This window comes from Flavobacterium sp. AC274 (assembly GCF_979258275.1).
In genome coordinates this window covers 4,383,030-4,440,700 of the sequence record NZ_OZ409852.1, presented here as the reverse complement: position 1 = coordinate 4,440,700, position 57,671 = coordinate 4,383,030, and the positions used below count along the sequence as shown (strand labels likewise).

At 32.4% G+C, this 57,671-nt stretch carries 46 protein-coding genes and 6 pseudogenes (2 of these 52 cut by a window edge); 33 read left to right on the top strand and 19 right to left on the bottom strand.

Annotated elements, in window-relative coordinates:
* The 4 genes and pseudogenes from ACZZZT_RS20155 to ACZZZT_RS20140 all read left to right on the top strand — a co-directional run.
* A protein-coding gene (locus ACZZZT_RS20155; protein ID WP_073393342.1) for a CTP synthase crosses the window boundary here: on the top strand, positions 1-1,151 show its 3' portion. 463 nt of this gene lie to the left of the window's left edge; only the last 1,151 of its 1,614 coding nucleotides appear in the window; the start codon falls outside the window, past its left edge; its stop codon occupies positions 1,149-1,151.
* A 59-nt stretch (positions 1,152-1,210) separates the two neighbouring features.
* A pseudogene (gene yidC, locus ACZZZT_RS20150) lies at positions 1,211-3,132 on the top strand (membrane protein insertase YidC).
* Between the two features lie 94 nt (positions 3,133-3,226).
* A complete protein-coding gene (locus tag ACZZZT_RS20145; RefSeq protein WP_463461694.1) occupies positions 3,227-3,946 on the top strand; it encodes a toxin-antitoxin system YwqK family antitoxin in 720 nt (239 codons plus the stop codon).
* A gap of 184 nt (positions 3,947-4,130) precedes the next feature.
* Positions 4,131-4,688, top strand: a complete 558-nt coding sequence (locus ACZZZT_RS20140) for a DUF4956 domain-containing protein (protein ID WP_302095316.1) — start codon at positions 4,131-4,133, stop codon at positions 4,686-4,688.
* On the opposite strand, the gene ACZZZT_RS20135 is transcribed toward ACZZZT_RS20140, so the two are convergent.
* A complete protein-coding gene (locus ACZZZT_RS20135; protein ID WP_463461693.1) occupies positions 4,689-5,447 on the bottom strand; it encodes a PEP/pyruvate-binding domain-containing protein in 759 nt (252 codons plus the stop codon).
* A gap of 11 nt (positions 5,448-5,458) precedes the next feature.
* Entirely contained in the window at positions 5,459-6,565 is a 1,107-nt protein-coding gene (locus tag ACZZZT_RS20130; RefSeq protein ID WP_463461692.1) for a hypothetical protein, read from the bottom strand.
* 143 nt (positions 6,566-6,708) lie between these two features.
* On the opposite strand from ACZZZT_RS20130, the gene mnmA reads away from it, so the two are divergent.
* From mnmA to ACZZZT_RS20105, 5 genes are all read left to right on the top strand, one after another.
* Positions 6,709-7,896 carry a tRNA 2-thiouridine(34) synthase MnmA gene (mnmA, locus tag ACZZZT_RS20125; protein WP_042563218.1) on the top strand — a complete coding sequence of 396 codons (1,188 nt, stop codon included), beginning with the start codon at positions 6,709-6,711 and terminating at the stop codon, positions 7,894-7,896.
* Positions 7,897-7,940: 44 nt separating this feature from the next.
* Positions 7,941-9,548, top strand: coding sequence for a S8 family serine peptidase (locus ACZZZT_RS20120; protein WP_463461691.1), 1,608 nt, complete (start codon positions 7,941-7,943; stop codon positions 9,546-9,548).
* A 9-nt stretch (positions 9,549-9,557) separates the two neighbouring features.
* A complete protein-coding gene (locus ACZZZT_RS20115) occupies positions 9,558-10,502 on the top strand; it encodes an NAD(P)H-dependent flavin oxidoreductase (protein ID WP_073393360.1) in 945 nt (314 codons plus the stop codon).
* 18 nt (positions 10,503-10,520) lie between these two features.
* Positions 10,521-10,934 carry a hypothetical protein gene (locus tag ACZZZT_RS20110; protein WP_073393362.1) on the top strand — a complete coding sequence of 138 codons (414 nt, stop codon included), beginning with the start codon at positions 10,521-10,523 and terminating at the stop codon, positions 10,932-10,934.
* Between the two features lie 122 nt (positions 10,935-11,056).
* Entirely contained in the window at positions 11,057-11,239 is a 183-nt protein-coding gene (locus tag ACZZZT_RS20105) for a hypothetical protein (RefSeq protein ID WP_463461690.1), read from the top strand.
* Between the two features lie 116 nt (positions 11,240-11,355).
* Here the strand turns inward: ACZZZT_RS20105 and ACZZZT_RS20100 are convergent, their stop codons facing one another.
* Positions 11,356-11,790: a DUF4268 domain-containing protein gene (locus ACZZZT_RS20100; protein ID WP_463461689.1), complete on the bottom strand. Its 435-nt coding sequence runs from the start codon at positions 11,788-11,790 to the stop codon at positions 11,356-11,358.
* A gap of 91 nt (positions 11,791-11,881) precedes the next feature.
* On the opposite strand from ACZZZT_RS20100, the gene ACZZZT_RS20095 reads away from it, so the two are divergent.
* Both ACZZZT_RS20095 and ACZZZT_RS20090 read left to right on the top strand, forming a co-directional pair.
* Complete coding sequence (locus ACZZZT_RS20095) at positions 11,882-12,532, top strand: NUDIX hydrolase (RefSeq protein WP_463461688.1); 651 nt, start codon at positions 11,882-11,884, stop codon at positions 12,530-12,532.
* Between the two features lie 127 nt (positions 12,533-12,659).
* Positions 12,660-13,469: a lysophospholipid acyltransferase family protein gene (locus ACZZZT_RS20090; protein WP_463461687.1), complete on the top strand. Its 810-nt coding sequence runs from the start codon at positions 12,660-12,662 to the stop codon at positions 13,467-13,469.
* Between the two features lie 173 nt (positions 13,470-13,642).
* Here the strand turns inward: ACZZZT_RS20090 and ACZZZT_RS20085 are convergent, their stop codons facing one another.
* The 3 genes from ACZZZT_RS20085 to ACZZZT_RS20075 form a co-directional block, all read right to left on the bottom strand.
* Positions 13,643-14,275, bottom strand: a complete 633-nt coding sequence (locus ACZZZT_RS20085) for a hypothetical protein (protein WP_042563224.1) — start codon at positions 14,273-14,275, stop codon at positions 13,643-13,645.
* Positions 14,276-14,284: 9 nt separating this feature from the next.
* A complete protein-coding gene (locus ACZZZT_RS20080; protein WP_042563225.1) occupies positions 14,285-14,779 on the bottom strand; it encodes an RNA polymerase sigma factor in 495 nt (164 codons plus the stop codon).
* A 149-nt stretch (positions 14,780-14,928) separates the two neighbouring features.
* Complete coding sequence (locus ACZZZT_RS20075; RefSeq protein WP_463461686.1) at positions 14,929-15,990, bottom strand: DUF3810 domain-containing protein; 1,062 nt, start codon at positions 15,988-15,990, stop codon at positions 14,929-14,931.
* Between the two features lie 86 nt (positions 15,991-16,076).
* Here ACZZZT_RS20075 and ACZZZT_RS20070 point away from each other — a divergent pair, with 86 nt between their 5' ends.
* The 3 genes from ACZZZT_RS20070 (at position 16,077) to ACZZZT_RS20060 (ending at position 18,172) form a co-directional block, all read left to right on the top strand.
* Complete coding sequence (locus tag ACZZZT_RS20070; RefSeq protein ID WP_065447784.1) at positions 16,077-16,289, top strand: hypothetical protein; 213 nt, start codon at positions 16,077-16,079, stop codon at positions 16,287-16,289.
* Positions 16,286-16,579 (top strand): type II toxin-antitoxin system RelE/ParE family toxin, encoded by a 294-nt coding sequence (locus tag ACZZZT_RS20065; protein ID WP_073393370.1) that lies wholly within the window; start codon positions 16,286-16,288, stop codon positions 16,577-16,579. Before ACZZZT_RS20070 ends, ACZZZT_RS20065 begins: the two co-directional genes overlap by 4 nt.
* Positions 16,580-16,711: 132 nt before the next feature.
* On the top strand, positions 16,712-18,172 hold the full coding sequence (locus ACZZZT_RS20060) for an aminoacyl-histidine dipeptidase (RefSeq protein ID WP_463461685.1): 1,461 nt from the start codon (positions 16,712-16,714) through the stop codon (positions 18,170-18,172).
* A 251-nt stretch (positions 18,173-18,423) separates the two neighbouring features.
* On the opposite strand, the gene ACZZZT_RS20055 is transcribed toward ACZZZT_RS20060, so the two are convergent.
* From ACZZZT_RS20055 to ACZZZT_RS20040, 4 genes are all read right to left on the bottom strand, one after another.
* Positions 18,424-18,762, bottom strand: a complete 339-nt coding sequence (locus ACZZZT_RS20055; protein ID WP_463461684.1) for a DHCW motif cupin fold protein — start codon at positions 18,760-18,762, stop codon at positions 18,424-18,426.
* A 338-nt stretch (positions 18,763-19,100) separates the two neighbouring features.
* A complete protein-coding gene (locus ACZZZT_RS20050; RefSeq protein ID WP_463461683.1) occupies positions 19,101-19,874 on the bottom strand; it encodes a carboxypeptidase-like regulatory domain-containing protein in 774 nt (257 codons plus the stop codon).
* Between the two features lie 251 nt (positions 19,875-20,125).
* Complete coding sequence (locus ACZZZT_RS20045; RefSeq protein ID WP_073393379.1) at positions 20,126-22,057, bottom strand: DEAD/DEAH box helicase; 1,932 nt, start codon at positions 22,055-22,057, stop codon at positions 20,126-20,128.
* 194 nt (positions 22,058-22,251) lie between these two features.
* On the bottom strand, positions 22,252-22,830 hold the full coding sequence (locus tag ACZZZT_RS20040) for a non-canonical purine NTP diphosphatase (RefSeq protein WP_463461682.1): 579 nt from the start codon (positions 22,828-22,830) through the stop codon (positions 22,252-22,254).
* A gap of 82 nt (positions 22,831-22,912) precedes the next feature.
* On the opposite strand from ACZZZT_RS20040, the gene ACZZZT_RS20035 reads away from it, so the two are divergent.
* Entirely contained in the window at positions 22,913-24,691 is a 1,779-nt protein-coding gene (locus tag ACZZZT_RS20035; RefSeq protein ID WP_073393383.1) for an ABC transporter ATP-binding protein, read from the top strand.
* Here ACZZZT_RS20035 and ACZZZT_RS20030 read toward each other — a convergent pair.
* On the bottom strand, positions 24,672-25,058 hold the full coding sequence (locus tag ACZZZT_RS20030; RefSeq protein ID WP_463461681.1) for a ribosomal maturation YjgA family protein: 387 nt from the start codon (positions 25,056-25,058) through the stop codon (positions 24,672-24,674). The two genes, ACZZZT_RS20035 and ACZZZT_RS20030, sit on opposite strands and share 20 nt — an antisense overlap.
* A 130-nt stretch (positions 25,059-25,188) precedes the next feature.
* Between ACZZZT_RS20030 and ACZZZT_RS20025 the strand changes: the two genes are divergently transcribed.
* The 3 genes from ACZZZT_RS20025 (at position 25,189) to ACZZZT_RS20015 (ending at position 27,416) form a co-directional block, all read left to right on the top strand.
* Positions 25,189-26,373 carry a glycoside hydrolase family 88 protein gene (locus tag ACZZZT_RS20025; RefSeq protein ID WP_463461680.1) on the top strand — a complete coding sequence of 395 codons (1,185 nt, stop codon included), beginning with the start codon at positions 25,189-25,191 and terminating at the stop codon, positions 26,371-26,373.
* A 10-nt stretch (positions 26,374-26,383) separates the two neighbouring features.
* Positions 26,384-26,791 carry a hypothetical protein gene (locus tag ACZZZT_RS20020; RefSeq protein ID WP_463461679.1) on the top strand — a complete coding sequence of 136 codons (408 nt, stop codon included), beginning with the start codon at positions 26,384-26,386 and terminating at the stop codon, positions 26,789-26,791.
* A gap of 193 nt (positions 26,792-26,984) precedes the next feature.
* Positions 26,985-27,416 carry a hypothetical protein gene (locus tag ACZZZT_RS20015; RefSeq protein ID WP_463461678.1) on the top strand — a complete coding sequence of 144 codons (432 nt, stop codon included), beginning with the start codon at positions 26,985-26,987 and terminating at the stop codon, positions 27,414-27,416.
* A 77-nt stretch (positions 27,417-27,493) separates the two neighbouring features.
* Here the strand turns inward: ACZZZT_RS20015 and ACZZZT_RS20010 are convergent, their stop codons facing one another.
* Together ACZZZT_RS20010 and ACZZZT_RS20005 are read right to left on the bottom strand one after the other, a co-directional pair.
* On the bottom strand, positions 27,494-29,005 hold the full coding sequence (locus tag ACZZZT_RS20010) for an FMN-binding glutamate synthase family protein (RefSeq protein ID WP_463461677.1): 1,512 nt from the start codon (positions 29,003-29,005) through the stop codon (positions 27,494-27,496).
* Between the two features lie 34 nt (positions 29,006-29,039).
* Positions 29,040-29,827: pseudogene (locus ACZZZT_RS20005) on the bottom strand (NYN domain-containing protein).
* Positions 29,828-30,017: 190 nt separating this feature from the next.
* On the opposite strand from ACZZZT_RS20005, the gene ACZZZT_RS20000 reads away from it, so the two are divergent.
* The 4 genes from ACZZZT_RS20000 (at position 30,018) to ACZZZT_RS19985 (ending at position 33,164) form a co-directional block, all read left to right on the top strand.
* A complete protein-coding gene (locus tag ACZZZT_RS20000; protein ID WP_073394254.1) occupies positions 30,018-30,467 on the top strand; it encodes an RrF2 family transcriptional regulator in 450 nt (149 codons plus the stop codon).
* A gap of 84 nt (positions 30,468-30,551) precedes the next feature.
* Positions 30,552-31,013, top strand: a complete 462-nt coding sequence (azu, locus tag ACZZZT_RS19995; protein WP_463461676.1) for an azurin — start codon at positions 30,552-30,554, stop codon at positions 31,011-31,013.
* A 115-nt stretch (positions 31,014-31,128) separates the two neighbouring features.
* Complete coding sequence (gene ric, locus ACZZZT_RS19990; RefSeq protein WP_463461675.1) at positions 31,129-31,851, top strand: iron-sulfur cluster repair di-iron protein; 723 nt, start codon at positions 31,129-31,131, stop codon at positions 31,849-31,851.
* 158 nt (positions 31,852-32,009) lie between these two features.
* Positions 32,010-33,164, top strand: coding sequence for a hypothetical protein (locus tag ACZZZT_RS19985; protein ID WP_463461674.1), 1,155 nt, complete (start codon positions 32,010-32,012; stop codon positions 33,162-33,164).
* A 32-nt stretch (positions 33,165-33,196) separates the two neighbouring features.
* Here the strand turns inward: ACZZZT_RS19985 and ACZZZT_RS19980 are convergent.
* The 3 genes and pseudogenes from ACZZZT_RS19980 to nirK form a co-directional block, all read right to left on the bottom strand.
* A pseudogene (locus tag ACZZZT_RS19980) lies at positions 33,197-33,801 on the bottom strand (SCO family protein).
* Between the two features lie 16 nt (positions 33,802-33,817).
* Positions 33,818-34,587: pseudogene (locus ACZZZT_RS19975) on the bottom strand (formylglycine-generating enzyme family protein).
* Between the two features lie 10 nt (positions 34,588-34,597).
* Entirely contained in the window at positions 34,598-36,046 is a 1,449-nt protein-coding gene (gene nirK, locus ACZZZT_RS19970) for a copper-containing nitrite reductase (RefSeq protein ID WP_073393411.1), read from the bottom strand.
* 280 nt (positions 36,047-36,326) lie between these two features.
* Between nirK and ACZZZT_RS19965 the strand changes: the two genes are divergently transcribed.
* Together ACZZZT_RS19965 and ACZZZT_RS19960 are read left to right on the top strand one after the other, a co-directional pair.
* The gene (locus ACZZZT_RS19965; protein WP_042564098.1) at positions 36,327-37,589 is read left to right on the top strand and encodes an aminotransferase class I/II-fold pyridoxal phosphate-dependent enzyme; all 1,263 of its coding nucleotides are present in this window, start codon (positions 36,327-36,329) and stop codon (positions 37,587-37,589) included.
* Between the two features lie 119 nt (positions 37,590-37,708).
* A complete protein-coding gene (locus ACZZZT_RS19960; RefSeq protein WP_463461673.1) occupies positions 37,709-38,188 on the top strand; it encodes a hypothetical protein in 480 nt (159 codons plus the stop codon).
* 81 nt (positions 38,189-38,269) lie between these two features.
* Here the strand turns inward: ACZZZT_RS19960 and ACZZZT_RS19955 are convergent, their stop codons facing one another.
* Both ACZZZT_RS19955 and ACZZZT_RS19950 read right to left on the bottom strand, forming a co-directional pair.
* The gene (locus ACZZZT_RS19955; protein ID WP_463461672.1) at positions 38,270-39,388 is read right to left on the bottom strand and encodes a GNAT family N-acetyltransferase; all 1,119 of its coding nucleotides are present in this window, start codon (positions 39,386-39,388) and stop codon (positions 38,270-38,272) included.
* A 52-nt stretch (positions 39,389-39,440) separates the two neighbouring features.
* A complete protein-coding gene (locus ACZZZT_RS19950; RefSeq protein ID WP_463461671.1) occupies positions 39,441-40,322 on the bottom strand; it encodes a transporter in 882 nt (293 codons plus the stop codon).
* Between the two features lie 228 nt (positions 40,323-40,550).
* Between ACZZZT_RS19950 and ACZZZT_RS19945 the strand changes: the two genes are divergently transcribed.
* From ACZZZT_RS19945 to ACZZZT_RS19915, 7 genes and pseudogenes are all read left to right on the top strand, one after another.
* Complete coding sequence (locus tag ACZZZT_RS19945; RefSeq protein WP_463461670.1) at positions 40,551-40,835, top strand: DUF4834 family protein; 285 nt, start codon at positions 40,551-40,553, stop codon at positions 40,833-40,835.
* 50 nt (positions 40,836-40,885) lie between these two features.
* Entirely contained in the window at positions 40,886-43,336 is a 2,451-nt protein-coding gene (locus tag ACZZZT_RS19940) for a YfhO family protein (protein WP_463461669.1), read from the top strand.
* A gap of 9 nt (positions 43,337-43,345) precedes the next feature.
* Positions 43,346-43,603 (top strand): hypothetical protein, encoded by a 258-nt coding sequence (locus ACZZZT_RS19935; RefSeq protein ID WP_073393426.1) that lies wholly within the window; start codon positions 43,346-43,348, stop codon positions 43,601-43,603.
* 201 nt (positions 43,604-43,804) lie between these two features.
* Positions 43,805-45,088: pseudogene (locus ACZZZT_RS19930) on the top strand (glycosyltransferase family 4 protein).
* Positions 45,089-45,124: 36 nt separating this feature from the next.
* Positions 45,125-46,594 (top strand): oligosaccharide flippase family protein, encoded by a 1,470-nt coding sequence (locus ACZZZT_RS19925; RefSeq protein WP_042564104.1) that lies wholly within the window; start codon positions 45,125-45,127, stop codon positions 46,592-46,594.
* A gap of 123 nt (positions 46,595-46,717) precedes the next feature.
* On the top strand, positions 46,718-48,331 hold the full coding sequence (locus ACZZZT_RS19920; protein ID WP_463461668.1) for a mechanosensitive ion channel family protein: 1,614 nt from the start codon (positions 46,718-46,720) through the stop codon (positions 48,329-48,331).
* Positions 48,332-48,569: 238 nt separating this feature from the next.
* The gene (locus ACZZZT_RS19915; RefSeq protein WP_463461667.1) at positions 48,570-48,878 is read left to right on the top strand and encodes a hypothetical protein; all 309 of its coding nucleotides are present in this window, start codon (positions 48,570-48,572) and stop codon (positions 48,876-48,878) included.
* Positions 48,879-49,110: 232 nt separating this feature from the next.
* Here the strand turns inward: ACZZZT_RS19915 and uvrA are convergent.
* Positions 49,111-51,905 (bottom strand): annotated as a pseudogene (gene uvrA, locus ACZZZT_RS19910) (excinuclease ABC subunit UvrA).
* 464 nt (positions 51,906-52,369) lie between these two features.
* On the opposite strand from uvrA, the gene ACZZZT_RS19905 reads away from it, so the two are divergent.
* Together ACZZZT_RS19905 and ACZZZT_RS19900 are read left to right on the top strand one after the other, a co-directional pair.
* Positions 52,370-54,967, top strand: a complete 2,598-nt coding sequence (locus ACZZZT_RS19905) for a triple tyrosine motif-containing protein (protein ID WP_463461666.1) — start codon at positions 52,370-52,372, stop codon at positions 54,965-54,967.
* 442 nt (positions 54,968-55,409) lie between these two features.
* Positions 55,410-57,671, top strand: partial view of a SusC/RagA family TonB-linked outer membrane protein gene (locus tag ACZZZT_RS19900; protein WP_463461665.1) — the 5' portion only. 804 nt of this gene lie beyond the right edge of the window; 2,262 of the gene's 3,066 nt are visible here — the first part of the coding sequence; the start codon lies at positions 55,410-55,412; the stop codon falls past the right edge of the window.

The window sequence follows — 57,671 nt, the reverse complement described above, 5'->3', positions numbered from 1 at the left end:
CTTATATAGAATCTGTTCGTCAGTTGGTTTGGGAGTTGGGAGAAAATAACGGAATTGTTATTCATTTAACTTTAGTTCCATTTTTGGCTGCTGCCGGTGAGTTAAAAACAAAACCAACACAGCACTCTGTAAAAACGTTGATGGAAAGTGGTATTAAGGCTGATATTTTAGTCTGCAGAACAGAGCATGAACTTTCTGATGAGTTGCGTAATAAACTAGCATTATTTTGCAATGTAAAAAGAGAAGCAGTAATTCAGTCTATTGATGCTTCTACAATATATGAAGTTCCAAATTTAATGCTTGAAGAAGGATTAGATGTTGTGGCTTTAAAGAAATTAGATTTACCTAAAAAAGCATCTCCGGATTTGAAAAACTGGAATACTTTTTTACGCAGATTAAAAAACCCAAAACATACTGTAAATATTGGTTTGATTGGAAAATATGTAGAAATGCAGGATTGTTACAAATCTATTTTAGAGGCATTTATTCATGCAGGAGCATCGAATGAAACTAAAGTTAATGTAATTTCTATACATTCAGAACATATTACCAGCGATAATATTGAAGAAAAATTAGGCACTCTTGATGGAGTTTTAGTTGCGCCTGGTTTTGGTGAAAGAGGTATTGAAGGAAAAATTGAAGCAGTTCGTTTTGCACGTGAAAATAATATTCCGTTTTTTGGAATTTGTTTGGGAATGCAAATGTCTGTTATCGAATATTCAAGAAATATTTTAGGTTACAAAGAAGCGAATTCTACTGAGATGAATGATAAAACCAAACATCCGGTTGTGAATTTGATGGAAGAGCAAAAAACAATTACAGATAAAGGTGGAACTATGCGTCTTGGGGCTTGGAAATGTGACATCAAACCAAACTCATTGGCACATAAAATCTACGGTCAAAAAACGATTTCAGAGCGTCACCGTCACCGTTATGAGTATAACAATAAATATAAAGATGAATTGCAGAAAGCAGGTTTAATTGCTTCTGGAGTGAATCCTGATACCGGTTTAGTTGAAATTATAGAATTAGAAAATCATCCGTTTTTCATCGGAGTACAATACCACCCGGAATACAAAAGTACAGTGGCAAACCCACATCCAATTTTCGTAAACTTTGTGGCTGCTGCAGTAATTGCGCATAAAAAATAATAATTAATTCTAAAAGGTGTAACTTTTGAGTAAAACTCATTACTAATAACCTTTAATGAATAACTTTTTTAAATTATAATGGAAGAAAAAAATTTGATCTTAATTCAATCATTGGTTTTGTATTGATATTTGGAATTTTGATTTGGATAATGTACCAAAATCAACCTTCTGATAAAGAAATTGCTGCTGAAAAAGCCAAGAAAGAATTAGTTGCCAAACAAGAAGCTCAGGCTAAAGCTGACAAAACTAAAACCGCTGTTTTGCCGGTTGCTGCTGCAACTCCGGGTGATACAGTTCAATTGGCGCAATTGCAAAAAACTTTAGGTGGTTTCGCTTACTCTGCTACACTTCCTTCTGCAAAAGAGTCTTTTACTACAATCGAAAATGAAAAGATGATACTAAAAATCGCCAATAAAGGTGGTTATATAGTTGAAGCTACACTTAAGGAATTTAAAAAGTTTGAGAAAAATTCAGGGCAATTAGTAGAATTGATTAAAGACAATAATGCTAATTTGAATATTCAATTACAAACTACAGATAACAGAACTTTAAATTCTAAAGATTTATATTTTGAGCCAACATTAACTAAAGTTGGTGCAGATCAGGTTTTGTCAATGCGTTTGAAAGCAGGAGCTAACGAATTTTTGGAATACAAATACATTTTGAAACCAAACGATTATTTAGTTGGTTTTGATATTCGTTCTCAGGGATTGAATAAAGTTCTAAATTCATCTAAACCATTAGATTTAGTTTGGGATTTGAAAACGTATAGAAATGAGAAAAGTATTTCTTATGAAAACCGTTATGCAGAGATTTATTATAACTATGAAGAAGGAAAAGAAAATTATGTAGGTCAAGGTACTCTTAAGGAAGAAAATCCTGAAAAAGTTGATTACATTGCTTTTAAACAACACTTCTTTACAACTATTTTACAAACTAATACTTCTTTTGAAAAAGCGCATTTAGTTTCTGAAAACTTAGTTAAAGATGAAAAAATCGATACTGTTTTTACAAAACAATTCAAAGCGACAGTTCCTTTGGCTTTCACAAATGGTGAAGTTGATTATAAAATGAGCTGGTATTTTGGACCATCTGATTATAAAGTTTTAAAATCTTATGATAAAAAATTCGAGAAAATTATTCCATTAGGCTGGGGAATTTTCGGTTGGATCAATAGATTAATTTTTATTCCATTATTCGGGTTTTTAAGTTCTTATATTGCTTACGGAATTGCAATTATCATATTTACTATTCTTATCAAATTGGCCATGTCGCCAATTACTTATAAGTCATTCCTGTCTCAGGCTAAAATGAAAGTTTTACGTCCGGAGATTACAGAATTGGGAGAAAAATTCAAAAAAGACCCAATGAAAAAACAACAGGAAACAATGAAGTTGTATAACAAAGCGGGCGTAAACCCAATGGCAGGATGTATTCCGGCATTGATTCAGCTTCCGTTTATGTATGCGTCGTTCCAGTTTTTTCCTTCAGCTTTTGAGTTAAGACAAAAAGTTTCCTTTGGGCAGATGATTTATCATCATTTGACTCTGTTGTAAAATTGCCATTCCACATTCCATTATACGGAGATCATATCAGTTTGTTCCCAATTTTGGCTGCAATTGCGATTTTCTTCTATATGAAAATGACGTCTGGAGATCAGCAAATGGCAGCGCCTCAGCAAGAAGGTATGCCGGATATGGCAAAAATGATGAAAATCATGATTTATGTTTCGCCATTAATGATGTTAATTTTCTTCAATAGTTACGGTGCAGGTTTGAGTTTATATAACTTTATCTCCAACTTAATTACAATCGGAATCATGTTTGTAATTAAAAACTATATTGTTGACACAGATAAAATTCACGCTCAAATTCAGGAGAACAAATTGAAAGAGCCTAAAAAGCCAAGTAAATTTCAACAGCGTCTTCAGGATGTGATGGAGCAGCAAGAAGCTGCAAAAGCGCAGAATAAAAAGAAATAACAAATAAAAAAATCTCGATTTATCGGGATTTTTTTATACCCCTCAATATAATTTATACAAGACAATTTCGTTTAAGTTTAAAATTGAAATATATATGATTTTAAAAAGACTATTATTTGGATTAGCATTACTAAATGTACTTTTTATAAACGCTCAGACAGACATTAATAAGCTGGACGCTAATGGTAAAAAAGACGGTTTGTGGAAAGGAACTTACGAAGTTTCTAAACGTCCGCGTTACGAAGGAACTTTTAGTCACGGAAAAGAAACCGGAATATTTAAGTTTTTTGATGATACTAAAAAAGGCGATGTAATTGCAACACGTGATTTTAGTGCCAATGACGGAAGTGCTTATAATATTTTTTATGATCAGAATAAAAATAAAGTAAGTGAAGGTAAAGTTATAGGCAAAAATTATGAAGGAGAATGGAAATATTACCATAAAGCTTCTAAAATTGTAATGGCAATTGAAAATTACAAAAACGGAAAACTGGAAGGTGCAAGAACGGTTTTTTATCCAAATGAAAAAGTTGCCGAAAAAATGACGTATGTGAATGGAAAGAAAGAAGGTGTTTATAAGAAATGGGGGCAAAATGGAATCATTTTAGAGCAGACAACATATAAAAATAACGAATATAATGGAGATGCTGTTTTTTATGATTCTGATGGAGTTATAGCATCTAAAGGGAAATTTTTGAACGGAAAGAAGGTTGGAATGTGGCAATTTTATTTTAAAGGAAAATTAACCAAAGAGGTGAATATGAGTGATCCTAAAAGCAGTTATAAAGCGGATTCAAAACCGAAAAACGAATAGATTTATAAAGCCCGCAATGCGGGCTTTTTTTCTGCCACAAATTTGCTTCGCCTGTTCGCTTCGCTCGAGTCACAAATTCACGAATTATTAATTGCCTAAAACCATGAGAAGAAAAATTCGCGAAAATTCGTGAAATTCATGGCAACTTTTTTTCTAAATTTGATGTACTAACACTTCAGCCAAAATGGATTTAAACGAACTTTCAGGAAGATTTTTATTGCTGTTTTTTTCAATTCTGATTTTATATTTTTTCTCAAACAGAAAGGATAATGAAACCATAAATCCGTTGATGGTAATTGTTGGGCTTTGTACTTTTTCGCTTTGTTATGTATTTACAAAAATTGAGATTGGAGTAGGCATTGGATTTGGTTTATTTGCCATTTTTTCAATTCTGAGATTTCGTACGCAATCCTTTACTGTCAATGCAATTATCTTTCTTTTTGCAACGATTACGCTTTCAATTTTAGATATTTTATATCCTTATGAAAAAATAGAAGTTTTGCTCTTTTTTCAGATTATGATAATCGGATTTTATATAATTGCTTCTGTAATTGTCAATAAAAAAGCGTCTAAATATTTGAATACAGTCGAAGTTAAAATTGGATTAGACAGCAACTTTTCTTTAGATAATCAAAAGATTAGAAAATCGATTCAGCAGAAAATAAATATTGAAGATTTTGATTTTAAGATTGTCAATATTAATACAGTTTCGAATGAAATTGATCTTTTAGTTTTATACTAATTATTCATTAAAAGGCCGTACTTGTTTGATATATAAATCCCTATTTTCTCCCACAATTTTGAATTCAATATCGATGGGATGAAATTGGTTTTTTCTCCAGTAACGGTACATTTTAGTTTCGATTTTTTTACTAACCAGAAACAAATTACTTATTTCTTTCCTATCCAATAAAGGTTCGTTGTTGTTGAGATTGGAGTTTGAAGTATAATCTACATCAAAGTCACTTTCTTTTTTGCCTTCATTAAAATGATAAACAATAAACTGTTCGCAAACTTCTCCCTTTTCTGGTTTTACAACCGAGTTTTCTCCTTTTTGAACATTAACTGTAATTCCTGAAAAATTTTCTCTGAATATGTTTTTCGTGATTACAACTCCGTTAGCCAATTCATCGGGAAAAGAACGATGTACCAAAACGCCCATAGCAATGCTTTCCTGATCTATCCCAAAAAGTTCTCTTTCTATAAATGAACTTTCGTTCCACACACTTGCCCAAACTTGTTTAATGGCTTTTTCAAAAGTTTTGATGCTGTCACCTAATATTCCGGTTTTAGAATCGTAAAGTCCGGCGCCATTAAAATCATCCATATCTTCGGCATTTGTAGAAGATCTGAATCGGAAATTTTTAAAAGCAGCATTTTTAAAAACTTGATTTAGCTTTGCTATTAATTGAGGATCAATTGGTTCTTTTTTAATAGCATCACGTATTTTTTTTAATTGCTTGTTAATCCAAACAGTTGAATCTTTGTGGGAATATTTCAAAAGCTCCGTGATTAAAGGTGAAATTGATTTTTTTGAATGTGCTTGGTGTAAAAATAAAATGGAATGGCATGTGCATCTTCAGGCGTTTTAAAAGGCGTTTCTTTTGCAATGGCAATTAAATACGCCATATTTTGCGCTTTAGAACCAATATAATTCACTCCTTTTTTAGGAATTGTAACTAAGTTGACTAATTCAGTAACACTATTATCGATAATTAGTTTTTTCTTTTTCTTAATAACTTTTTGTGTTATTTTTTTATCAGTTTCTTTGATGTAAAAAGTATCAACTGCAATTTTTAATTCTACTTTTTTAGAAAGTAACCTTTTGATATTCGAATCTTTAAAGACATTCGTATATGCCATAATCGGAATTTTTCTGTTTTTGCCCAACAATACCAAATGGCTTAACGGAGTTTGTAACTCATTTACAATTATGCCGCGAACATTTGGCAGAATATCCGGTGTTCCATCGAGAATAATTATTTCGTCAGGATTGGGTTTTATGGTTTCTAATTCCTTGATTTTATATTCTTTTAGAATACCAATATTTTTTCCCGGAACAACTTCCTGATAACTCAATTCATTAAAAATATAATCTGATTTTACACAGGGAATTTTAAATTTATTTTGTTGAAACCATTCAATTTGTTCCGGATTATTGAGATAAAATTTTAAATCTTTGCCAATGAAAGTTGAGTTTACAATTAAATGATAGAAACGTTCCAGCAATGCAATTGGCATGTGATCTGAAGCCGCCAATTCAAAAATCCATTTATCAGATCCTTTAATGTGGTTGAGATTTCCCAATAAAAACTCCCGGCCTTTTTCGGTATCACTGTAATTATTATCATTAAAAATATCAAGGTCTTTGGTGTATCCTAAATAATTGGTCACAAAGTCAAAATGCAATCGAATCAATGTACTGTTGAAATAGTACATCTTTTGTCTTTTTAAATCGTAAATCACTTTTACCGATTCGATATTCGAAAATTTATCAGATAACGGTTTGCCTTTAAATGCTTTATATTCTGAATAATTTTGCAAAGAAGCACGATAACTTTGCGCATTTAAAGTGCTTAAAATGATAAAGAAAATAAAGGTGTAAAACTGTTTTGACATGACATTTTAATTGATGATTAAAAGTAATTAAAAAATGCAATAAGTTTTATCTACCCTTGCATTATATAAACTAATTAAAACCAACAAAATTTTCTAAAATATGACTTACCTTTGCACCCTTATAAAAACATAAAGGAGTTAAAATGAAACGTGTAGTTGTTGGTCTTTCTGGTGGAGTAGATTCTAGTGTTGCTGCTTATTTGTTGCAACAGCAAGGTTACGAAGTTATCGGTCTTTTTATGAAAAACTGGCACGATGATTCGGTTACTATTTCTAACGAATGTCCTTGGTTAGAAGACAGTAACGATGCTTTATTAGTTGCTGAAAAACTAGGTATACCGTTTCAGACTGTTGATTTAAGTGAAGAATACAAAGAAAAAATCGTTGATTATATGTTCAACGAATACGAAAAAGGGAGAACTCCAAATCCTGATGTGCTTTGTAATCGTGAGATCAAATTTGATGTTTTTATGAAAATTGCTTTAAGTCTTGGTGCCGATTATGTGGCAACGGGACATTATTGTCAAAAAAATGAAATTGAAGTTGACGGAAAACCGGTATACCAATTAATTGCCGGAGCAGACAATAACAAAGATCAGTCGTATTTTTTATGTCAGTTGTCACAAGATCAATTAGCAAAATCCTTGTTTCCAATTGGCGCTTTAACAAAACCGGAAGTACGCGAAATTGCTGCTGAAATGGAATTGGTAACTGCCGAAAAGAAAGATTCTCAAGGTTTATGTTTTATTGGAAAAGTACGTTTACCTGAATTTTTACAACAAAAATTACAGCCAAAAGAAGGAAAGATTGTTCAAATTGATAAAAATGATCCAATTTATAATCTGGAAATACCGGCTGGATTATCTTTAGAAGAAGAATTGAAACTAGAAGCTCAAAAAAGAGCATACCTGCCAACAATGGGAAAAGTGATGGGAAAACATCAGGGAGCCCATTATTTTACAAATGGACAAAGAAAAGGACTTAATGTTGGTGGAACAACAGACCCATTATTTGTTATTGCGACAGATGTTGATACCAATACGATATATACAGGTTTAACAAGTAATCATCCGGGCTTGTTTAAAAAAGCTTTATTTGTTGGTGATTCTGAAGTACACTGGGTTCGCGAAGATTTGAAACTGGAAAAAGGAGAAACGATGGAAGTAATGGCAAGAATTCGCTATCGCCAGCCTTTGCAAAAAGCTGTTTTGCATCAATTTGAGGACGGAATGTATGTTGAATTTGAAGAACCTCAGTCTGCTATTACAGAAGGTCAGTTTGTAGCCTGGTATTTAGAAAATGAATTAGTTGGTTCGGGAGTAATTTCTTAGCTTTATACTTTTTTACAGAGGTTTAGCCTTTAAAAAAGTAAACTATGAGATACAACTTTACATTTCTTTTATTACTTCTTTCTATCACCGTATTTTCGCAGCAAGAAGCCTGGGTTTATTTCAATGCAAAACCTAATGCTCAATTGTTCTTTAATAATCCGTTGACAGAACTTTCGCAAAAAGCTTTAGATCGAAGAACGAATCAAAACATAGCGTTGGATTTTACAGACGCACCTGTCGAAACTTCCTTTATCGACCAAATTAAGGCAAGTACAGGAATAACTGTAATGGCGCAGTCAAAATGGTTAAATGCACTTCATATTCGTGGTACACAAACTGATATTAATGCTTTAAAATCATTATCGTTTGTACAAAAAGTAGATTTTGCTGATAAAACTTTAAATACAACATCAAAAAAAGTTTCAGAAACCAGAACAAGTCAAACGCAGAATAAGCTGGAAACCACCATCGATTATGCATACGGTAATTCTGCTAGTCAGATTCAGATGCTCAACGGACAGGTTTTGCATCAGCAGAATTTTACCGGAGAAGGAAAAATTATTGCCGTTTTAGATGCAGGATTTCCGGGCGTTAATACAGCACAGCCATTTGAAAATCTTAGAAATAATAATCGCATTTTAGGCGGTTACGATTTTACCACGAGAAATGCGAATTTCTACACGGGAGGGAGTCACGGAACCCTTGTGCTCTCTACTATGGGTGGTTACAAAGAAAATGCTTTGATAGGAACTGCTCCAAACGCTTCGTATTATCTTTTTATTACAGAAATTGATGCTCTGGAAAATCCTCTGGAAGAATCACTTTGGGTGGAAGCCGCCGAAAGAGCAGATGCCTTAGGGGTTGATATTATTACTTCGTCATTAGGCTATTTTGGTGAGCGTGACGAAGCAAGGTACAATCATACTTATAGTGATATGAACGGAATAACCAATTTTATTTCGCGTGGTGCAGAAATAGCGTTTAGTAAAGGAATAATAGTTTTGGCTTCTGCCGGAAATGAAGGAGCGAAGGCTGAACCACATATTGGTTCTCCGGCTGATGCGGTTTCAGTATTGGCAATCGGATCTGTTACGGCTTCTAAAGTAAGATCGAGTTTTAGTTCTATTGGACCAAGTTCTGATGGCAGAATTAAGCCGGATATTATGGCACAAGGAACAGCTTCGGTAATTGCTAACGTGAATGGAACTATAGGAACATCAAACGGAACTTCGTTTTCATGCCCGATCATGGCGGGAATGGTCGCTTGTTTATGGCAGGCTTTTCCATCTAAAACCAATAAAGAAATTCGACAAATGATTTTAGAATCATCAAACCAATATACGACTCCGGATAATAATTACGGATATGGAATTCCTAATTTTGGGTCGACTTTAGGAGTAGAAAATTTTCAAACAGCTACTTCTTTTTCAGTATTTCCAAATCCGGCAAAAACAGATGTTTCTTTTTCTTTTTTAGAACAAAATGGCAAAGCTTCTATTGTAATTTATTCTGTTTTAGGACAAAAGCTTATTGAAACAGAAATAACAAGCGAAAATCCAACGGTTTCTGTTCAGCCTTTAAAAAGCGGACTTTATTTTTATACTTTTGAAGCCGAAGGTTTGCATAAAACCGGAAAGATTATCAAGCAATAATATTTTTTAATGAATAAAATTACGCAACTTTTCAATATAAAATATCCAATAATTCAGGGAGGAATGATTTGGAATAGTGGTTATAAATTAGCTTCTGCCGTGAGTAATTCCGGTGGTTTAGGACTAATTGGTGCCGGATCCATGTATCCTGAAGTTTTAAGGGAACATATTCAAAAATGTAAAAAGGCTACGAATAAGCCTTTTGGAGTTAATATTCCGATGTTATACCCAAACATCGAAGAAATAATGAACATTATTGTAGAAGAAGACGTAAAAATCGTTTTTACTTCTGCAGGAAATCCTAAAACGTGGACTTCTTTTTTGAAAGAAAAAGGAATTACGGTTGTGCATGTTGTAAGCAGCAGTATTTTTGCTCTTAAAGCACAAGATGCAGGAGTAGATGCTATTGTAGCAGAAGGTTTTGAAGCAGGGGGGCATAATGGTCGTGACGAAACTACAACCTTGACGCTGATTCCAATGGTAAAAGAAAAAATCCAGATTCCGATTATTGCAGCGGGTGGAATTGCAACCGGACGAGGTATGTTGGCTGCCATGATTCTCGGTGCTGATGGTGTTCAGGTTGGAAGTCGCTTTGCAGCATCAATTGAATCATCGTCACACAATAATTTCAAACAAAAGATAGTTGATATAAAAGAAGGAGATACGCAATTGACATTGAAAGAATTAGCTCCTGTTAGATTGATTAAAAATAAATTTTATCAGGATGTTCAGGATTTATATGAAAAATGTCCTTCAAAAGAAGATTTAGTTCAGTTATTAGGCAGAGCGAGGGCAAAAAAAGGAATGTTTGAAGGAGATCTTGATGAAGGCGAACTTGAAATTGGACAAGTAGCCGGGTTGATTCATGAGATTTTGCCTGTTGAACAAATTATTAAAGAAATGATAGCAGATTTTGAAATTGCCCTTCAGGAAAAGGCTAAATTTGAATTTTAATTATCTGCAAATTATATTATGAAAATTATCCGCACTTATTATATTATATTATTTTTTTTAGGACTTGGTTTGCAACAAACTTACAGCCAGGCGTATCAATTTAAAACATCCGGGTTTAGTGTTTTGGAGAAAAATGAGAGAGGAAAATGGGGCGAGTGGTCCAATCTTGATTTAGTAAATCTTTCTGTAATACTTGATACTAATAAACACCGTATTGTAGTTTATTCTCAGGAAATTCAGCTTTTTAGTATTTTGGATTATATAGAAAGAGAAGAAAATGATACTGACATAGTATATTCTTTTATGTGTAAAGACAATAATGGAATGGACTGCAAAGTCTCTATCATTACCCGCAAAAAACAAGATTATCGCAAGCAATTATATATTAATTACGATGATCGTATTATTGTTTATAATATTTTTAGTGTTTAGAATCCAAATTTTATGTATCCAATATACTGTACATGCTAATGGGATTATTACAGCTGAAGATGATTATAACGGGACTTATACTTTTTCAAGCAATGAAAGGATAAATGATAAAAAAATATAATATGTTTTCAAGTAATTTACTAATTGGAGTTTATGTATTGCTATTAATATTGAATGGATATTTTTGGTATAAATACAATCAACGTGCTACTTCAGATCAAAAAAAGAAAGAAGGCTGGAATAATTATTACAGTCTTGCGACTGTATTTGTTTTAGTTTTGTTAGCTCAGAAACTAGGTCTTTAAAGTAATAAAATATTTATTGAGATATAAAACCCGACATGACATGTTTTTTAAAAACTTGTCGGGTTAACTATGTAAAAATCTTAGAAACTTAGCCTCTCAGAATCTCAGAACCTTCATTAAGATATATCCTTAATAAACTCATCATACTCCAGATAAAACATTTCAAGAGCGTGCATGTTTTCAAAGAAGAAATCGAAAATAGCATCCCAATTATTGCGATTGCTAAAACCAACACCTTGTTTTTCTACCCAAATTCGGCTAATGGTTTTACCGCTTTCAAGCGTATAGTTCTTTTCGAAAACCAGATTTTTTATAAATTCTTCTTCGAGAATATTTTTTAAAGCTTCTATTTTTTCGAAATAAGCAGTTCGTTTTTCGTCGCTTCGGTGTTCAATATCTATTAATACCTGCGCTTTTTTATTATCCACATAAAATTTAAAAGAAAAGTCTTTGATTTTGGTGTCATAAAGTACCCATTTACGTGGATATTTTTCGGCGAAAGCCACCCAAAATTCTCTTTTTAACTTTTGTGATTCTTCTCTACTGTACATTTTTATGGCTTTGATTTGTGAAAACTTGTAGAACCGCGTTTTCTGAACTATATTTATATTTTATTTGAAAGTACAAAAATAAACTTTGAATATGGATTTTCAAGATTTTTTGCAATATGTTCCTAATTTAATTCCAGTTGAACTTCCGGCAGAGGCTGCGCATATAAAAATGGCCCCAAAAGAGCGTACCGAAGCGTTAAAAAACCTTGATTTAAAAGCTGTAAACCCCAGAATTGCTGCTGTAATGATGCTTTTGTATCCAAAAAATAAAGAAACCCATTTGGTTTTGATAGTCAGAAATGCTTATGAAGGAGTTCATTCGTCACAAATAGCATTTCCGGGAGGAAAATATGAGACTTTTGATATCAGTTACGAAGCAACTGCACTTCGGGAAACACAGGAGGAAGTGGGAATTCTATCTGAAAAGATAGAAATTATAAAGGAATTTTCTCCAATGTATATTCCGCCAAGTAATTTTTTGGTACATCCTTTTTTAGGAATTTCGCATGATGAACTTTCATTTTATCCGGATGTTCGTGAAGTAGCAGATATTATAGAGTTGCCGCTTTCAATTTTTTTAGACGATGAAATAATTATGGAAGCCACATTGTCAACTTCTTACGGATCTAATATTTTAGTTCCCGCATTCAATATTCAAAATCATATCGTTTGGGGGGCAACAGCCATGATTTTAAGTGAACTTAGAGAAGTTTTGAAAAAGAGTTTTCAGGAAAGTTTGTAAAAACATAAAATTAACAATTTGATATTCATAAGAATAACAAAATTTTTCCGAAATTGCTTATTGTTATTGCTAAACGAATAATTTTTGTATGTTTGCGAACTAACAAAAAATAACACAATACACTGCTATGGGATTGTTTAAACGAAATCCTTTCGGACATATATTATTTATCAAGAAATGGTTAATCCGTATTTTGGGTGCTATGACGCACCGAAGATACAGAGGGTTTAATGATTTGCAGATTGAAGGATCTGAAATAATTAAAACATTACCTGATACAAATGTTTTGTTTATATCCAATCACCAAACTTATTTTGCTGATGTTGTAGCTATGTTTCATGTGTTTAATGCAAGTTTAAGCGGACGTCAGGATACAATTAAAAATATCGGTTATTTGTGGCAGCCTAAAATGAATTTGTATTATGTTGCAGCCAAAGAAACGATGCAGGCCGGATTATTACCAAGAGTTTTAGCATATGTTGGCGCTATTACCGTAGAAAGAACCTGGCGCGCTAAAGGTGTCGATGTAACAGAAAAACGTGATGTAAACCCAAATGATACCGAAAACATCAGAATTGCGCTTGAAGATGGCTGGGTAATTACATTTCCGCAAGGAACTACAAAATCTTTTAAACCCGTTAGAAAAGGAACTGCACATATCATCAAACAACATAAACCTATTGTAATTCCTATTGTAATTGATGGTTTCCGTCGTTCATTTGATAAAAAAGGTTTACGAATGAAAAAGAAAGGAATTTTGCAGTCTTTCATCATCAAAGAACCTCTTGATATTGATTATGAAAATGATACGATCGACGAAATAGTTGAAAAAGTAGAATATGCCATCGAACAGCATCCATCATTTTTAAAAGTTATTCCTGCTGAAGAAATTAAAGCGGAAGAAGAACTTAACAAATTGAGAAGATGGGAATATTAATGATTTTAGATTTCAGAGTTTAGATTTCAGATTTCAGATTTCAGATTTTAGATTTTAGATTTTAGATTGAAAAATTTTCGTTTAAGATTGAAAAACTGGGGCTTAGTAGCTAAGAATCTTAGAGACTTTAAAAAAAACTTTGAACCTTTGTCACTATGTACCTTTGAACCTTTTTAAAAATCTATCTTCTTCAATTCTTTGTAATTAGCATATAATCTTCGCAATAGAGTTCCGTACAACAATCTGTAGAAACACCAGAATATTCCTAAGAAGGCCAGAGTTACCAAAAACAGAATACCAACCGTCATCATCATTGCTTTTCCGTTTGCAGATAATTTATCTCTTAAAAATTCCATTTCGGGATTATATACAAAGGCAATAAAAAAGCTAATAATTGAGCTTAAAACAGCCATTCCTAAATTGTACCAAACGTAGTATTGAACCGTTTTTCTGGTTTTCAAAATGCTGCTCATCAATAATTTGGTAGAACCTGTTGTTGATATTGTTTTGTAATTTTTGTAAAAAAAGTACACAAATATCAGTACTACTACATAATTGAAATAGGTTAAAAGTTCAAGATAAAATATCATTTCTGCGTGTTTTATCTTAATCAGCATTTCATCTGTACTAAAAAAGAAGTTTGAAACTGTCCAGAATAATATCTCTAAAATACTGATTATCAAAATCCACTTCACGATTGAAGAAGATTTTTTATGAATCATTTTGTAGATTTCATTTTCCGAAATTTGTTCAAAAGAATCCGAGTTCTTTTTCCAGTCTTTTTTTAATAAATCCAGTTCTTTCATAAATAATTTTTAAGGATTTAGTATTTTTTTGAGTTTCCCTTTAATTCTGTTCATTTTCACACGTGCATTCACTTCGCTGATTCCGAGAGTTTCGGCTATTTCTTGATAATCTTTGTCTTCTAAATACATAAAAACTAATGCTTTTTCGATGTCATTAAGTTGATAAACTGCTTTGTACATCAATTTAATTTGTTCTTCCTCTTCATAATTGTAATCAACATCTTTTACAAAATGCTGATGGCTTTCATATTCTACTGTCGATACGGTTCGTTTGGTTTTGCGGTATAAAGTAATGGCGGTATTTAAGGCCACGCGGTACGTCCAGGTCGAAAATTTGCTGTCGCCCCTAAATTTTGGATACGCTTTCCAGAGCTGAATTGTTATTTCCTGAAACAAATCTTTATGTGCATCTTCGCCGGCAGTATATAATCTACAAATCTTGTGGATTATATTCTGATTTGCCTGCAATTGTGCAACAAATGATTGTTCTAGGTTTTCGGTCATAATTGATTAGTAGTAATTACAATAATTTTGTTACAAATAGTTTTTCTTTTTGCCACGAATTTCACAAATTTCCCCAAATTCTGCATAATTTGTAATTATAAATGTAGAAATAAAAATTCGTGATGATTCGTGTAATTCGTGGCAAACTCTTATAATTCTCTGGTTTTATAATAATTCACCATCAAATCTAAAAATTTACTGTAACTGTCCATACCGTCTTTTTGATTGTTTGATTTCAGGAAATTATCATAAAGAAAATAAAAACCTTCATCGAGAAAAGTATTATATTTTTTGTGAAAATCTTCGCTTTCCTTATAGTTTTTTAAAATTCCAATATGTACTGATTTCTTTAACTGATTAAAAATTTTCTCATTTTTATATTTCCAGATTCCCAGACTATAATGTAATGTAAAACTATATCCTGCATATTGGTAGTAAAGATTGTCGTTTTTAAGAGAAGCCAAAACACCAATAAAATTACATTCGTTTTCACTTGCAAAGCCAATTTGATGTGCCATTTCGTGAGCTGTCGTTTGAGGAAAACTATACATTGGCAGTAAGTCGTTAATTTGTGCTTCGTTAGTAAACGGATTTAAATAACCGCCAAACCCCATATAAGTCAGAGGCGTGCTGAATAGTGATTTCTTAACGCTTAAGATGTTATATTTAAAATAAGGATGTTCCTTGGCTAAATTATCATAACCATTTAAAATCATTTTAAATGATTCTTTTTGTGAGTAAGGAAAAACAATTTTTGCAGTGTCATTTTTTGTGATGGAAAACTGAATTTCATTCGTCTTAACTATTAGTCTTTTTGTAAAAGCTAAAAATTCAGCATCGTTATATTCTCTTTTGATTTCCATTTTTTCAAAAAGAGGTTCGCGATAATAGTTAAAAGCCCACAGTAGATGAAAGAAAAAGTAAAAAACTGAAATTTTGCTTAAAATTTTTAAAAGATGGTCTTTCCAATCTGTTTTCCATGTTTTTCGTATTTTCCAAAACCAGCTTATTATAGACAAAAGCAAAACAGCATAGATGCAATCGCCAACTGAAAACGGAATTTTTCCTAAAAGCGATCTTGAAAAGTGTGAAATTCTAACAAATAAATTGTTGCTGTAAAAGCCTTCAACAAAATCCGGAAAATAGGGAAGGATTTTTAAAAAGATAATTTGAATTAATAGAAATAAGGGAAGGATATATTTTCTTCTCACGATTTTGCTTTTGGTATAAAAATAATAATTAATATAGTAGTTCGCTTTCTTTTTTTGTAAATTTGTTACTTAATAAAAGGAAAATAATGACACAAATCACTTTAAATATTCCAGACAATGAATTGTCATTCTTTATGCAGTTGATAGAAAAATTTAATTACGAAACCGTAATTAACGAATTTTCTGTAACTGAAGAAATGAAAAATTTATTAGATGAAAGAAGATCAACATCCAAAGTTGAGGATTTTCTTCCATGGAATGAAGCAAAAAAACAATTGCGTTTTAAATCCGGAAAATGATTTTTGAAGTTGTAATTGAGCCAAGAGCAATTCTTGATATACAAGATGCAATTGATTATTATGAAGCTAAAAAATCCGGATTAGGTGAATATTTTCATCAGATAATTGATGATCATATAGAAACATTGACAAAAAATCCTTTCTTCCAAATTAGATATAAAGATTATCACGGTTTACCCACGAAAAAATTCCCCTTTATTATCTTTTATTTTATTGATGAAAATTTAAAAACAATTTACATTATATCTGTTTTTAATACATCATTAAATCCATCAAAATATCCTAAATAATTCTTGTGACGCAGTTTAAAGATTAATTATAATTTGCACTCATTAGCGTAATTCGTGGCAAAAAAACGAAAACAATCCTGCTAAACTTTGTAACTTTGGAACTCTTAATTGTTAAACTTCAAACAAAATATAATGAGTCAGGAAATAAGAAATCTGGAACCGAAAGCACTTTGGAATAAATTTGCAGATTTAAATGCCGTTCCACGTCCGTCTAAGAAAGAAGAACGCGTAATCGAGTTTATGAAAAACTTTGGAAACAGCTTAGGTTTAGAAACTTTTGAAGACGATATTCGAAATGTAATCATTAGAAAACCTGCAACTCCGGGAATGGAAAATCGCAAAGCAATTGTAATGCAAGGACATCTTGATATGGTACATCAAAAAAATGCAGATACCGTTTTTGATTTCGATACACAAGGAATTGACATGTATGTTGATGGTGACTGGGTTCGTGCTAAAGGAACAACTCTTGGAGCGGACAATGGGTTAGGAGTAGCGACAATTATGGCTATTTTAGAGAGCAAAGATATCCCACATCCTGCAATTGAAGCATTATTTACAATTGATGAAGAAACAGGAATGACGGGCGCTTTAAATTTAAAAGGCGGAATTCTTCAAGGTCAGATTTTGTTGAATTTAGATACAGAAGAAGACGATGAAATTGATATAGGATGTGCTGGTGGAATTGATGTAACAGCTACAAGAACTTATCATGAAGAAGAAGTTCCAGAGGGCTCAGTTGGTCATATTATTACCGTAAAAGGACTTAATGGAGGGCATTCCGGAATGGATATTCATAAAGGTCTTGGCAATGCCAATAAAATTATGAATCGCTTGCTATTTGATGGTTTTGAAAACTTCGGATTGCAAGTTGTTGAGATCAATGGTGGAAGCTTACGAAATGCTATTCCAAGAGAAAGTGTTGCTAAAGTAATTATTTCTGAAATGTTTGATGAAGCCTACATTTTTGATATGCAGGAAATTATCAATGACATTAAAGCTGAATATAAAACAACAGAACCAAACCTTACTATTGAAATTGTAAAATGCGATTTACCAGAGAAAGTAATGGATTTAGGAGTTCAGGAAGGAATCATCAGAGCAATTTATGCCGCTCATAATGGTGTTTACAGAATGAGTGCAGACATGGATGATTTAGTTGAGACTTCAAATAATATCGCTCGGGTTATTGTAAAAGATGGTGAAATTTTAGTTGGATGTTTAACGCGTTCTTCTGTTGAAAGTTCAAAATTTGATTTGGCAAATTCATTGCGTTCTGCTTTTGAATTGGTAGGCTGCGAAGTAGAGCTTTCTGGTTCTTATCCAGGCTGGACACCAAATGTAAATTCTGAAATTTTAGATACTTTGGTAGGAATTTATGAGAAACAAAATGGTGAAAAGCCAAAAGTTGTAGCTTGTCACGCTGGTTTAGAATGTGGGATATTAGGAACAAATTATCCTGATATGGATATGATTTCTTTTGGACCAACAATTCACGGTGCCCATTCTCCAGATGAAAGAGCAAGTATTTCATCTGCTCAAAAATATTGGAAATTTGTGTTAGAAATTCTTTCGAATATACCGGTGAAATAAAGTTTACAGTCGCAGTTTACAGTATTCAGTTTGACTGATAACTGTAAACTGTGACTGAATACAAAAATTAGTCTCTTTTAGGAGAATTTTTCTTTTCTCTTTTTTCTTCTTTCTTTTCTTTAGCCGTTTTTAACGGTTCTTTTTTTGCTGTTTTTTTAGCGTCTTGACTCTTTGCCATGATATTTAAATTTAGTTATTTCTTTTTTTATGTAAGTAAATATAACTATAATATTCTGATTTTGTTTAGAATATTATTTTAAAAAGTCTCCGTCAATTATTAGTAATTCTACGCCTTTTGTTGTTATAGAACGATGCGAACTTATATCATCAGAAACCACATAAGTCATTCCTTTTGAAAGTTCAAATTTTTCTCCGTTTTCTAATTCGCTTATAAAATCACCTTCCAGACAATGTACAATGTGCCCTTTTTGACACCAATGATCTGCCATATAATTTTCAGAATAAGTAACTTTTCGAATGCGTAAACCGCCTAGTTGTAGCGTTTGCCAATAAGTAGTTCCGGTTTCTCCAAGATGCTCTGTTTTTTCAATCTCACTCCAGTCAATAGTTTGAAAAGGTATTGTAATCATATTTTTTTGTTTTTAGTTGATGGATGTTTTTTTGATCTATGCTAAATGTTGTGGGGGAATATTAAAAATTTTATACTGGCTAATTATTTTTTAACGCAGAGAAAGCAAAGGTTTTTTCGCAGAGTTCACTAAGGTTTAAGTTGTGTTACACAATCAAAGTCCGCAAAGCTTTGTGAACTTTGTGTTTTTTACTAAACTTAGCATATTAAAAAAACTTAGAGTTCTCTGTGGTATTTTTTTCTCTCTACATAGGTTTTAGGATTGATTCTGGTTTTTAAAACAAAAAATCCTCAATTACCAATGGCAAATGAGGATTTTGATTTTATTTAAAAGTAAAATTAATTACGTTTTAATACTTTGTATTGTTCGTAACAGGCGCTAATAGCGTCCATAATTTGTAAATCATTTGCTGTTTGAATAAAAGAATCAGAATAGTTGCAGCGTTGCAAAATCTCCGGAATTTCATCTTTACTAACGCCTAAAAGTACAGAAACAGTTTCGCGATCGTATTTTGATTCCAAAAGATTTCTCACCGTATCGTCTTTCTTCATTTCCTTTAATTTCTTGAGCTCTTTTCCGTTTTTCCCAAAGAAACCATATAAAACGTCAGCAGGATTAAAAATAGATCCCAATACTTTTCCAAAAGCATTTGGCGAATATTCTCCGGCTTCATAACCTTGTGTAAGACCTGAAATGCTGTAACGATAATTTTCTTTGGTAGGAATTAATTTCGAGTCAACTTCAAGATAACCAGTTAAACTAAAAGGCGCAATGATAACTTCTTCAAGTGCAATCGCTTTTTCAGTAAGCTGAATTCTGGTTACTTTATTTTTTATCCAGTCATTCGTAACTCTGATTCTCAAAGACTGAAAACCTAAAATCGAAAAGTGAATCGTATCATTTGGCTGTACATCAATTTCAAAGTATCCTTTAGCGTCAGATTTTGCTCCACGAACTTTGTTTGTGTTAATGATATTTACGTTAGGAAGAGGTTGTTTACTATTGTCATTGATAATGTATCCTGATACTCTTTGCGGAACATTAAATTCTGTGTCTTGTGCAAAACCAAAAGTTGAGAATAGTGTAAAAAAGAAAACTGCGAAATATTTCATATCCTGATTTAAAGCACTAAAAGTAGTAAATCGGGATTAAATATTTCGCAGTCTTCGAATATAATTATCAGAAAATTAACAAAGCAAGAAGTGCCGCTTTTTAGTATTAACCAAAAAGGAGTAAGGAGCTTTGTATTAAATTGTTTTGAATTATAAGACTCATCAATTAAGAAGAAGGTTTTTATATAAAAAAATCCCAAATTCCAAGTATGTCTGGAATTTGGGATTTTGTATTTTAAGATATTGACTTATTAGTCTCTTCTCGGTCTTCTTGGTCTTGGTGAATCACCAAAGCTTTCAGAGCGTCTTGGAGCTCTGTCTGAACTTCCTCCTTCGGTTCTTGGAGTAGAGCTTCTAAAACCACCTTCTCTTTTTGGAGCAGATGAGTTTCTGTCGCTTCTAAAACCTCCTCCTTCTCTTGGAGCTGAATTTCTGTCGCTTCTGAAACCTCCGCCACCAGAACCTTCACGTCTTGGTCCGAAACTTCCTCCGCCAGAACCTTCACGTCTTGGACCTCCGGAAGAACGTCCACCGCCAGAGCGTCCGTTATGGTCACGTCTTCCGCCACCATCATTTTTAGAAATTTCAACATTAATACGACGTCCTTCTAATTGCACGTTGTTTAATACTTCCATTACTTTATCAGTGTGCTCAGGGTCAGTGTTAAAGAAAGAGAAACCTTCTTTTACATCTACTTTGAAAACGTCATCACGACCTAAGTCTAATGTTTCTTTCAGGTAATCTTTAAGAGTCATCCAATCGAAATTGTCTCTTGAACCAATGTTTACAAAATAACGAACTGCTCCGTTATTATTGAATTCTCTTGGCTCAGAATCAGTTCTTTCGCGTCTTTCTCCAGATTGGGTAGAAATATCTCTGTTCTTTTTATAATAAGCAATAAAACGGTTAAATTCTACTGAAACCATTTTCTTAATCAATTCTTCTTTAGATAAACCTTCAAGAACATTGTTAATAGCTGGTAAATAGTTGTCAATTTCGTGATCAACTTCAGTATCTTTAATTTTAGTTGCTAAGTGCAATAATTGAATTTCGCAGATCTCAATTCCAGATGGGATTGTTTTTTCTTCGAATTTTTGTTTGATAATTCTTTCGATAGAAGAAATTTTACGCAACTCACTTTTTGTAACAATTACAATAGAAGTTCCTAATTTTCCAGCTCTACCAGTACGTCCAGAACGGTGATTGTATGTTTCAATCTCGTCAGGAAGTTGGTAATTTACTACGTGAGTAATATTATCAACGTCAATACCACGTGCAGCAACGTCAGTAGCAACAAGCATCTGAATTTGTCTTCCACGGAAAGATTTCATTACACCATCACGTTGCGCTTGAGATAAATCTCCATGCAATGCAGCAGCGCTGTATCCATCTTCAATTAATTTTTCGGCTACGGCCTGAGTATCTCTTTTAGTACGACAGAAAACCACAGAGAAAATGTCCGGGTTAGCATCAGCTAAACGTTTCAAAGCTTCGTAACGATCACGTGCATTTACTAAGTAAAATTCGTGAGAAACTGTTGCAGAACCTGAGTTTTTGGCTCCAACAGTGATTTCAACCGGGTCGCTCATAAATTGTTTTGCAATTCTGGCAACCTCTTGTGGCATAGTTGCAGAGAACAACCATGTACTTTTTTGATCCGGAGTATCTGATAAAATCGAAACGATATCCTCATAAAATCCCATGTTTAACATTTCGTCAGCCTCATCAAGAATACAGTAATCTATATTTTTAATGTTTACTAAACCTCTGTTAATCATGTCTTGCATTCTTCCCGGAGTAGCCACAATAATTTGTGCGCCTCTCTTAATGTCCCTAGCTTGCTCTGTAATACTAGCCCCGCCGTAAACTGCTACCACATTAATACCTTTCTCGTATTTTGCGTAGTTTTTAAGTTCGTTGGTAATCTGTAAACAAAGTTCTCGTGTTGGCGATAAAACTAATGCTTGTGTATTTCTGTTGTCAGCATCAATTTTTTGAATTAGCGGAAAACCGAAAGCTGCCGTTTTCCCTGTCCCTGTCTGAGCCAACGCAACCATATCTGTATCTTTTTCCAATAATAGGGGAATCGCTTTCTCCTGTACTTCTGACGGATTCTCAAATCCTAGATCTAAAATCGCCTTCAGTAACGATTCATTCAATCCTAATTGTTCAAATTTATTCATATATATTTTTAAAATAGGGTGCAAAATTACTGTTAATATTTCACATAAACTAATGCATTTTTAAGAATTATGCATTTGTTATGATTTGATTATCAAAAAGTTATGTTTGTCGCAATATCAATTCGATGTTAGAATGAATAATTTTACGTCTAGTAATATAAATTTCACCCTTCAATATGTTGTATTTAAAACAATTATTTTGTGGAGTTCAGGAAATCAATTAGTTGCTGAGTTGCTTTCGCACGGTGACTGATTTTATTTTTAATATCTGAAGATAATTCGGCAAATGTTTCAGTATAATTTTCAGGCTGAAATATAGGATCGTATCCAAAACCATGATTTCCAGTTTTATCCAGAGTAATTGCCCCTTTTGCAATTCCGGTAAATAAATGCTGTTCTCCTTTTATATTTAGTGCAATAACGGTCTTAAACTGTGCGCTGCGATCTGATTTGTCTTTTAAGGCATCTAAAAGTTTATTCATATTATCTTCAGCATTTTTTTGTTCGCCGGCATATCTTGCTGAATATACACCAGGTTCTCCATTTAGAGCCTTAACTTCCAAACCTGTATCATCTGCAAAACAATCGTAACCATATTTTTCAGTCACATAATTGGCTTTCAAAATCGCATTTCCTTCTATAGTATCAGCTGTTTCAGGAATTTCTTCGTGACAGCCAATTTCTTCCAGACTTAATAATTGTATAGATCCGTTTAGGATGCTTTGAATTTCTTTGATTTTATTTAAGTTGTTTGATGCGAAAACAAGTTGCATAATTATGAGTTTAGATATGAGTAATTTGAAAACACAAATTTAGAATTCTTATATTTGATATGTTGCCAAAAAAAATAAATAAATGCAGATATCCGCGCTCTATAAAAAAATAACACCTTTTGTTAAACCGTATCGAAAAATGGTAATTGCTACTTTACTGCTTACTTTTTTAGGTTCATTTGCGGCACAGGTAAATGCTTTAATATTAAAGTACACAGTTGATTCTATCAGTAAATTGATGGTAGCGCATGAACCTTTGTCAAAAGGATTTCATTTACTGGAAATTATTAGTATTGTATTGCTTACTAAAGAGTTGGTTTATTCGATAGTACAGTTTGGACAGAAGTTTTATGGAGAAAAACTGCGAATTTTTATAACCCGTGATATTTCTCAGTCAATAGTCGAAAAAATTCTGACTTACAGAATGGAGTTTTATACCTCAAACGAAAATGAAAGCGGAAAACTTCAAACCAGAATAGATTTAGGAATCAGCAGTTTGACAAGATTGGTTCAAAACTTTTTTATTGATATTTTGCCCTTATTTGCAAATGCTTTTGTTGCATTAATATTGATGTTTTATGCCAATGTGTATGTAGGATTGGTAAGCTTGTGTATTATTCCTATTTATTTTTATGTAAGCCAATTGCAAGCCAGTAAATTAAGCGGCTTTAGAAGGAGAATGCGTAATTATCGTGAAACGAAGAATAACGGAATCATAAGTTTAATCGAATCTATAACGGTTATTAAATCTTTTGTTCGTGAACCAATGGAAGCCGATCGTCATAAAAATATTCAATTTGAAATGACCGAAAATCAATTGGCTACCAGAAAAACGAGTTTCATTTTTGAAAGTATTAAAGGTTTTATTGAACAAATAGGAGTTGTTATTATCATTATTCTGACAGCTTATTTTGTTTTGAATAATACGATGACAATTGGTGCAATTATGTTTCATATCATGTTGTTTAACAATGTTTCGTCTCCAATAAGACAATTGCATCGCATTTACGATGAAGTAAATGATGCTTTGATTTATTCAGAAGGTTTTTTTGAAATTTTAGAGTCTGATCAGGAAAAAGAAACAAGTGGAGATTATATTCCGGAAAAAATAGTTGGGCTTATAGAAGTAAAAAATGTAGATTTTGTTTACCCGAATGGGACCAAAGCGCTTTCAAATATTAATTTTACCATTAAGCCAAATGAAACCAGCGCATTGGTCGGACTTAGCGGTGCTGGAAAAAGTACCATTATAAACTTATTGGATAAGTTTTATTTGCCTTCATCAGGAAAAATTTATTTAGACGGAGTAGATTTAAATGATTACGATACTGATTTTCTGCGTAAAAATATTGGTTTGGTTTTGCAGAAGAATCACATTTTTAAAGGCACAATTGCCGAGAATATTCTTTATGGAAATCCTGATGCTACAAAATCAGAAATTATTGATGCAGCCAAGCAAGCATACATTCACGAACAAGTGATACAATTGCCAAAAGGGTATGATTCTGATGCGCATTTGCTTTCAGGCGGACAGCAACAGCGAATTGCAATCGCCAGATTATTTTTAAAAAATCCGCCAATTATTTTTCTGGATGAACCCACAGCAAGTTTGGATGCCATTGCAACAGAGCAAATAAAAAAATCCCTGGATGCTATAAAAAAGGACAGAACCGTAATTATTATTTCGCATAGCATTTCTCAAATTATTGATGCTTCGCATATTATTGTATTAGAAAAAGGAGAATGTGTAGAGCAAGGAACACATGATGAATTATATGACAATAAAGATGTTTATTATCAAATATTTACAGCGATGGCAAATAGTTTAAACATTGATAAAATTACACAGACACTTGAGTAGTATAGTATTTTAGAATATTTTTTTCGACAATAAAAACAAACGTAATTCCTAAAGTATAAGCCAGAATATCACTCCACAGAAAACCTTGACCAAGAACATGTCTTCCAAAAAGTGTTTTTCTAATTGCGATAATCCATTCTGCCTGATATAATTGGAAAAACTCAATGCCATAGCATAACAATAAAGAAGTAGTGGCAATAAATAAAGCTTTTTTGTTGATGAAAAATATTCTTGTAAGTACATATATCATAGTTGCATACAGAAAATCACCAATACATAAAGGGATTAGATTGGTTTTTCGAGAAAGAATTCCGAGAAAAATAATCAATATTAAGATGATGAAATAATTGAGTCTGTATTTTTTCAAATTAATTTTTGGATAGATTTAGTTCTTTTTTAGGTACACAAAAATACAAAGATTCACAAAGGTCAGCTTTATTTTATAAATTTATCTAATCAATTAAAAACAAAACTATCTACCCAAAATTATAACCACAATGATTACAAAATCCTTTATTTTTATTGCCTTAATAACCTGTTTATCTTTTATGAATATGGGCTATTCACAAAAAAATAATTCGTTTGATATTAAAAAACAACTCGATTATTGTGCAGAACAAGCATCGAAAACATTAACTGTAATTCCAAATGACGGAACCTCGCCAAGAAGTATCCCAACAGGAAGTAAAGAATGGAAATTTGTCGATTATAAAGATTGGACAAGTGGATTCTGGCCTGGAGAATTATGGTATTTGTACGAAGCAACCGGAGATAAAAAATGGGAAAGAGAAGCAGACAAATTCAGCCGATTATTAACGCCTTTATCTGTTAGTAAAGCAAATGATCACGATCTTGGATTTCAAATTTTTAATAGTTTAGGAAATGGCTATCGATTAACAAAAAACGAAGCATACAAAGATATTATCCTGAAAACAGCCGATACTTTGGCGACACTTTTTAATCCAAAAGTTGGAACAATTCAGTCCTGGCCACACAATAAATACGGAGGTCACAATACTATTATTGATAATATGATGAATTTAGAACTGCTTTTTTGGGCATCTAAAAACGGAGGAAATAAAAAGCTGTACGATATTGCCGTCAAACATGCCGAAACTACAATGAACAATCATTTTAGGCCTGATTATACCTCTTATCATGTTTTAATTTATGATTATGAAACAGGTAAAAAAATAAAAGGAAGAACAGCACAGGGTTATAGCGACGATAGCATGTGGGCGAGAGGTCAGGCGTGGGCAATTTATGGCTTTACAATGACTTACAGAGAAACAAAAGATCCTAAATTTCTAGATTTTGCTCATAAATTAACTCGTGTTTATCTGGATAAATTAGCGACGGAGGATTTAATTCCGTATTGGGATTTTAATGCACCCAATATTCCAAACGAGCCAAGAGATGCTTCTGCGGCAGCAATTGTTTCTTCGGCACTTATTGAATTGAGTTCTTATACAAAAGATAAAAACCTAAAAGATGAATATCTTTCAAAATCTAAAAAGATGATTGTTGAACTTTCGGAGCATTATCAAAGTCATGAAGTGAACTCAGCATTCTTATTGCATTCAACCGGACATAAACCTGCCGGAAGTGAAATAGATTGTTCCATTAATTACGCCGATTATTATTATCTTGAGGCACTTTTAAGACTTCAAAAACTAAAATAATTTTAATATTATGATTAAGAAAATAACCCACTGTTTTTTTGCAATTACCTTGATATTGACGCTGATAAGCTGTAAAAACACAAAACAGAAACTGCAGGAATATGTTGTCACTTATAATAGCACCGCTCCCAGTTTTAAAGCAGATAATGTAACGCTTACTACTGCCAGAGGATACATCAATGACAACAAAATCGAATTGCGTTTTGAAACTAATTTAGAACAAAACGAATCTAATAAAAATGCAACTATAAAACGATTTCCGGATTTATTGAGAGAGATGCTTAATAAAGATCAAATTCCGAAAGAATTAGTAAATGAAGGTGTGCAATTTGATGTTTATTTTTTGGCTGATGACAATACCGTGTTTGTAAAAGAAATAGTAAACGCTGAGACTATGCCGGAATTAATAAAAAAATAATCGATTTGGTTTAAAAATTAAAGCCCTTTAAAATATGTTTAAAGGGCTTTTTTGTATTTGTAGAGAATTTTTAGTTTTGTAATAATTTATTTATATTCAAGTGGTTAGGTTTTTGTTTTTATTAACTTATATTGTTTTTGTCTGTAAAGTTTGTTATGTTTGAGTTAATATTTAACCATAAAACCAAAAAATTATGAAAAAAATTACTCAAATCGTATTTACCTTTGCCTTTGTATTGTTGTTGATAAGCTGTAAAAACACCAAGCAGAAAATCCAGGAACATGTAAGTAATTATAATACTTCATCTTCTATAAAAGGAGGAAATGTTGTTAGTACTAGTGCTAAAGCATTTTTAAATGATAATAAAATTGAAATAAGAATTGAAACTAATTTAGAAGGAACTGAAATAAACAAACTAGCTTATAAAGATACTTTTCCTGATTTGCTTAAAGAAATGGTTAAAAACGATCAAATTTCTCCATCGTTAATTGAAGAAGGAGTAAAGTTTGATGTGTACTTTTTATCCTACAATAATATAATTCTTGCTCAGCAATTAGTTGATAAAGAAGAATTAGCAGTTTTAGAAAATAATTCTGTAGCTGGAAAAGAAACAGCAAAGCTTTGATTTGAATGAATACCAAAAACATAATTTACAAAAAATAAAAAATCCTCTTTTGTTATTAAAGAGGATTTTTTTGTTTTCTATTGTTTTCTAACATTGGTTAGAATATCAGGAAAATAAATATCTGAAAGATGTGTGAATTCGTCTCCACGCATAAAAATATTAGGGCCAACATCTGCAAAAGATATTTTGCCGGCTGCAGCCAAAAGTTCATTGGCAGCGTGTAAAGTGTTTTTATGAAAATGATACACACGATCTGATTTATCGGTGACAACCAAACCTTTCATTAGCATTTTATTTTGGGTTGCAACTCCGGTTGGACATTCATTATTATGGCAACGAAGCGCCTGAATACAACCTAGTGAAAACATAAATCCGCGCGCACTATTACACATATCAGCACCCAGGGCAACTGCATGTAAAATAGAATAGCCTGAAATGATTTTTCCGCTTCCAATAATTCTTATTTTATCACGAATATTTAATGCGATAAGTGTTTTATTGACAAAAATTAATGCAGGTTCAAACGGCATTCCAACACCATCAGCAAATTCTAAAGGAGCTGCTCCCGTACCGCCTTCAGCACCATCAACAGTTATAAAATCAGGATAGATATCTTCGGCAATCATTTCATGACAAAGAGCTTCAAATTCGTTAGTGTTACCAATACACAATTTAAATCCAATTGGTTTTCCGTTTGATAATTTACGTAATTGTGCTATAAAATGAATAAGTCCCTTACCATCAGAAAAAGCATGGTGCCCCGGAGGAGAAAGAATCATCGTATGCGGTTTAACACCTCTGATTTTGGCAATTTGTTCCGTATTTTTTGCGGCAGGAAGTACACCTCCATGACCTGGTTTTGCTCCTTGAGAAAGCTTGATCTCAATCATTTTCACGTTTGGCAGATTGGCTTTTTCTGAGAATTTTTCAGGACTGAAATTTCCATCATCATCGCGACAGCCAAAATAACCTGTACCAATTTGCCAGGTAATATCGCCACCACCTGCAAGATGAAATTCCGTTAAACCACCTTCTCCGGTATTTTGGTAGAAATTTCCTTTTTTTGCACCAATATTAATGGCGCGAACCGCATTTTCGCTTAGCGAACCAAAACTCATGGCCGAAACATTAAATAAAGAAGCAAGATAAGGTTGTTTGCAATCTTTTCCACCAACCAATACACGCGGTAGTTCTTCGTTTACTTTTGCCGGAAAAATAGAATGTTTTATTCCTTCGTAACTATCATGATTTAAGTTTAGCTGCGTTCCAAAAGGTGTACTTGAATCTATATTTTTAGCTCTTTGATAAACCAAAGAACGCTGGTTTCTTGAAAACGGTTTTCCGTCTGTAGATCTTTCAATAAAGTATTGTTGAATTTCCGGTGCAATCATTTCGAATAAATATCTGAAATAACCTAAAACCGGAAAGTTTCTTAATATGGCATGTTTTGTTTGAATGGCGTTATAAACACCAACCACTAATAGTATTGGTAAAATTATAACGAGTAAAAAACCGCGTTCGGTATAATAATAAGTTGCTGCAACAATTAGAAACAATAAGAATCCGTAGATAAAGAATTTTTTTCTCATGTTTTTAAAAAATTAAAAAGTAATAAAGTAATAATTAATTGAATCGTAATCTAACATAGACATGTTTGATTCCTTTTTTATCTGATTCTCTTTCATCGATTTCAAGAATATCAGTTAAAGATTTTAGCATTGGCGTAAGCTTAGAAAAGCCATAATTTCTTGGGTCAAATTCTGGTTTTTCTTCACAATTAAATTTCCAACATCTCCCAAAAATGCCCAGCCGTCATCATCTTCAATATCTTCAATTGTAGCTTCTATAAGGTCAATAGTTTGTTTGTCTATTTTGTGTAGTGCTTTTTCGGTAGGTTTTTCAACAGGCTTTTCAACAGGTTTTTTAGCATCGGCGGTAGCTTTAAGTTTTTTCTTTTGGATTGCGCCATCCAAAACCTCAATATAAATAAACCTGTCGCAGGCAACAATAAAAGAGTTTGGGGTTTTCTTTTCGCCAATACCAATAACTTTCATGCCTGATTCACGCAAACGGATGGCCAAACGAGTAAAATCGCTATCGCTTGAAACAATGCAAAAACCATCCAGTTTTCCTGAATAAAGTAAATCCATTGCGTCGATAATCAATGCAGAATCTGATGAGTTTTTTCCAACCGTATAACTGTATTGTTGGATTGGAGTAATGGCATGTTCGAGTAAAACACCTTTCCATCCATTTGAGTTTGGTTTGGTCCAGTCTGCATAAATACGCTTGGTAGTTGGTGTGCCAAATTTAGCGATTTCTTCCATCATACCTTTTACGTTACTGTACGGAACGTTGTCGGCATCAATAAGAACAGCTAGTTTTAAGTCTTTTACGTTATTTAAAGGCATTATTTACAAGTTAGAAAACAAAGGTAAAACTAAAATTGGTTTTTATTTAGACTTCATGATAAATATGTCTTTTGTTACTAATAAATTATTTTGGTTATAAATAAGATATTTTTTATAAAAATTAATTAAAGATAAATTTGTCTTTTAATATAGGTTTAAATATATTTGTATGGAATTTAATCAACTTTATATGTTTTCAAAAGCGTGCGAGTACGGTATTCGGGCTTCTATATTTATCGCAACCAAATCATCAGAAGGTGTTCGTGTTGGAATAAAAGATGTGTCAAAAGAAATTGATTCTCCTGAACCGTTTACGGCCAAAATAATGCAGATTTTAACCAAAAACGGAATCATAGCTTCTGCAAAAGGAGTGGGTGGAGGATTTGAAGTTTCAAAAGAAGCCGTAAAATCAATCAAATTAATTCAGATTGTTGATGCAATTGACGGAAACACTATATATAAAGGTTGCGGAATTGGATTAAAAGAATGTTCAGAAACACATCCTTGTCCGGTTCATAATGAATTTAAAAAAATACGGGAATTGCTTCTTACCATGTTAACCAATACAACATTAGAAGAATTAGCTTCGGGAGTTAATTCGGGCGATTTTCATCTTAAAATATTGAACAAAAACGAATAAAATTTTATAATTTAAATACTTAATAATGAATAAAAAAGTCAAAATTTCGATGCTTGTGCTAATGGGATTTTTAGCCATAACTTCTTGTGGAAAAAAGAAACAGCACCAACTGAAGAGTCAACAGAAGTAAATGAAACTACAGAAGGAGAAGGGCAGGCGGCAACTGCAGTAAGCAACGTTTTGGTTGTTGAAGGAAACGATCAAATGCAATTTAATACAAGCGAATTAAGAGCAACTGCCGGGAAGCCAATAACATTAACTTTAAAGCATGTTGGTAAAATACCAAAAGAAGCCATGGGGCACAACCTGGTTATTTTACAAGAAGGTACAAATGAAGCTGCTTTTGCCTCAAAAGCAATTACAGCAAAAGATACCGATTATATTCCTGCTTCAGAAAAAGCATCAATTATTGCCCATACTAAATTACTTGGTGGAGGAGAAGAAGATACAATAGAATTTACAATTGATAAAAAAGGAACATATAACTTTTTATGTACTTTTCCTGGGCATTTTGCCATGATGAAAGGTGTTTTAATTGTAGAATAAACATAAAAAACTCTAATGTTTATGATGCATTAGAGTTTTTTTATATTTCAATAAAAGATAATATTATCTTTTATTGAAATTGATTAGAAATAACAATAACTAATTTTTAAGAAAAATGGAAAATTTAAAGAATAAAACAGTAGGCTCATTTGTAGCACAGGATTTTAGAACAGCGGCAGTTTTTACAAAATATCAAATCGATTTTTGTTGTAAAGGAAACAGAACCATAACGGAAGTTTGCGAAAAACAAGATATTGATGCAGATGTATTAATGCAAAACGTTTTTGATGTACTACAGTCTGAAAACGGAAATACAATAGATTTTAATTCCTGGCCATTAGATTTATTGGTCGATTATATTGAAAAAACACACCATCGTTATGTTGAAGATAAAACAACTATTTTGACGCAGTTTCTAGATAAATTATGTAAAGTTCATGGCGGAGGACATCCGGAATTATTTAGAATTAATGAATTATTTACTGCAGGTGCAGGCGAATTGTCACAGCACATGAAAAAGGAAGAATTAATGTTATTTCCTTTTATTAAACGAATGGTAAAAACGAAAGAATCTAATGGGATTTTGTCTCAGCCGTCTTTTGGAACCGTATCAAATCCTATTGCGATGATGATGCAGGAACATGATAATGAAGGAGACCGTTTTAGAGAAATTGCAAATTTGACCAATAACTATACACCGCCAGCTGATGGATGTACAACTTATAAAGTAACATTTGCAATGTTAAAAGAATTTGAAGAAGATTTGCACAAACACATTCATCTTGAAAATAATATCCTGTTTCCTAAAGCTGTAATTCTGGAAGAGGAATTTGCCTAACACTAACTAATTTAGAAATTAATGCACCAACTAAATCACAAATTTGACTTATGTTTGGTGCATTTTTTATTTGAAAAGAAATGAAAATACATTTTAAAATGAATTCGCAAAAAAGTTGGATACTTTGTTGTTTTCTCAACTTTCTCATAGCTTCAATTATGGGTTTGCTGTTGCGTTTTTCATACCTTTTGCCTTTAAATGTAAATTATATTTATCTGCTTCATGCACATTCACATGTCGCCATGTTAGGTTGGATTTATATGATGATTTATATTTTAATTATCCATTTTTTTGTTCCAAATGATAAAAGAGAGAAACCAATTTACAATCAATTGTTCTGGACGACAGAATGTGCGGTTATCGGAATGATGATTGCTTTTCCTGTTCAGGGTTATGGATTGTTTTCGATTATATTTTCGACCGCACATATTTTATTAAGTTATGTTTTTTGCTGGCTCGTTTGGAAAGATACAGTAGCTGATAAAACGTATAATAAAAGGCTTTTATTGATCTCGATTCTGTTTATGGTTTTTTCTACTTTTGGCGTCTGGTGTCTTGGTCCGGCAATAAGTACATTGGGTAAGCAAAGTGCTTTTTATCAAATTGCAATTCAGTTTTTTCTTCATTTTCAATTTAATGGCTGGTTTTTAATAGCAGTTTTGGCATTGTTTTTACAACAATTTAAGGGTGAAATCAATCTAAAACATTTTAGAATATTCCAGATTTTGCTAATTATTTCAATCCTTTTAACGGTTGCATTTCCCGTTAGTTGGTTTGAAGATATAAAAATATTAAGATGGATAAATGCTTGTGGCGTTTTGCTCCAGCTTTTGGCTTTTGTTTATTTCTATAAAATGCTAAAAACTCAAATAAAGACTTTTAAAGCCAGTTTAAATTCAACAACGAAAATAGTTTATGGGTTGGCTTTTAGTTCTTTATTTCTAAAAATAAGCTTGCAATTATTGGTTTTGTCACCTTGTCTGGCTGAAACTTCACATCAGGTAAGAAATTTTGTAATTGGATTTATACACTTAACGTCATTGGGTGTAATTACCGGTTTTTTGTTCGGAATATTATTTCAGAATAAAATACTTTCAAATCAATCTTATATACTTCGTTTAGGAATGAAGTTTTTTATTTTAGGATATGCTGCAACTGAAGTTTTGTTATTTCTTCAGGGATCATTTTTTTATTTTGACAGAGGAAAACTTCCCGGATATTACGAAAGCATTTTTGCAGCGAGTTTTTTAATTGTATCAGGATTAATTTTGATTGTAATTTCAATTATAAATAAAAAAACAAGAGTTGATTAATTAAAATCTTCTCTTGTTTTCGACTAATCAACCTATTTAATTTTTTTAGCTTCTTCGTTTATTATCGTTATGGTTTTATCGTTATTTACTCCTAAACCTTCTTGTTGGTATATTAATTCGCCTTTTGGATTAAAAACACTTATAATATTTGAATGCGAAAAATCGATTGGCGAAATTTGCTTATAATTTACCGCAAGTACAGCAGCAAATTCGCGTGTGTTTTCTTCTGTAGAGCGAAGGAAAATCCAGGGATCCTGATTCATTTTATTTTCTATTGCAAAAGCCTTTAATCTTTGCGGAGTATCGGTTTTAGAATCAATACTTACCAATATAAGTTTTACGTTTTTTTTAGTTTGTTTGTCAAGTTTTGTTTCAATAGATCTCATGTCTGCAACTAATCTTGGGCAGGCAGCCTTGCACGATGTATAAATCATTACCATTACAAGAACATTACCATTTAAACTTTTTAATTCGATATTTTTTCCGTCCTGAGTTGTCCATTGAGAGGGTAAATTATAGATTGATAAGTCGCTAATTTCTTTGCTTTTTGGTATCGGTTGGCTTTCTTTTTTTCAGAGTCTTTGCAGCTTTGTAAAGTAAAAAGAAGAATAAAGAGCACCAGTATAGTTTTATTCATTTTTAATAATTTAAAATTAAAATTTCTTTGTATCAGCACATCTGAAACCAAGATTTCGGGTCGAATATTGCGCTTTTAGACTTCCTCTAAAAGCATATCGCATAAATGCAGCATAATCCATTAAATCAGTTGCATTGACAGATGCGCCGCCACAAAAAAGGTTTTTGTCTTCACTTTTATCTTTTCTGGATTCTCCCGATAAAAAAATGCTGTTAAAATCGGCTGTCCATTCCCAAACTAATCCATGCATATCATAAACGCCCCAGTAATTTTTGAATGTTTGGCCAATTGGGTTTTCGTAGGTTTTTGATTTTTCATACCAGGACAAAATGTACTTATTGAATTCTGTTTTGGTTCTGGCATCTGTTTTTTTCTCATCAGCCATAGCTACATATTCCCATTCATCCATTGTTGGTAAACGCTTTCCCTGACACTCGCAGTATTTTTTGGCGGCATACCACGAAACATTTGTTACAGGCGATTTAGGGTTTACATTTCCAAAATCAAGATCATTTTTCCAGTAAGCTAAATAACTTTTATCAGCAAAAATGCCTTTTATTTTAGATTTGCTAAGGCTTAGTTTTTTTTGATAAAACTTAAAAACTCAGCATTAGTAACAGGATAAACATCTATAAAAAACGATTTTACTTTTACAGGATTTTTCGATGTGGCTCCGTAAAGAGGGACAAATGAACCCTCTTTTACCGGAACCATTTTCGACTCTTGTGCTCTTAAGAATCCAATCTGAACCAAGAATAGAAAAATAATATAAATGCTTTTTGCCATTGTTTCTATTTTAGCGTTGTGCCTTAACCATTTCCGGTGTAACTTCTGTTTTATTATTACCCCAGTTGCTATATATATAAGTCATAACATTGGCTATTTCATCATCTGAAAGATTTTGCGCTGGCATCACACTATTAAATTTTTTACCATTTACAGTAATTTCACCGCTTAAACCATGTAAAATTGTTTTGATAGCTCTTTTTGAATCTGCATTTAGATAATCTGATTTTGCAAGAGGAGGGAAAGCTCCCGGAATTCCTTGTCCTTCAGATTGGTGACAGGCAAAGCAGGTTGTTCCAAAAATTTCTTTTCCAATTTTTATTTTATCAGCCAAAGTTCTTTTAGGTACAGCTGTTGTTGTAGCTTTTTCTTCGGGCATTTTTTGAATAGTTCCGCCTTCCGGCAAATAAATCCCTTCCTGAATAGTTCCTGAATAAATGTTTTTATTTTCGGCACCTTCAACTTTTAATATTCCCAAAGCACCTTTATTAAAGGCTCTAAAGATAGAGTGGTCAACTAAGATGAAATTTCCCGGAGTTTCTACTTTAAAATCAACAATAGCAGATCCGCCCGCCGGAATTAATGTAGTCTGAACGTTTTTATTCATCATAGCGCCACCTTCAACATGCACGTTGTCAAAGATTTCTCCAATAACATGAAAAGAAGAAACTAAATTCGGGCCACCGTTCCCCACAAATAAACGTACTGTTTCGCCCACTTTTGCGGTAAGTTCATTTCCGTTTGTCATCGATCCTACTTTTCCATTAAAAACAACATAATCAGGAGTTTCTTTAATCGCTTTATTCATATCAAAAGGCTGAAGTCCTTTGGCTCCATATTCGCCTTGCGTGTAAAAATCGCCCTGCATTACATAGTATTCCTTATCAACCGGAGGAAGTCCGCCTTCAGGTTCAACTAAAATCAAACCGTACATTCCGTTGGCAATATGCATTCCCACAGGAGCAGTCGCACAGTGGTAAACGTAAAGCCCCGGATTTATAACCTTAAAACTAAACACCTTTTCATGTCCGGGAGCTACTAAAGATGATGTTGCACCTCCACCAGGGCCAGTAACGGCATGCAAATCGATGTTATGTGGTAATTTATTGTCCGGATGATTTTTTAGGTGAAATTCTACTTCATCGCCCACACGTGTTCTGATAAAACTTCCGGGAACAGATCCTCCAAATGTCCAGTACGTATATTTTACACCATCTGTCATTGTGCCTTCCTGTTCCTTAATTTCCATGTTTACCTTCAGTTTCATGGCTGCTCTTTTTCCAATTGGTTTTGGTACCATTGGCGGGGCAGTAAGTTCGGCATCCATTTGTCCTTCTGTTTTAATTGTAGTGTAATCGACTGGTTCTTCACTTTTTTTACATGAAGATAAAATTAGTACACAAAAAAAGGTGTATACAAATAGCCTGATAACAATAAGGGCATCATTCTTCTTTTTCATAATAATTGGTTTACTTTAGTTTTAAATCTGAAGTAAAATTAAAAGACCGTTTTGTCTTTTATTATGATAAAAGTCATATATTACTTATATTTTTTTAAAAATTGTATTTAATAATTAAATAATTGATTGGTTAATTCTTGCAAAAAGGTTACAGTATTGAAGCTAAAGTTCAATATTTTCAATATTTTTTAATAAAAATAATTGGCTAACTCTATTTTAGAATAATAATCATTATTTTTGCACCCTGTATAAATAAAAATTATTACTTCAAAATATATTTATGGTAAAAGATTTATTCGAAAGAATTCAGAACAATAAAGGACCATTAGGAAAATGGGCTTCGCAAGCTGAGGGTTATTTTGTTTTCCCTAAATTAGAAGGTGAACTTGGTCCAAGAATGCAATTTGGTGGAAAAAATATTTTAAATTGGAGTTTGAATGACTATTTAGGTCTTGCAAATCATCCGGAGGTTCGTCAGGCAGATATCGATGCAGCTACTCAATTTGGCGCAGCTTATCCTATGGGAGCCAGAATGATGTCAGGACATACAAAATACCATGAGCAGTTAGAAAATGAGTTGGCTGAGTTTGTAATGAAACCAGCAGCTTATTTGTTGAATTTTGGTTACCAGGGAATGGTTTCTACTATTGATGCACTGGTTACTAAAAATGATATTATTGTATATGACGTAGATTCACATGCTTGTATTATTGATGGTGTTCGTTTGCATATGGGTAAACGTTTTACTTACAAGCACAACGATCTTGAAAGTATGGAAAAAAACCTGCAAAGAGCTACCAAAATGGCACTTGAAACAGGTGGAGGTATTCTTTTTATTACTGAAGGTGTTTTTGGAATGCGAGGACAGCAAGGTAAATTAAAAGAAATTGTTGCTTTAAAAGAAAAATATAATTTCCGTTTATTGGTTGATGATGCACACGGTTTTGGTACACTTGGAAAAACAGGTGCCGGAGCAGGTGAGGAGCAGGGATGTCAGGATGGTATCGATGTTTATTTCTCAACTTTTGCAAAATCAATGGCAAATATTGGAGCTTTTATTGCTGCAGATAAAGATATTATCGATTATTTGAAATATAATTTACGTTCGCAAATGTTTGCAAAAGCGTTACCGATGATTCAGACAATTGGTTCTTTAAAACGTTTGGAATTATTGCGTAATCACCCGGAATTGAAAGATAAACTTTGGGAAAATGTAAATGCATTACAAAACGGATTACGTTCAAGAAACTTTAATATTGGAGATACAAATACTTGTGTAACACCAGTTTATTTAGAAGGTAGTGTGCCGGAAGCAATGGTTATGGTAAACGATTTAAGAGAAAACTACGGTATTTTCTTGTCGATTGTAATTTATCCTGTAATTCCAAAAGGAATTATTTTATTGAGAATGATACCAACAACATCACATACTTTAGCTGATATTGATGAAACACTTACTGCTTTTGAAGCAATTCGTGAAAAATTAGAAAACGGTACATATAAAGAAATCGCAAGCAGAACAACAGTTGATTTAGACGCTTAATTTCTTTTAAAATAACGATTCCCTCATATGGGAATTATATAAAAAATCCATTCGTTTATACGAATGGATTTTTTTTATTTGAAGTAACTTTATAGTACTAATTATTAAAAAATCAGATTATGAAAAAAGTATCAGCAATAACAATAATGATTTTAACCCTTTTTATTTCCTGTAAAAAAGAGGCTACGCTTCCGCCTCCACAAATAGAACCAAACCCTCCAAAAGAAGCAGAGCTTGTGGAACCGGCAGGAGATCAATGTTATGCATCAAGACTTAATGGGAATATAGTAGCCTTAAGTTTTAATGTTAATTCTCATCAGGAAGTAAACGGAAAATTGAGTTATAACTTAACAGGAAAAGATAAAAACGAAGGTACATTAATAGGAAACATGAAAGGCGATACATTAATTGCAGATTATACTTTCATGTCTGAAGGAGTTTCTTCTGTTAGAGAAGTGGTTTTTTTGCAAAAAGACGGAACCCTTATTGAAGGATACGGAGATGTAGTAGATGCAAATGACAAAGTAAGTTTTAAAGATAAAACAAAATTAAAATTTGATGCAAAAAATACATTGACAAAAGTTGATTGTCCGCAATAAGAAATAAAGAAATAAAAAAATTGTAAAAAAGAAATCCCTTCGTAGAAGGGATTTTTTGTAAACGATAAATAGATTTGTTTCTTATAAGTTTTTCAGATACGTTTTTCTCTGACAGTGAATTTTTGGATCAAAGTTTTTCCAAAGTAAATGAATAGCTGTGTTTTCGGCTAACTCCGGGGTTCTGATGCAATTTTGAATTCCTTTTTCAGAAAAAGTTTTAAAATATTCATCAAAAATAATAGCTGTTACACCTTTGTTTTGATAGTCAGGATGAACACCAATTAAGTAAAAAACCACATCTTTACTCTTTTTTCTGGCTCTTAATAAATGAATAAAACCAAATGGGAATAATTTTCCTTTTGCTTTTTGTAGAGCCTCAGAAAAACTGGGCATTACAATGCTAAAAGCAACTAGGTTATCTTCTTTATCAACAACGAATTTAATATATTCAGGATTGATAAAACTGATGTATTTTTTCTTAAAATATTCTTTCTGTACATCTGAAATTGCTACAAACGAAGCTAGTTTAGCATAGGATTCATTAAACAAATCAAACATTTTGTCAACGTGTGGCATAATGTCTTTTGTTTTTGTAAATGTTAATGCTCTTAAGCCATATCTTTTTTTGATTAATTCCTGAGCTTTCAGGAAAAATTCAGGTTTTACATTTGAAAACGGAAAAATACTTTCGATATATTCTTTTTCGACCTGAAAACCTAATTGTTCAAAATGAGTTACATAATACGGATTATTGTACCAGGTAATCATAGTTCCCATTTGGTCATAACCTTCGGTAAGAACTCCAACTTTATCTAAATTCGAAAATCCCATCGGACCTTCAGCATGTTCCAGATTATGTAATCTTCCTAATTCGTAAACTTTTCCCAATAAGGCTTTTGTAACTTCAATATCATCAATTACATCAAACCAGCCAAAACGAACCTTTCTTTTATGCTGATTGTTGACTTCAGACCAATTGATAATTGCTGTTATTCGACCAACGATTTCATTATTTTTATAAGCCAGATAAAAGTACGCCTCGGCACTATCAAAAGCAGGATTTTTTGTTTTGTCAAACGATTCTAATTCATCTGCAATAATAGGCGGAACCCAATAAGGATTGTTTTTGTATAATGAAAACGGAAATTTGATATATTCTGTTAATTCTTTCTTGGTTTTTGCTTCTTTAATTGTAATCATTAAGATCGTTATTGTAAAATCTCTTTTATATAGAGAAGTTGGTTATTAATTCTTATTCGTATTTAGATTTACGTTTTCTTTCCTGTTCCTGATAATCAGTTTCTTTCTCCGATTTCTTTGATTTCGGATCTTTTGCTTTTTTATCTTTTCTGGATTCTCTTTTAAATTCCATTTGTTTTTCCTTGTACTTACCATCATAACGCCATGAAACTCCAACTCCGCCATACATAATAGAAGGCGAATTTTTAAAGTTTGTACTTATTGATGCGTCTACCTGCAAATTCGGATTAATTAAGTAAGCAGCTCCTCCACGAACAATAGCGTCACTGTAAAAATCACTTTTGTATCCTTGATTTTCAATAAATCCAGACCATTTGTCATTAAATCCATGCGTCAAAGTTAATACATATCCGTAACTTGGATAGTCTGTTGTAATATAATCTGCGATAATATTAGTGACAAAAACCCATTTTCCGCCTCCAAAAACGTTTTGGGTAATCAATGCAATCTTTGGAGAAATACTTGATTCCGGAGAGAAAGAATACGGATTATCAGCTCCAACAAAATTAGCCCCTGCAAATACCGAAACAGCCGGAATTAAAGAGTGCCAGTCAAAGCGATGATTGGCTTTATAGCTGTAGATGTTTTTTGTTTTTTCGTAATTTTTAAAAGGATCATAAATTAAATATTTAGCTCCCAAAACGGTTTGTCTGAAATTGTTTTTTTTGTAGCTTGTATACGGAGTATCAAAGTTTTCCATTTGATATTGCAAGTCCAGAATAAATTCTAGTTTTTCAAGAAAAGCGCCGTATCTAAACGTTAAATCGGTTCCAAAACCACTTGCGTCATAATTTAGTAAATCGTGTTTTTCTTTGATGCCGTAAATGCCAATTTCGGCCTGAATTACTGATTTTCCAACTGCATAGGCAGACATCGTTTCACCTGGCCTGTTGGAGTTAATAACATCCGTATATTGCGCAAAAAATAATTGTGGTGCAAAAAAAGAGATGCAATAAGTAGGTATTTAATTTTTAACATAAATCTGTTTTTGGGATTAAAAAGATATAACGCATTTCAAATGTACATATTTTATTATTTATTTAAGATTCATATTTTAATTTTAAACAATTGATTTATTAATTTTGGAAAAAATTATATGATCATGCAAGAAGCATCTTTTTCAGGTTTAATAAAAGCTATTCTATACATGATAGCATTTTATTATATTTTTAAATTTTTAGCCAGAATCTTTTTGCCTGTATTGGTAAAAAAAGCGGTTGAAAAAGCAGGAGAGAATTTTCAAAAACAACAACAATATAGTCAGGATAATAGCTGGCAAAAAACTCGTAACAATAATGATGAAATAATCATCAATACTGCTAATGCAAAAAATCCACGCGAAACCAAAAAAGTGGGTGATTATGTTGATTACGAAGAAATAGATTAAGTTTGTGCCCTAAATAATAGGAATCATCATTTAACCTAAACTAACCTAAATTGAAAATAGTAAATAAGTTCTATCCGCATGCCCTTGTTATATTGGGCTTTATTCTCGTTTCCTTAATTTATTTTTACCCGGTTTTACAGGGAAAACAAATTTTCCAGTCCGATATTGCACAATATACCGGAATGGCAAAAGAGCAAAATGATTTTAGAGCTGCAGAACATAGTGAACCTTATTGGACAAATTCGGCTTTTGGCGGAATGCCAACGTATCAGTTAGGGGCAAATTACCCAAATGATTATGTAGGTAAACTAGATGATGCTTTACGTTTTTTACCACGTCCTGCAGATTATTTATTTCTATATTTCCTGGGTTTTTATGGATTGTTATTAGTTTTAAAAACAGATCCGCTAAAAGCATTTATTGGCGCGATTGCGTTTGGTTTTTCTACTTATTTAATTATTATTTTAGGAGTTGGTCATAATGCAAAAGCGCATGCTATTGCTTATATGCCGCTTGTAATTGCCGGTTTTATACTTGTTTTCCAGAAAAAATACATTTGGGGAGGCTTACTCACCATGTTTGCAGTTGCACTTGAAGTGAATGCAAACCACTTTCAAATGACGTATTATCTACTAATATTTTTATTAATACTTTCAGGATATTTTGCTTTTCAGTTTATTAAAGATAAAGAATATAAGCCATTATTAATATCGTTTGGAGTTTTGGCAGTTGCAGGGATTTTTGCTATTGGAGCAAATGCAACTAATTTAATGGCCACAAGTGAATATGCTAAATTTAGTACACGTAGCAACAGCGAATTAACTTTTAATCCGGATGGAACTAAAAAAGCTAATGAAAATGCTTTAAGCCGCGATTATATTACAGAATACAGTTACGGAATTGCGGAAAGCTTTAACTTAATTGCCCCAAGAATTTTTGGAGGATCAAATCATGAAAATGTAGGGACTGATAGCCGTATGTATTCGTTCATGATGGAACAAGGAGTGCCATCAGATCAGGCACAGGATTTTGTTTCGGGAATGCCAACGTATTGGGGAGATCAGCCTATTGTTGCTGCTCCTGCATATATTGGTGTTGTGGTTTTCTTTTTAGGTATTTTAGCTTTATTTATTGATGACAGAAAAATAAAATATGTTTTCATTGGAGGAGCATTATTTTCATTAATACTTTCATGGGGAAAAAACTTCTCATTATTAACTGACTTTTTTATCGATTACGTTCCAATGTATGATAAATTCAGAGCAGTTTCTTCTATTCAGGTTATTTTAGAATTGTGTTTCCCGGTACTTGCGGTTATGGGATTACAATCTTTTTTCAAAGCGAATGATGAACCAAAATTACAGCAGAAAGCTTTGGTGCAAACAGGAGTTTTTGGTTTAGGAATTATCGTTATTTTGGTAATTGCAAAAGGATTTTTTCACTTTACAGGAAGCAATGATAGCTATTATTTAGAAAGTTACGGTCCTGCTTTTGTTGATGCTTTAAAAGAAGACAGAATGAGTTTGTATTCTGCTGATTTATTGCGTTCAGGATTTTTTATCGTAGTTACTTTTGGAATTTTATGGTTATTTATCAAAAATAAATTAGCTCAAAATACTACTTTAATTATTGTTGGTCTTTTAATGATCTTCGATTTGTTTTTTGTAGATAAAAAATATGTTTCGGCAAAAGATTTTCTGAGTCCGGTACAAATTGCTGCTCCATTTCAGGAAACGCCATCGGATGCTCAGATTTTAAAAGATACAACACATTATAGAGTTTTTGAAGTTAACGGAAATATGTCTAGCGCACGTGCTTCGTATTTTCATCATTCTTTAGGAGGATATCACGCAGCAAAACCTAGAAGAATGCAACAGTTATTTGATTATCAAATAGCAAAAAACAATATGGAAGTTTTGGATATGTTGAATGTAAAATATATTATCCAAACAGATAAAGAAGGAAAAGAATTCCCGACAGTAAATCCAAATACAAACGGAAATGCATGGTTTGTAGGTTCAGTACGATTAGTGAACAGACCAGATGATGTTATGAAAGCATTAGATAAAATCGATACAAAAAATGTTGCGGTTTTTAATGTTCATGATTATGAAGGTAAATTTAAAAGTGCCAGATTAAAAAAACAATGGGATACTACCGGAACTATTAAAGTTGTGGAATACAAACCAAACTACATTAAATATCAATCAGATAATAAAAAAGATGGTTTAGCGGTATTCTCTGAAATTTATTATAAAAATGGATGGAATGCCTATGTTGACGGACAATTAACAGATCATTTTCCTGTAGATTACGTTTTAAGAGCAATGGAAGTTCCGGGAGGAAAACATACTATAGAATTTAAATTTGAACCACAAGTTGTAAAAACCGGAGGAACGATTGCTTTAGCAAGTTCAATTGGAATGTTGCTACTTTTAATTGGTGGAGTTTATTTCGAAAGAAAAAACACCAGTAATAATAAGAATCAAGATAAAGCCTAAATTCTTTGCATGCGTATTTCAAAGATTTTTAAAATAATTCTTTTTATCATTTTTGATTTATTGGTATTTGCTTTTTTCGGAATTTATATGATGGGATACGATGACTTTTATAATGAAAGTCAGGGAGAATATTTTAGTTTTTCAAGTATGAATACTGAATATAAAATTGTATGGGGATTTTATAATTTGTGGATAATTTTAAATTGTGTACTTTTTGTATATGTTTTATTTAAATTATATAAGAAATTCAGATTTGAAAATGAATAAAATAAAACAATTAAACCTAAAATCAGTTGAAGATCAAAGAATTGTTGAAATAAAATCACTTTCTTATCTTGAAAGGTTAGAACGATTAATGATACTTATTGAAGTTTCCTATACATTACGTATTGCTAACAGAATTCCATTTAAATAAAAATGTTTCTTAGAACGCCTATTTACACTTCAAAATAATAAACTAAATTTTCATTGGAACAAAAAAAACTCTTAATCATTACTTATTATTTCCCGCCTGCCGGAGGTCCCGGCGTACAGCGTTGGTTAAAATTTGTAAAATATTTACCTGAATTTGATGTTCAGCCAATTGTTTATGTTCCGGAAAATCCAACATATCCAATTATTGATGAAGGTTTGGTTAGTCAAATTTCAGATAGAGTAATTATTCTTAAAAATAAAATTTTAGAACCTTATCAATTAGCTTCTTTTTTCGAAGAATAAAACCAAGAAAATCAGTTCAGGAATTTTTCCTCAAAAGAAAAAACAAACCTTTCTGGACAAGACGTTTTTATGGGTGCGTGGAAATCTTTTTATTCCTGATGCACGTGTTTTATGGGTAAAACCATCTGTATCTTATCTCGAAAAATACATTAAAGAAAATAATATTGATACCATTGTAACGTCTGGTCCGCCACATAGTTTACATTTAATAGGTTTAGAATTAAAAGAAAAATTAAATGTAAAATGGTTTGCTGATTTCCGTGATCCATGGACAACAATTGGCTATCATAAAGCATTGCGTTTATCAAATTACGCTGCTAAAAAACATAAAAAATTAGAAAGCAAAGTTTTAAATACTGCCGATACAATTATTGTAACCAGCAAAACAACTAAAATAGAATTTGAAGCAATTACCAACAAACCAATTTCGGTAATTACAAACGGCTATGATATCGAAAATGTAGAGAAGCAAACTTTAGACACCAAATTTACTCTGGCACATATCGGCTCGTTCTTATCAGATAGAAATCCTCCTTTTTTATGGGAATGTCTGGTCGAATTACTAAACGAAATTCCTGATTTTAAAACGCATTTAGAAATTAAATTAATTGGCGCCGTGAGCCAGGAAGTTTTAGATGCTATTTCGCAATTTAATCTAAGGGAATATTTGAATCTTTTAGGCTATGTTTCGCATCATGAAGCAATTGCTCATCAAAAAAATCGCAGGTTTTACTTTTAATCGAAATTAATTCTGAAGATACGAAAAGTATTATTCCGGGTAAATTGTTTGAATATATGGTTTCGAACAGACCAATAATTGCAATTGGTCCGCAAGGTTCTGATTTTGCAGATATTATAAAAGAAACAAATACAGGAGTATTTTTTGATTATTCTGAAAAAGCGAAATTAAAAAGTGTAATTTTGGACTTTTATAATCAGTTTTTGGAAGGAAAATTACAGTCTCATGGCGTTGGTTTACAACAATATTCACGAAAAAACCTCACCAAACAATTAGCACAATTGATTAACGGATAGTGCAAAAATCTAAAATCTAAATTCAGAAATCCAAAAATGGGTATTGTTTTAAATCAGTCTTTCAAAAATACTATAATTACTTATATAGGTTTCGGTATCGGGGCCATTAATACACTTTATTTATACCCTGTTTTTTTAGGTGCAACCTATTACGCTTTAACTAATTATATTCTTTCGGCAGCAAATGTTATTATGCCTTTATTTGCCATTGGAATGCAAAATACGCTGGTAAAATTTTATTCACAGTATAAAACAGAAGAGGAAAGAGAACAGTTTCTGTCCTTTACAGCTTTGTTTCCCGTTTTAATGTGTATTCCTCTAGGGATTATCGGAATCTTTTTCTTTGATGATATTACCGCTTTTGTTTCTAAGGAAAATCCTGTTGTAAAAGAGTTTATGTATTTAATTCCGTTTATTGGGATTTGCATGGCGTATTTCGAGATTTTTTATGCCTGGGCAAGAGTTCATATGCACTCTGTTTTTGGAAATTTTATTAAAGAAGTTGGTTTAAGATTATTCTCGACAGTAGCTTTGGTAGGTTTATATTTTGACTGGATAACATTAGTGCAGTTTGTTTATTTAACGGCAGCGATATATTTTATTGCGTTTTTAATAACCATGTTTTATGCATTTTACATTAAAAAGCCTAAGTTTCAGATTAATATTCCTCAGAATGTAAAAGATGTTATGGAGTACACTTTTTTCATTATTCTTTCAGGAAGTGTGGCTAATTTACTTTTAGATGGTGATAAATTGATGCTGAATCAATACATGAAAATTGAGAATATTGCCTATTATTCTGTAGCAACTTACATTGCTTTGGTAATTTCGGTTCCAAGTCGCGCAATGCACCAAATTGTATATCCGATTACGGCAAAATTAATGCACGACAACAAGCACGACGAATTGAATGACCTATATAAAAAGACATCGATAAATTTACAAATGGTTGGTGGTTATGTAATGTTATGCATTTTTGTAAACATCAATCAATTGTATGAATTAGTTCCAAAAGAATACAGCGGAGGAATTTCAGTTGTATTTATGATTGGTTTGTCGAAATATTTCGATTTAATATTAGGAAACAATAACGCTATTATTTTTAATACAAAATATTATAGAATGGTGTTGTATTTAGGACTGCTTTTAGTGTTTTTAACAATAGTCTTAAACATGATTTTTATTCCAATTTTTGGAATTACAGGCTCTGCATTTGCGACTTTATTATCTATTACATTATATAGTTTGGCAAAATTACTTTTTGTGGTAAAAAAGATCGATTTATACCCATTTACAAAACAAACTATTTATTCAATGCTATTAACTTTTGTATTGTTTTTAATGTTTTATTTTTGGGAATTTCCTTTTTATCAATTAATTAGTATTGCTTTAAAATCAATATTGGTAACAATTCTATATGTTTATCTAAACTATAAGTTTGATATTTCTCCAGATATCAACAAGGTAATTGATGGACTTTTAAGGAAAGTAGGTTTTAAAATTTAGTACGATTTTATTGAGAAAACAGAAAGTAATCTAAATTCAATTCTATTTTGTTTTATATTTGTTAGAAGGATAACTAACTTATTTATAACAGAATATGAAAAATAAATTACTTTTTTTCTAGTATTGTTTGTTGTTTTATTTTCTTCCTTCGCGATTGCCCAAAATGATACCATAAAAACGGCACAGAAAACTGTTTTACTAAAAGGGTATCCGGTTTCTCCTTTTAAGGACACACTTTTTTATGTTTATAATAAAGTTGGTTCTTTTTCTGCAGAGAACAGGGCAAATGCTATTACAGAAAAAATCAGAAAACTTTATCATGATTCTTTTTTTGAATCAGATTCTCTTGTAGTTGTTCCTTCAGATATTTCTCAGGATATCACATATAAAGGTGATTTTATTATCATGTCTATTTTGGATATTGATGCAAAAATCGAAAATCAAACTACCGCTTATATTGCTAAACGAAATTTGAATTTAATCAAAAAAGCAGTTATTTATCAAAACGAAAACTATTCGCAATTGCCTAAACGATTTGGATATACAGCGTTATTGATTTTAATTATTGGAGTTGTTTTGTTTGTGGTTGGAAAAATTTTCAATCGTATAAAACTTTATCTTTTAAAAAATAGCGACAGGTATTTTAAAGGCTTTAATTATAATAATATCAATATCCTTTCGCCGCATAAGCAACAGTTTTTGTTGATGCGGTTGTTCGGCTTTATTAAGATCTTTACCTTGATTTTAATAGTTTATTTTTCGCTGCCTGTTTTGTTTAGCATTTTTCCTGCTACAGAAGCTTATACTACAACTTTATTACGTTGGATTTTAACCCCTGCAAAATTAGCCGTAATGGGATTTGTTGGTTTCTTGCCAAGCTTGGTAACAATAATAGTTATTATAATCATTTTTAGATATTCTATAAAAATCATTAAGTTCTTTTTTGATGAGATAAAAAAGGAAAACATAAAAATAGACGGCTTTTATAACGATTGGGCAATGCCAACATTCAATATTATTCGGTTATTAATGTATGCTTTTATGCTCGTTATTATTTTCCCGTATTTACCGGGATCTGATTCTCCAATTTTTAAAGGTGTTTCGGTATTTGTTGGGGTTTTATTTTCATTAGGATCTTCAAATGCCATTGCAAATATGGTTGCGGGATTAGTGATCACTTATATGCGTCCGTTTAAAATTGGCGATTTTATTAAAATTGGTGATGTAAGCGGAGAAGTAATTGAAAAAACAGCATTAGTAACCCGAATAAGAACACCAAAATTTGAAGACATAACTATACCAAATGCGGCCGTTTTATCAAGTACTTCAACCAATTTTTCTGCAAATACAAAGCAGACTACAGATGGTCTTTTAATTCATACAACTGTTACAATTGGTTATGATGTTCCGTGGACAGCAATTCATAAAGCATTAATCGAGGCCGCGTTAAAAACAGATATGACAGAGAAAACACCGGAACCTTTTGTGCTGCAAACCAGTTTGGATGATTTCTATGTTTCTTATCAAATAAATGTCTATACAAAAGAACCTACAAAGCAACCCAGAATTTATTCTTCCCTGCATCAAAATATCCAGGATTCATTTAATGCTGCCGGTATTGAAATTATGTCGCCACATTATAATGCTTTGAGAGACGGAAATACAACAACGATTCCCGAGAATTATTTGGGGAAAGATTACGAAGCGCCATCCTTTAGTATTAAAAATAAAGGTTAAAGTGTTGCTGTACAGATTGAAACATTAAAATTTTAACAGTGGTTTGTTTGTTATTACTATTATAAAATTTAATTTTATATAAGAATTTATCATTGCTTTGATTCATTAAATAAAAAATATCTTATAAAATGTAATAAAAGTAAAGTTGTAATGTTTTTATTAAGAGAGCATTACTGATAGTTTTCTCCAACACATAAATAATTGTAGCAATACTGGAATTAATTTTAATTTGATAAATATGAAAAAAAGTCACCTTAGTCAGGAACAGAGCTTACAGGTATTTTCTAATATGATATCAAATAAAGTTCATAATGGATTTACGCTTGAAGAAAGAAATGACAAATTGCTTTTTGCCGTTCTTTCTAAAGGAGGAAAGGTCGTAAATCATGGTCTGAATTTCACCATTTTTTGCCTGACCTTAGGATTATGGTCATTTGCATGGCTTTATCTTACTTTGGAAGCATCAAAAAAGAAAAAATATTGGTTGCTATTGACGAGGATGGTTTGCCGTTTGAAGAAAGATGTTTGGTTGCTTAAAAGAAATTAAATTTCAAAAAATAACTTCCAAATTCCAAATACGTGATTAGAGTGTATTGGAATTTGGAAGTTTTTATTTAGGAATATCTTAAAATAAGATTTGCTTTCCTGCAAGGTTTTCAAAACCTTGTAGGTATAGATTTAAATCACATAAAGTTTAAAATCTAAATATTGTAATACCTACAAGGTTTTGAAAACCTTGCAGGAATAAGAGTGTGATGGTTAGAATTTGGAATTTATTATTAAAGTTTATCCTTTAAATAAATTCCCGTTACAGATTCTTTTACTTTTACAATATCTTCGGGCGTTCCGGCTGCTAATAAGTAACCACCGTTTTCTCCACCTTCGGGACCAAGATCCAGAATCCAGTCGGCGCATTTTATCAGGTCAAGATTGTGTTCAATTACAATTATAGAATGTCCTTTTTCAATTAGTGCATCAAACGAAGCCATTAACTTTTTGATGTCATGAAAATGTAAACCCGTTGTTGGTTCATCAAAAACAAATAAAGCTTTGTCTTTTGTAGCCCCTTTTACTAGAAATGAAGCCAGTTTAATACGCTGTGCTTCACCACCGGAAAGAGTAGAAGAAGATTGCCCTAATTGCACATATCCCAAACCAACATCCTGAAGCGGCTGTAATTTTTGAGTGATTTTGGTTTGTTTATTTTTTTCGAAAAAAACAATAGCATCATCAATAGTCATTGTCAGAATATCGTTGATGTTTTTTTCGTCAAAATTAATTTCCAGAATCTCTTTTTTGAAACGTTTTCCTCCACAAGTTTCACATGGCAACGAAACATCAGCCATAAATACCATTTCGACGTTTATAGAGCCTTCTCCTTTACAGGTTTCGCATCGGCCGCCATCTACGTTAAAAGAAAAATGTTTGGCCTGATAACCTCTTATTTTAGATAATTTTTCTTTGGCATACAAATCACGAATATCATCATACGCTTTAATGTAAGTTACAGGATTAGATCTTGAACTTCTTCCAATTGGGTTTTGATCAACATATTCAATATGTTTTATTTGCGAAAAAGAACCTGTTATATCGCTAAACTGACCCGCTTTTTCGGCAGCACTTTCCAGTTTTTTCTGCATTGCCGGAAACAAAATTTTCTTAATTAAGGTACTTTTTCCGCTTCCTGAAACTCCGGTAATTACCGTTAAAACATCCAAAGGAAAGGTTACATTAATATTTTTTAAATTGTTTTCTCTGGCGCCAATAATATCAATATGATTTTTGAATTTTCTTCTTTTCTTCGGAACTGAAATTTCTAAATCTCCATTTAAATATTTAGCGGTTAAAGATTCTGATTTTAAAATTTCATCATAAGTTCCCTGAGCGACAAGGTTTCCTCCAAAAGTTCCAGCTTCCGGACCAATATCGATAATCATATCGGCAGCTTTCATAATATCTTCGTCATGCTCAACGACAATCACCGTATTACCTAAATCACGAAGTGAAAGCAAAACTTTAATCAGTCGTTCAGAGTCTTTTGGATGTAAACCAATACTTGGTTCGTCGAGAATATACATCGAACCAACCAAACTGCTTCCCAATGAAGTTGCCAGATTTATACGTTGCGATTCACCTCCCGAAAGTGTGGCAGAGTTTCGGTTTAAGGTTAAATAATCTAAACCAACTTCTGTTAGAAATGATAGACGATTGTTTATCTCAAGCATTAAACGTTTTGCGATTTGCTGTTCGTAAACATTTAGTTCAAGATTTTTGAAAAAAGTAACCAAATGTTTAATTGGTAAATCAACTAAATCAGAAACGGTTTTGCCGCCAATTTTTACATATGATGCTTCTTCTCGTAAACGTTTTCCGCGACAAGCGTGACATTTTGTTTTTCCGCGGTAGCGAGACAACATCACACGATTCTGAATCTTATAATTTTTTTCTTCCAGTTCTTTAAAGAAACCGTTTAATCCCTGAAAATATTTGTTTCCTGTCCAGATTATATCTTTTTGTTCGTCTGTAAGTTCGAAATAAGGTTTATGAATAGGGAAATCAAATTTATAGGCGTGTTTTACCAATTCGTCTTTGTACCAGCTCATACTATCGCCACGCCAAGGGTAAATAGCACTTTCAAAAACAGATAAAGAGGTGTTTGGAACAACTAAATCAGCATCAATACCAATAATATTTCCGTAGCCTTCGCAAACCGGGCAAGCGCCATACGGATTATTAAAGCTAAATAAATGCACGTTTGGCTCCAGAAATGTAATTCCGTCCAATTCAAAATTATTAGAATAAGAGAATCTTTTATCTGTACCTAATTCCTGAAGATAACAAATTCCTTTTCCTTCAAAAAATGCTGTTTGCACGGCATCTGCAAGACGATTGTAGAATTCTTCTTCATCCTTAACAACAATTCTGTCAATGATCAATAAAATATCTTTATTGTCTAATTTATGAAGATCTGTTGGCGTAAACTCGTCCAGACGAACCATTTCGTTATCAACTAAAATACGCGCAAAACCTTGTTGTAAAAGCACTTTAAGTTTGTCCTCGAGTTGGCGCCCTTCTTCAAGATGAATAGGAGAAAGTAACAGCCATTTGCTGTCTAATTCGAAATTTTTTACATCTGAAACAACATCGGTAACGGTATTTTTTTGACTTCCTGACCTGAAATTGGCGAATAAGTACGCCCAATTCTGGCAAACAAAAGTTTAATATAATCGTAGATTTCAGTAGAAGTTCCTACTGTAGAACGCGCGTTTGTTGTATTTACTTTTTGCTCAATAGCAATTGCCGGAGCAATACCTTTAATATATTCTACTTTTGGTTTATCTAATCTGCCTAAAAACTGGCGTGCATAGGATGATAAACTCTCCACATAACGACGCTGTCCTTCGGCGTATAAAGTATCAAAAGCCAGACTCGATTTCCCTGAGCCCGAAAGCCCTGTAATGACTACAAGTTTATTTCGGGGAATAGCAACATCTACATTTTTTAAATTATGTACCTGCGCTCCTTTAATGATGATATTATGTTTGGGGTCTAGTGTAGAAAGATCAATTTGCATAAAAAAAGTCAATTTTTACAAAAGTAATCAATTTTGAATTGAGTTTTGTTAATGAGATTGTTACAAATTTTAACTAATTGCTTTGATGTAAAAGACACTAACACCTGATACAGATTGAAATTCCAATCCGTTTCCCAAGGTTGAAACCTTGGGCTATGTTTAAAATTACATGTAGACATTGCAACGGTTTTAACCGTTGGGACGCAATATATGTTACAATTCGTGCCCCGCGGTTGAAACCGCGGGCTATATTCGAAATTCGATATAAAACATTGCCAACGGTTTCAACCGTTGGGTGCAATATATGATTACAATTCGTATCCCATGGTTGAACAGGTTATGTTCGGATAGGAGAGAACCAAATTAAATAAGCTAAATCTTATTTAATAAAAATTTGTATTTTCAATAATAAAATACCCTATTTTAGAACTGCTTTAATACTATTTTAATATTCTGACCAAATTTTGAAAACTAAACTTTTTATTCTTTGTTTTTTAATGGGTTTTGTCCTGTTTTCTCAGGAATTACCGCCAATTGTAAAATATCCTTCAACTGTTTACGGTGCCGGAAATCAAAGCTGGATGATTTCGCAGGACGACCAAAATCGCATGTATTTTGCCAATAATGATGGACTTTTAGAATACAACGGCACAAATTGGGAATTATATCCAACGCCAAATGAAACCATCATGCGATCTGTAAAAGTGATTGACAACAAGGTTTATACAGGCTGTTATATGAATTTTGGCTACTGGACAAGACAGACAAATGGAAAATTAAAATATACTTCGCTAAGTGATACAATCAAGAATAAAATCCTGGATGACGAACAGTTTTGGAACATTTTAAAATACGATCAATGGATATTATTTCAGTCTTTGAACCGAATTTATATTTATGATACTAAAACAAAAAGCTTTAAAATTATTTCACCTAAAAATGGTGTCATAAAATCATTTAGCACTAAAAATTCAATTTATTATCAAACCATAAACGAAGGTCTTTTTGAAATAGAAGGAGGAAAAGGAAAATTGATTTCTGATAACCCAATTCTAAAAAAATATACAATTGTTAATGTTTTTACTATTGATGATGGTTTGCTGATTCAGACGCAATTAGATGGGTTTTATAAACTTACAGGAACAGCTTTAACGCCTTTTGCAACAGAAGTTGATGCGCAGATAAAATCGGGTTTTGTGTACAGCAGCCAGCGGCTTCAGGACGGAAGTTATGCTTTGGGAACCGTTTCTAACGGAATTTTTATTTTATCGAATACGGGAAAATTAAATTATCATATTTCACAAAGCAAAGGACTGAGCAACAATACAGCTTTGTCTTTGTTTGAAGATAAAGATCAGAATGTTTGGGTGGGTCTGGATAACGGAATTAACTGCATCAATCTGCAAACGCCTGTGCATAGTTTTACAGACGATACAGGGGTTTTGGGAACCGTTTACGCCTCAATCTCTCACAACGGAATGCTTTATGTGGGAACAAATCAGGGATTGTTTTGTAAAAAATACCAAAGCAAAGATAATTTTCAGTTTATAAACGGAACAAAAGGACAAGTTTGGTCGTTGTTTGCTTATGATAATACGCTTTTTTGCGGTCATGATTCGGGAACTTTTATTGTAGAAAATACTTCGGCCAGAACTATTTTTTCTGGTTCGGGAACATGGAAGTTTGAGCCTTCGCCAAATAATAAAAACATTTTGCTTCAGGGAAATTATTACGGGATTTCGGTTTTAGAGAAAGTTAATAAGCAATGGAAATTCAGAAATAAAATTGAAGGTTTTAATTATTCTTCGCGTTATTTTGAAATCATGCCAAATCATGAAGTTTATGTAAGCCACGAATACAAAGGGATTTTTAGATTCAAATTGGATAATTCACTTTCAAAAATCAAAGAATTTCACACTTATTCTTCTCCAAAAAAAGGAAAAAATGCCAGTTTAACAAAATTTAATAATGCGATATATTACGCGTACAAAGGCGGAATTTTCAAATTAAATTTAACTACAAAACAGTTTGAAAAGGATAAATTATTAAGTTCTATTTTTGAAAAAGACGAATATACTTCGGGTAAATTAATTGTAGATCAGTCGAATAAAATCTGGTTGTTTTCTAAAAATTACATTCATTATTTTTCTGCAAGCAAACTGAGTAATCAGTTAAAACAGAATGTAATTCCGATTCCGTCTTCTTTAACGAATTCGATGCTGGGTTTTGAGAATATTACACAAATTTCAAAATCAACTTATTTAATAGGAACTACAGATGGTTATTATACGCTTAATATTGACGATTTGAGTTTTAAAAACTATGCTGTTTCTATTTCCGGTATTTTTATTAATAAGCAAAACCAGATTTTAAAGAATGTTGTTTTAAATGATGAAGGAAGTTTTAAATCAAATGAAAATAACATTACTTTAAATTACACCGTTCCGGAATACAACAAATACATCAACTCAGAATATCAGTATTTATTAGAAGGTTTCCAGAATGAATGGAGCGAATGGAGTACGAAATCGTCGGTTAATTTTAAAAATTTATCTCCGGGAAAATATACATTTAAAGTTCGTGCGAAATACGCCAATACACTTTTACAAAACACGGCAGCTTATACTTTTGTGGTTTTAAAACCTTGGTATTTAACTAATTTGGCGTGTTTTATTTATTTGCTGCTGTTGATTGTCATTGGTTATTTTATTAATAAAGCCTATCGTAATTTTTATCAAAAGCAAAAAGAGAAATTAATTGAAGAAAATAATCTTTTGCTTGAGATTAAAGAGCTTGAAAACGAGCAGCAATTAATGAAACTCAGAAACGAACAATTATCTCAGGATGTAGATAATAAAAATAGGGAATTGGCAGTGTCGACAATGAGTTTAAATAGCAAAAACGAACTTTTGGCTTTTATAAAAGAAGATTTAAAAAAGACTTCGCAAGATGATAATAAAAACATCAAATCTGTTATAAGAACCATCAACGATAATATTACCGAAGAAGATTCCTGGAAGGTTTTAAAGAAGCATTTGATAATGCTGATAAAGATTTCCTAAAGAGAATTAAACTGCTGCATCCATTACTTACTCCGAATGATTTGCGACTTTGCGCCTATCTTCGACTCAACCTTTCATCCAAAGAAATAGCGCCATTGTTTAATATTTCTGTACGAAGCGTTGAAATTAAAAGATATCGTTTGCGTAAAAAAATGGATTTGCAGCACGAAATCGGTTTAGTCGAATATATTCTCGCTGTATAGGAAGTCAGAAATTCCTTCAAAAACGCCTATACAACACCACAACATTAACGTTTTCTTGTATTTATTACACTTATTTGTTAAAGAAATTAACATTATGATTTTCTAGGTAAACCGTGTTATTTTTTATCATATAATAAATTTAAGTATTTTTTTTGTGATGTATGTTTTTTGTTGTGGTTGGTTTTGTCGTATTCTTAAAAGTATAGGATATTTTAGCTTCAATAAAAAACTAACTAATTATGAAACCAAAATTATTATTAATAGTATTGTTACTGTTTACATCTTTTGCGTTCTCGCAAACTTTTGATGTAACCGGAACTGTACTGGATGGCTCAGGTTTATCATTGCCGGGCGTAAATGTAAAAGTTAAAAGTTCGTCTCAAAGCACAACCACAGACTTCGACGGATCTTTTAAACTTAGCGGTGTTTCAAACGGCACCACACTTGTTTTAAGTTATATTGGTTACCGAACGCAGGAAGTTGTAGTTACAGTACCAAAAGTTACTGTTAAAATGACTGACGATACCAGATCTTTAGACGAAGTTGTTGTGATAGGGTATGGTAGCCAAAAGAAAAGAGAACTAACAGGAGCAGTTTCTGTTCTGGATAGTAAAACACTTGATATCCTGAAACCGGCAAGAATTGAGCAGGCGTTACAAGGAACAATTTCCGGTGTAAATGTTACAACACAATCCGGAGCTCCAGGCGCGCCTATAGACGTTCGTATTCGTGGTATTGCTACAAACGGACAAAACGGACCCACTACTATTATTGACGGCTATGTTGGAGACCTGAATGTTTTAAACCCGAACGATATTGAAACCATAACGGTTTTAAAAGATGCTCAAGCAGCTATTTATGGAACGATTGGTGCAAACGGTATTATTTTGGTTACAACCAAAATGGGAAAGAAAAACTCAAAAACAAGAATCTCTTTTAATAGCTACACCGGATTTCAGGAGGCTTCGAGAAAATTGTCCATCCTTGATGCTACAGAATATGCTTTGTTATTAAATGAAAGTTATGCCAATGGCGGAAGAGCAATTCCTTATCCAAATGTAAGTGGCTTAGGAAAAGGAACAGACTGGCAAAAAGAAGTTTTAGGGAAAGGCGTTCCGTTATTAAACAGCGATTTGACCATTTCAGGAGGATCTGAAAAAATCACCTATTCTATTAGTGGCTCACACCTGGATCAGGAAGGTATTGTTGGCGGCGATAAATCAGGTTACCTGAGAAATACTGCCAGAATAGCATTAGGAGCCGATTTGAGTGATAAATTCAAACTAAAAACGAATGTAATCTATACCTATTTTAATAGAAAAACAATTAATGAAAACGGATTAGGATCTGTATTGTTTAATGCTTTAAACGTGCCTGCGACATTAAGTCCGTATGATGCAAACGGCAATTTTACATTAGTGCCAAGCACAACAGGATTTGGAACAGAAATTATTAATCCGCTGGCACAAATAGAAAACACGTACAACGATTATAATTATAAAAAACTAAACGGAAACTTTGGTTTAGATTATAAAATTTTCAAAGGATTTGTGTTATCAAGCTCCATAGGATTTAATACCGCAAATAGTGAAAGCAAAACATTTGATCCACAAATAAGTTATGGAGGAAAAGTTTTTGATGTTCAGAGAAGTTCTGTAACGCAAAGAACTGTAAACGATAATGACTATTCATTTGATATTTATGGAACTTATAATACTAAAATAGCAGAGAACCATAATATTACAGCAACATTAGGTAATACAATCTATAAACAATGGGGAAATTCTGCCGTTGCAACAGGTTATGATGTGCCCAATAATTCATGGGAGTTTGCAGATCTTTCTTTAACTAAAGGTTTGCCAACTGCTTTAAATACGGGTGGTTACGTTTACGATCAAAGAAGAATTTCTTATTTTGGAAGAGCACAATATGATTATAAAGGAAAGTATCTTTTTTCGGCAATGATCAGACGAGATTCCTCAACAAAATTTGGCCCGGGTAATAAAGTAGGATATTTTCCGTCTTTTACAGCAGGATGGGTTGCTTCTGATGAAGGTTTTTTTGGAGAATCACAAACGTTTAACTTCTTAAAATTCAGAGTTAGTTATGGAACTTTAGGAAATGATCAAATACCGAATAACGGGTATTTAAGTATTTTAAATGGTGAAGCAACTTATGTATTTGATGGTTTATTAGTAAATGGTGCGGCAACGGGACAAATACCAAATCCGGATTTAAAATGGGAAGAAGCCAAAAAGTTTGATGTTGGTTTAGATTTAAGATTATTCAATGATAAAGTTTCTGTAGTTGCAGATTATTTTATCGATACCAGAAAAGATTTATTAATACCAAATATTCCGGTTTCAGGAATTATAGGAGTTGGTGCTCCGGGGGCAAGTGCTCCAACAATGAATGCTGGTACTGTGAGAAATTCAGGATTTGAATTTGCGATAGACTACAAAGAGAAATTTTCAGATTCATTTTCAATGACATTAGGTTAT

Excerpts from the sequence above, each read along its gene's own strand:
- ACZZZT_RS20145 (WP_463461694.1), top strand. The coding sequence starts at position 3,227 with ATGATTTTAAAAAGACTATTATTTGGATTAGCATTACTAAATGTACTT.
- ACZZZT_RS20140 (WP_302095316.1), top strand. The coding sequence starts at position 4,131 with ATGGATTTAAACGAACTTTCAGGAAGATTTTTATTGCTGTTTTTTTCA.
- ACZZZT_RS20130 (WP_463461692.1), bottom strand. The coding sequence starts at position 6,565 with ATGTCAAAACAGTTTTACACCTTTATTTTCTTTATCATTTTAAGCACT.
- mnmA (WP_042563218.1), top strand. The coding sequence starts at position 6,709 with ATGAAACGTGTAGTTGTTGGTCTTTCTGGTGGAGTAGATTCTAGTGTT.
- ACZZZT_RS20120 (WP_463461691.1), top strand. The coding sequence starts at position 7,941 with ATGAGATACAACTTTACATTTCTTTTATTACTTCTTTCTATCACCGTA.
- ACZZZT_RS20115 (WP_073393360.1), top strand. The coding sequence starts at position 9,558 with ATGAATAAAATTACGCAACTTTTCAATATAAAATATCCAATAATTCAG.
- ACZZZT_RS20110 (WP_073393362.1), top strand. The coding sequence starts at position 10,521 with ATGAAAATTATCCGCACTTATTATATTATATTATTTTTTTTAGGACTT.
- ACZZZT_RS20105 (WP_463461690.1), top strand. The coding sequence starts at position 11,057 with ATGTTTTCAAGTAATTTACTAATTGGAGTTTATGTATTGCTATTAATA.
- ACZZZT_RS20100 (WP_463461689.1), bottom strand. The coding sequence starts at position 11,790 with ATGTACAGTAGAGAAGAATCACAAAAGTTAAAAAGAGAATTTTGGGTG.
- ACZZZT_RS20095 (WP_463461688.1), top strand. The coding sequence starts at position 11,882 with ATGGATTTTCAAGATTTTTTGCAATATGTTCCTAATTTAATTCCAGTT.
- ACZZZT_RS20090 (WP_463461687.1), top strand. The coding sequence starts at position 12,660 with ATGGGATTGTTTAAACGAAATCCTTTCGGACATATATTATTTATCAAG.
- ACZZZT_RS20085 (WP_042563224.1), bottom strand. The coding sequence starts at position 14,275 with ATGAAAGAACTGGATTTATTAAAAAAAGACTGGAAAAAGAACTCGGAT.
- ACZZZT_RS20080 (WP_042563225.1), bottom strand. The coding sequence starts at position 14,779 with ATGACCGAAAACCTAGAACAATCATTTGTTGCACAATTGCAGGCAAAT.
- ACZZZT_RS20070 (WP_065447784.1), top strand. The coding sequence starts at position 16,077 with ATGACACAAATCACTTTAAATATTCCAGACAATGAATTGTCATTCTTT.
- ACZZZT_RS20065 (WP_073393370.1), top strand. The coding sequence starts at position 16,286 with ATGATTTTTGAAGTTGTAATTGAGCCAAGAGCAATTCTTGATATACAA.
- ACZZZT_RS20060 (WP_463461685.1), top strand. The coding sequence starts at position 16,712 with ATGAGTCAGGAAATAAGAAATCTGGAACCGAAAGCACTTTGGAATAAA.
- ACZZZT_RS20055 (WP_463461684.1), bottom strand. The coding sequence starts at position 18,762 with ATGATTACAATACCTTTTCAAACTATTGACTGGAGTGAGATTGAAAAA.
- ACZZZT_RS20050 (WP_463461683.1), bottom strand. The coding sequence starts at position 19,874 with ATGAAATATTTCGCAGTTTTCTTTTTTACACTATTCTCAACTTTTGGT.
- ACZZZT_RS20045 (WP_073393379.1), bottom strand. The coding sequence starts at position 22,057 with ATGAATAAATTTGAACAATTAGGATTGAATGAATCGTTACTGAAGGCG.
- ACZZZT_RS20040 (WP_463461682.1), bottom strand. The coding sequence starts at position 22,830 with ATGCAACTTGTTTTCGCATCAAACAACTTAAATAAAATCAAAGAAATT.
- ACZZZT_RS20035 (WP_073393383.1), top strand. The coding sequence starts at position 22,913 with ATGCAGATATCCGCGCTCTATAAAAAAATAACACCTTTTGTTAAACCG.
- ACZZZT_RS20025 (WP_463461680.1), top strand. The coding sequence starts at position 25,189 with ATGATTACAAAATCCTTTATTTTTATTGCCTTAATAACCTGTTTATCT.
- ACZZZT_RS20020 (WP_463461679.1), top strand. The coding sequence starts at position 26,384 with ATGATTAAGAAAATAACCCACTGTTTTTTTGCAATTACCTTGATATTG.
- ACZZZT_RS20015 (WP_463461678.1), top strand. The coding sequence starts at position 26,985 with ATGAAAAAAATTACTCAAATCGTATTTACCTTTGCCTTTGTATTGTTG.
- ACZZZT_RS20010 (WP_463461677.1), bottom strand. The coding sequence starts at position 29,005 with ATGAGAAAAAAATTCTTTATCTACGGATTCTTATTGTTTCTAATTGTT.
- ACZZZT_RS20000 (WP_073394254.1), top strand. The coding sequence starts at position 30,018 with ATGTTTTCAAAAGCGTGCGAGTACGGTATTCGGGCTTCTATATTTATC.
- ric (WP_463461675.1), top strand. The coding sequence starts at position 31,129 with ATGGAAAATTTAAAGAATAAAACAGTAGGCTCATTTGTAGCACAGGAT.
- ACZZZT_RS19985 (WP_463461674.1), top strand. The coding sequence starts at position 32,010 with ATGGGTTTGCTGTTGCGTTTTTCATACCTTTTGCCTTTAAATGTAAAT.
- nirK (WP_073393411.1), bottom strand. The coding sequence starts at position 36,046 with ATGAAAAAGAAGAATGATGCCCTTATTGTTATCAGGCTATTTGTATAC.
- ACZZZT_RS19965 (WP_042564098.1), top strand. The coding sequence starts at position 36,327 with ATGGTAAAAGATTTATTCGAAAGAATTCAGAACAATAAAGGACCATTA.
- ACZZZT_RS19960 (WP_463461673.1), top strand. The coding sequence starts at position 37,709 with ATGAAAAAAGTATCAGCAATAACAATAATGATTTTAACCCTTTTTATT.
- ACZZZT_RS19955 (WP_463461672.1), bottom strand. The coding sequence starts at position 39,388 with ATGATTACAATTAAAGAAGCAAAAACCAAGAAAGAATTAACAGAATAT.
- ACZZZT_RS19950 (WP_463461671.1), bottom strand. The coding sequence starts at position 40,322 with ATGTCTGCCTATGCAGTTGGAAAATCAGTAATTCAGGCCGAAATTGGC.
- ACZZZT_RS19945 (WP_463461670.1), top strand. The coding sequence starts at position 40,551 with ATGCAAGAAGCATCTTTTTCAGGTTTAATAAAAGCTATTCTATACATG.
- ACZZZT_RS19935 (WP_073393426.1), top strand. The coding sequence starts at position 43,346 with ATGCGTATTTCAAAGATTTTTAAAATAATTCTTTTTATCATTTTTGAT.
- ACZZZT_RS19925 (WP_042564104.1), top strand. The coding sequence starts at position 45,125 with ATGGGTATTGTTTTAAATCAGTCTTTCAAAAATACTATAATTACTTAT.
- ACZZZT_RS19915 (WP_463461667.1), top strand. The coding sequence starts at position 48,570 with ATGAAAAAAAGTCACCTTAGTCAGGAACAGAGCTTACAGGTATTTTCT.